Raw genomic sequence first — 57,671 nt, 5'->3', positions numbered from 1 at the left:
TCAGGATTTTTACCTACCTACGATAAGTCGACATCGAATCGCCTCCGGCTCTTCGTGTTTCCTTTATCTCAGTTGGAGCGCTCCAGGCCATACGCCGCTGACCAGGGCGCTTGCGCTTTTCTTATTCTTTTGTAAATTTCAATGTACTTCTTACTGTGTTAATTGGACGCACTAATTTTTCAATTTGGTCACGTTTTGGTTCAAAAAATGGTGGTAGTGATAACTTTTCACCAAGCGTTTCATATGGTTCGTCTCCCATAAATCCAGGGCCATCTGTTGCAAATTCAAATAAAATCTGAGGGGCAACTCTAGCATAAAGAGATCCGAAAAAGTAGCGATCGACAAAACCTGAAGTTTGGAAGCCGAAACGACGCATTTGTTGATCCCATTCGTCTAGTACAGAACGATCCTCCACACGGAATGCAGCGTGATGGACTGTTCCGAAACCTTGGCGTGCAGGTGGAAGAACTGCATTATATTCAACCACAACTTGGGCACCATTTCCTCCTTCACCCACTTCAAATAAATGAAAGTCACCTTCTTGCGCAATTTCTTTAAAGAGTAATACCTTTTCCATCATTTCTTTAAAATAGTCAAAATTAGCAATCCGAACAAAAATGGGACCTAAACCTGTTATGGCATATTCTAATGGAATCGGACCATTTTGCCATGGTACACCGGCAGCCACACCCTCGTTATTTTCATCCGAAATTAATTGATAGTGTTGGTCATCAAAATCAACGAACGAGATTGTTTTTTTACCAAATTGTTCTTTAATCCCCGAATGCTTTATCTCCAAACGATCAAAACGATTTACCCAATAATCTATCGCCCTATCGTTAGGAACTCTAAATGAGGTTTTTGAAATCTCATTTGTTCCATGCACACCTTTTGGAATGCTAGGAAAATCAAAAAATGTCATATCAGTTCCAGGGCTGCCGGTGTCGTCTGCAAAAAACAAATGATAGGTTTGAATATCATCCTGGTTTACAGTCTTCTTAACCAACCGCATACCTAAAACAAAAGTAAAGAACTCATAATTCTTCTCTGCACTGCTTGTAATGGCTGTTACATGGTGTATTCCTTTTAAATTGTTCACGTTTATACCTCCAATAAATGTATTCCACTATATTCCCGTTATCGCGCTAATAAATCATTTGGAGTTACTTGTAATCCCTCGGATTAAAATATCTCTAATTCGAGATAAATATATCATGGGAACGATATACTGTCAATTTCTTGGTCTATCTTTTGTTCTTATATTTTTCACATTTCATACGTTAATTTCCACATCAATGATGTTAATCACAAACAGGCTGATGAAAAGGTGTTATTTTAACTATGAGATTAATTATCATTACCAATTTAAAAATAAACCATTTGATAGGAGAATCCTGATGAGTGAATTCATAAATAATCGTGAACTACGTTCAAACAATCCAAATAAACGCCAAGCAATATTAAAACAAATCTTTGAGGACCTTCATGCTGGAAAGAATGTGGCCGAGGTCAAAGCACATTTTGATGCATTTATCGGAAAAATCACCATTGATGAAATTTCACAGCTTCAGCATGATTATGGAGGTCTTTCTGTTGAGGAAATGCACCAACTACATGCTAAGCACACAGAAATTTTTAAAGATTCTATTGAAGAAATTGAAAAAACCAATAAGCCTGAGGAAATTCCTGGACATCCTATCCATACTTTCATTTTAGAAAATAGAGAGCTTGATAAGCTTGCTAATATCACTATCCAAGGGGATTTAGGGAAATTTGTTCAGGCAGATAGTCCTGAAAATGTGCTTAAGCTCATAGAAGATATCAATTTGCTTCTTGATATCGATAAGCACTATAGCAGGAAAGAAAATTTGATTTTCCCTTATTTAGAAACGTATGGCATTTTTGGACCCACTACGAACATGTGGCGTATTAATGATTTTATTCGCGATGGTATTAAAGATGCTAGGCAGAAGTTAACTTCTTATAATGGAGACAAACAGGCAGTAATGGAAGCATTAAATTTTGTTATTCAAGAAGTAACAACCATGATCTATCGGGAGGAAAATATTCTTTTTCCAATGGCATTAAACAATTTTACTGAAGATGAATGGGTAAAAATTGCCCGTGAAAGTGATGAAATTGGGTATTGTCTAATAGCCCCTGCTGGAGTATGGAAACCAGAAAGGCACGCTTTAGACGAAAAGGCGATTTCTGAAGGTTATATAAAAATGGAAACCGGGATATTATCATTAAAGCAGCTTGAACTCCTGTTAAATCAATTACCTGTCGATCTCACGTTTATTGATCAGGACGATGTTGTTCGCTATTTTTCACACGGAAAAGAAAGAATCTTTGCTCGAACAAAAGCAGTTATTGGACGTACGGTACAAAATTGTCATCCACCAAGAAGTGTCCATGTTGTAGAAGAACTGTTAGCTAACTTTAAAGCAGGGAGAAAAGATACGGAAGACTTTTGGATTAAGTTCCGTGATAAATATGTGTATATTCGTTATTTTGCCGTTAGGGATGAGAATGGAAAATACATTGGAACACTTGAATTTACGCAAAATATTGATCCGATTCAAGCAATAGAAGGAGAAAAGAGGATAATGTCTTAGTAAAAGAACCATCATACTATGAACGCATGGGGAGATCCATGCGTTTTTTTAGTAATGTTCATCTGCAGTTTTGTATTTAAGGGGTATTTTTCTAGCTATCAAATCAAATACTATGACAGATATTCCAGTAATATCGCTTTTCAGAGTATCCAAATCCTAACTATTGAGGTGATTCATTGTGAGTTATCAAGATAATTTGGATCCACAGTCTCAAAAGTTTCACCATAATTGGACACGTCCTAAGCGTGTTACCACTCAGGTAAATGGGCAAACACAAAGATCTCAACATAACATTATATTGAGATCAAACGCAAAGGCACATAGGTGGTAAAGGATATTTCTGAATTAAAGGAAGAAGACGAAAAATGTCTTCTTTCCTTTTTTATCTATACTATTATGGAAAGCCATTCAATCGTACCAATTAAATGGTATTGAATATTTAACAATAATAGTAAATTTTACCTTTAATATACCGCAAAAATAGTTAATATAGCGTTTTTCTAATTTCGTTTAATAATTGCTGTAACAACAAAGAAAGCGCTTCAATATTTACAATAAAAATAAAGTTCTGAAATATTAAAATAATATACTAGACTAATAACGAAAAAAGTACTACAATAACAAATGTAATCAGTTAATTTACCTAGTAAACAAAATTCATGGGTCAAAGAAGATACTAAACTATGAAAAATAGTATCAGAAAATTCAATCAAGGGGGAAAATTCCATGAAAAAGAAATTAGCAAGTGTGTTTATGGCTTCAACCATCTTTGCAGGTGTGTTGGCTGGATGTGCTGGAGGCGCAAAGGATAGTTCAGGCGGCAATTCAGATACGATTAAATTGGGAGTAAACATGGAACTCTCAGGTAATGTTGCTTCTTATGGTGAATCTATGGCAAAAGGTATAGAAATGGCTGTAGATGAGATTAATAAAAATGGCGGCATTGATGGTAAGAAATTTGATGTAATCAAAGTAGATAATAAATCTGAAGCAGCTGAGGCTACAAACGGTATCATTAAGTTAACAAGCCAAGATAAAGTTACTGCTGTTATTGGTGCTGCAACAAGCGGAAATACAGTAGCTCAGGCACAGATTGCCAATGATACAAAAACAGTTCTACTTGCTCCAGGTGGTACAAGCCCAAGTGTTACAGTAGATGATAAGGGGAAAGTAAGACCATTCGTCTTCCGTACTTCATTCATTGATCCGTTCCAAGGAACTGTTGCAGCTAACTTTGCTTTGGATACTTTAAAAGTAAAAGACGCTGCCATTTTAGCAGACAACTCAAGTGACTATGCAAAAGGTTTATCGGATGCTTTCAAGGAAACATTTGATGCTGCAGGCGCTAAAATCGTTGCCGAAGAAGCATATGTAGCAAAAGACACAGACTTCCGAGCTACATTAACAAGAATCAAAGCAAAAAATCCATCGTTCATCTTCATTCCTGGTTATTATGAAGAGGTAGGATTAATTGTAAAGCAAGCACGTGAATTAGGTATTGATGTTCCCTTAGTGGGAGCAGATGGCTGGGATTCTCCAAAGTTGGTTGATTTAGCTGGTGCAGAGGCTTTAAATAATACGTATCTGATCAACCATTACTCTTCTGAAGATCCAGATGAAAAGGTACAAAATTTTGTTTCAGCGTTTAAAGAAAAGAACAAAGACCAAGCACCAAACGCTTTCAATGCACTTGGCTATGATACAGTTTACTTTTTAGCGGATGCCATTGAGCGTGCAGGCAGTATCGATTCAAGCAAAATTCAAGAAGAATTAGCAAAAACTAAAGATTTAAGCCTTGTTACTGGAGTATTATCAATTGATGAAAATCATCATCCAATTAAAACAGCTACTATCTTAGAATATGTAGATGGAAAACAAGTGTTTAACACAAAAGTAAATCCTTAAGAGTACTGACAAGTAGAATGGAGGGATGACCCTCCATTCTACTACTTTTTATATGAGTGAAACTGGAATTAGGAGTGATTACAATGGAGTGGCTACAACAATTAATAAATGGAATTTCACTCGGTAGCATCTATGCCTTAATCGCATTAGGCTACACCATGGTATATGGAATTATAAAATTAATTAACTTCGCTCATGGTGACGTTTTTATGGTAGGTGCGTTCGTCGGGTTTTATGCGATTAAGGGATGGGGTCTAGGATTCTTTCCAGCATTGTTATTATCAATGACTTTTTGTGCCGTATTTGGAGTTTTAATTGAAAGAATTGCCTATAAACGTCTACGAAATGCAACGAGAATTGCTGCCTTAATAACAGCAATTGGGATGTCGTTATTAATTGAATACGGTGTTATCTATGCTCGAGGTGCACAGCCGGAAGCGTATCCAGACAATGTTTTGCCGAGCACAAGCTTTAACTTATTTGGTGCACAAATTAGCAGCCAGTCTCTGTTTATCCTATCAGTATCGGTTGGGCTAATGATTATTCTTCAATTTATTGTTCATAAAACAAAAATTGGGAAAGCTATGCGTGCTGTTTCACATGATATGGATGCCGCCCGTTTAATGGGTATTAATGTTGACAGAACGATTTCTTATACCTTTGCCATTGGTTCAGCGTTAGCTGGGGCAGCAGGTGTAATTTTTGGGGTATATTATACGAAGATTGAGCCATTGATGGGAATTATCCCAGGATTAAAGGCCTTTGTTGCCGCTGTATTAGGTGGAATTGGTATTATTCCTGGAGCCATGGTCGGTGGACTTATTCTAGGTGTGGTGGAGTCAATCGTCAGTGCAATGGGCTTCTCTTTATGGAGGGATGCCGCAGCGTTTATCATTTTAATCCTTATTCTCATATTTAGACCTTCAGGCATTTTTGGGAAAAATACGAGAGAGAAAGTGTAGGTGAGATAGACAGATGAAAAAAATGAATAAATTCTGGCTATTTCTCATATTAGCAGCAGTAGTGTATGTAGTTGGCCAGGGCTTAATCCAAACAGGAATTTTAAATGCTTTTTATAATAATATGCTGATTCTCATGATTATTAACATTATTTTGGCTGTAAGCCTTCATTTGGTTATCGGAATAACCGGTCAATTTTCAATTGGACATGCAGGTTTTCTTGCTGTTGGAGCATATGTTTCAGCCATTATTACCATGAAGTTTGAATTACCTTTCGTTTTAGCGATTATTATCGGTGGAATTGTAGCCGCTCTAGCAGGTTTGCTCGTTGGTATTCCTTCTTTAAGGCTGAGAGGGGATTATCTAGCTATTGCAACTCTAGGATTTGGTGAAATCATTCGAATTGTATTCTTAAACATTGAGTATGTTGGCGGGGCGTCTGGTATGATGGTTTCAAATATGACCACTTGGACTAGCGCATTTATATGTCTCGTTATCACCGTTTTAGTAATAGCGAATTTTACGAACTCGCGGCATGGCAGAGCATGTATTGCCATTCGAGAAAATGAAATCGCAGCGGATGCGATGGGAATTAATACTACGTTTTATAAAGTGGCGGCTTTCGCGATCGGTTCCTTCTTTGCTGGAATCGCCGGTGGGTTATTTTCTCATAATTTTTATATCATCCAGCCATCCAATTTCGGTTTCTTAAAATCATTTGATATTTTGATTTTTGTTGTTCTAGGCGGCCTTGGAAGTTTGTCAGGCTCCGTAATTTCTGCGATCCTATTAACGATTGTTTCAACTTACTTACAGCAATACCCTGAAACTCGGATGATTATTTACAGTCTTGTATTGGTTGTTGTGATGTTATACCGTCCTCAGGGTCTAATGGGTACGCGTGAAATAACTGATTTCTTTGGTAAGAAGAAAATGGCGAAAGGGGGAAATTAGTGTGGGAGCTTTACTTCAGGTTAAAGAGGCTGGGATCCAGTTCGGAGGCTTAAAGGCTGTTTCAGGCTTTAATATGGAGCTGAACCAAGGTGAATTGGTTGGATTAATCGGTCCGAACGGTGCAGGAAAAACGACGAGTTTTAATCTGCTAACCGGTGTTTATGTACCAACTGAAGGTGAAATTTTGTTTGAAGGGAAAAGGATTAACGGGCTTGCTCCGTACCAAGTAACAAGGAAGGGCATTAGCCGTACGTTTCAGAATATCCGCCTTTTCAGCGAATTATCTGTTTTAGATAATGTTAAAGTCGCCTATCATTCTTTAGCTAAACATTCCATTCTAAGTTCTATTTTCCGTCTGCCTGTGCATTTTTCTGAGGAAAAGGTGATGGAGGAAAAATCACTAGAGTTCTTAAAGATTTTTCAGTTGGACCGTTTTAAGGATGAAAAAGCAAAGAATTTACCATATGGTCAGCAAAGAAGACTAGAAATTGCCAGAGCGTTAGCTGCGGGTCCAAAATTATTGCTGCTCGATGAGCCGGCTGCCGGAATGAATCCGCAGGAAACGCATGAACTAATGGAACTAATCGCCTTTATCCGTAAACAGTTTGATTTAACCATTCTCTTAATTGAACATGATATGAACCTAGTAATGGGTATTTGCGAACGAATATACGTATTAGACCATGGACAACTGATTGCCGACGGTACTCCTAATGATATCCGAAATAATCCAAAAGTAATTGAAGCATACCTAGGAGAGGAGGTATCCAGCGATCATGCTTAACGTGAATGGAATTAATGTTTATTATGGAAACATCCACGCTCTTAAGGGTGTTTCTTTAGAAATAAATGAAGGTGAAATTGTTACACTGATTGGGGCAAATGGAGCAGGAAAAAGTACACTTCTTAAAACATTGTCTGGGCTATTAAAACCGAAGACAGGAACCATCGAGTACTTAGGCAGCTCCATTTCAGGTAAGGCTCCACAATCGATTGTTAAAGCGGGTATCTCTCATGTTCCTGAAGGCCGACGAGTATTTGCAAATATGAGTGTAGAAGAAAACCTCGAATTGGGTGCCTACATCCGATCCGATAAGAAAGAAATTAGACAGGACATCCAACGTGTATACGAGCTTTTTCCGAGACTGCATGAACGCAGGAAGCAGTTATCGGGGACATTATCAGGTGGAGAGCAACAAATGCTGGCGATGGGCAGAGCGATTATGGCGAAACCGAAGCTGCTTTTGCTAGATGAACCTTCTATGGGTTTGGCTCCGCTCATGGTCAAAACCATTTTTCAAATTATAGAGCAAATAAACCAGGATGGAACAACGATTTTGCTCGTTGAACAAAATGCGAATATGGCATTATCGATAGCGAATCGAGCTTATGTAATTGAAACAGGCCGGATTGAAATCTCAGGTACAGCTGCTGAATTACAAGCAAGTGAAGAAATTAAAAAGGCCTACCTTGGTGGATTATAGTAGTACATCGATTGCTTAAGTTCTTATTTCAAAAGCAAAAATTCGTGTAACACGAAACTCCTTTTAAACGACTATTAAGATAGTTGAATTAAAAGGAGTTTTTTATGATGCCAATCAAAAAATTGATGATAGTTTTAGTAGTCGGGCTTTTAACCGCTTGTGGTACTGGAAGTAATTCCAATGACAATTCTAATGGCGGGGAAAGTCAGAACCAAATAGAATACCCAAAACAAAACGAAATTGCAGCAAATTTCTTTTCATCCATAGAAACAATCGAGGAAAACAACTCAATCATCGTCAACTACAAAGTTAAGAATATTTCAGGGAAACAGGTAAAACTAACGTTTCCTAGCGGGCTTCAGGCTGATTTCATTGTCTATGATGAAAAGGGAAAAAAGGTAAAACAATATTCTGAGGAAGTTATGTCTACGCAGGCAATCAAAGATGTTATCATAGAAAATAATCAAGAGATTCAAAACAGTTTTACCATCTCAGACCTATATAATGGCCGCTTCAAATTGGAAGTATTTTTAACCGCTAAGGAAGAGCAGGCAAGGGTCGTTATAGATTTAATTGTTGAAAAATCATTGTTTACAAAAATTTCTGGCGTATATGTTGGCCAAATAGACCCTCATTCTATTGAAGTAGATATAAAAGGAGAAAAGACAGCATTTCAACTAAAAGAAGAGGCCATCAATCAATTGCCATCATTAAAAGAAGGCAGCGAGGTCACTTTTGTTTATTCAGAAAAGGATAGTCAAAAGACAATCGAGAAGTTTTCTATACAATAGATCTTTTGTTAAAGGAGGGGGGAACCTTCCTTTTTTATTTATCTTTGTATATAACACTTAAACTTGCCGCAAAATATCATTATGAAAATTTTAGGAGTTGGCAGGTTTGGGAAAAAAGGGAACACAAATTCCAGTTAAAGAAAAGTTTGAAGATAATATTGATTATTTAATAAAAGAATTACGGATTGGTAAAAGCTTTGATGTCATCCATCGACCTCTAGTGTATGGTGGACTGAAGTTTGGGATGTTCCAAATTGATGGTTTCGCAACCGCAAATATCCTATTGTTAATTATGAAGGAAATTGAGAAGCGCAAACCAGAGGATTTTGAAAACAATCCCATCGATAAGCTTTTTAAAACGTTCATTCCACATGTCGAGGTTAATACGTCAGACGATTTAGAAGAAGCGATTGCACAAGTCCTTGCAGGTCAGACTGCCATCGTGGTTGAAGGCTGTCAGCAAGTGATTCTCATTGATGCACGTGAATATCCGATTCGTTCTCCTCAAGAACCTGATATTGAACGTGTGGTACGAGGACCGCGCGATGGTTTTGTAGAAACCATTGTATTTAATCTAGCATTAATTCGAAGACGAGTACGGGACCGTTCTCTCATCAATGAATACATACAGGTAGGGCAACGCTCAAAAACAGATATTGCTTTAGTGTATATTGATAGCCTTGTCGATATGGACCATGTGAAAATGTTAAGAAATGAGCTTGAGAAAATATCGGTTGATGGTATTTCAATGGGGGAAAAAACCATTGAGGAATTTGTTTTTGGCAGAAATTATAATCCCTATCCACTTGTTCGATATACTGAAAGAGCTGATACGAGTGCTGTTCATTTAATGGAAGGCCATGTGCTTATCGTTGTCGATGGTTCACCTAGTGTGATGATATGTCCATCTACCTATTGGCATCATTTGCAGCACGCAGAAGAATATCGCCAAAAACCAATTGTTGGAGTCTTTTTAAGATGGGCTCGTTTCATAGCGGTGTTGGCTTCCCTATTCCTGTTACCTTTTTGGTATACATATGCAACAAATGAACAATTGCTTTCCGACCGCTGGAAGTTTATTGGGCTGAAGGAACATGGTGAGATTGGGTTAATCTGGCAGTTTCTTATCGCTGAAGTAGGTATTGAGATTTTGCGGATGGCAGCCATACATACCCCAAATGCTCTCGCAACAGCTCTTGGTATCGTTTCGGCGATTATTATTGGAGAAGTAGCTGTACAGGTAGGGATATTCACCCATGAAGTGGTCCTTTATGTAGCTGTTGCGGCAATTGGTACGTTCGCAACACCTAGTTATGAATTGAGTCTTGCCAATCGAATATTCCGTGTATTCTTTTTGATTATGGTTGCCCTCCTTAAGGTTCCTGGTCTTGCCATAGGGATTACGTTATGGATTATCTTGCTTGCGAGAACGAAAAGCATGAATACGCCTTATTTATACCCGTTTATTCCGTTTCATCCAAGGGACTTTCGGATTATGCTGGCTAGAACCCCAATCCCGCTTAAAAACACTAGAGCACAGGTATTAAATGTACAAGATAGAAGCAGGCAGTAGATCATAAAGCCTCTTCATCTAAAATATCTTGTTTTTATTCTCTTAACCGGCAATAGTAAAATAAGCGGAGAATTTCCGGTTATTTGAAAAATGAGCTCGTTTCGTGGAATATAAGCGGAGAATTTCCGGTTATGCCATGCAAAATCTCCCACTTTTATGTTTTTTTTATAAATTAGCGGAATTTCTCCGTCTATTTGTGCTTTTTTTTAAAATAACTATGAATTAAGCGGAATTTCTCCGTCTATTATTCATAGCGGGCTCTTTCCCAGAAACTTGACGTATGCAAATTCATACGTCAATTCTTGTGTCTTTTTAATAAGAAAGCACCCGAAAACGGAACCTCTTATTTACCCTGGAAGGAACCTTAAGATGATTTCACACCGATAAATATAAAACTCACACCAAGAGCAATCCAGACGAATTTCATGATCGATATTTTTTCAACGAGCCCTATTAATCCAATTGAGGTAGTCAACACTAATATAATTGGACCGATAAGAGCTAGTGAAGAGTTCACCATAAGGGCTTTTTCAACCGTATTAAATTTGATCATAAGGATGGCTGCAAATATTTCAATGCTGCCAGAAATTAAGCGTAAAAAAGCCATTCCAAGTACAACTTTTTCAATAATAATAAACATAATGACCTCCTGATCTTACCATTTCTTTCATAAGTATATGTTTGAATTTCCAGGAGAAGGACAGGTTTTTTATTCTTATCAAAAAAAGAACATGGTTGAACCCATGTTCTCTTAAATAAGTTTGACTCCGCTAATTAAAATCATGATGGCCATAATGGTTCTTAATGGTTTCGCTGGGAATTTTGAAGATAGCGTACTGCCAATTAATACTCCTGGAATTGAACCCATAAGAAGGTTTAAAACCAGAAAATAATCCACATTGCCTATTCCTGCATGCATGAATCCTGCCGCGGTTACTAATAAAAACGCATGTGCTATATCGGTACCGACAAGCTCTGAAGGGGTCATTCTGTACAGATAAAGCATAGCTAACGCAAACAATGAACCAGAACCAATAGAAGTTAACCCAACAATAAAGCCTAATACAACTCCTATCAAAATGGTTAAAGCCTTTTTTTCATGAAGTGGCTTTTTCTGAAGAGAGTTCTCTTCTATTTTATTTTTGGCGAACGTTTTAATAAGGGTAGTCAATGCTACCAAGATTAAAACATACCCCAAAGCATGTTTGATGACCTCCTCTTGGTTATGAAAAAAAGAATCAAATAGGTGGAGAATCCCAACAGCACATATAGCACTTGGGATACTTCCGATTGCAAGATATTTGACCAAAGTAAGGTTTATGGTCTTTTGCCTCCAATGTTGAAAGGAGCCAAAAAGCTTGGTGATTGAATTATAAATCAGATCTGTTCCTACTGCGATAGATGGACTAAACCCTAATAATATCAAGATCGGTGTCAAAAGCGCAGCCCCGCCAACACCTGTTAAACCAACCATAAAACCAATAAATAGCCCCATTAGAATGATACCGATACTCATTAGGCCACACACTCCATATTTGTCTAACTGCTTAACAATAAATTATGAAGTAGTTAAATGCCTTGCTACTACTGCCTAGACCCAAATTAAAAAGAGGACACCCGTAGGTACCCTCTAATGTCTATTCTTCCTCTTCTTCTTCTTCTTTTAGCTTAATTTTCTTACACCCGACATACAAACAGGAGAGAATATCAAGATCCGGCTTTGCTTTGGCTAATCCCTTTATGTAAGGTGTGACTAAATCTTTGAAGTCTGACCCTACTTCCTCATCCTCTAATATGCCATAAACATATAATTTCTTATCGTTAAAAAGAAAAGCTACATTTCCTACTCCCTTGTTTTTGGAGTTAACCACATTAAGTACCTGATATTCCGGTGTAATAACCTCAGGCGAAAAATATATTTGCACTTCTATCTACTCCTTTATCGCAACTTTTCTTAGGTGAATTGCAATTTTTCAAAAAGTGAGTCACTTTCGTTTTCCTCTGATGGTTTCGGTTTGGCTACGTGAATGAGAATCATGCATAGTAAAGCCGCTAACAATGTTAGACCCGCTGTTATTAAAAACATCCCAGAACGTGACCATGCCATTAAGGAACCAAACACAGGGGGACCAATTGCAACCCCGAGAAATCTTACGGATCCATACAGTGAGGTAACGAATCCCCTTCGATCGGTTGGAACAGACCCAGTAATAAAACTATTAATACATGGAAGAACAAGTCCCGTACCAATACTGCTAACACCAAGTACTGCAAAGAAGGGAACTAATTTCTTAAAGAAAATCAATGACGCAAAGGATGTTGTCATTAGTAATAACCCTAAGATAATCAGGGTTTTCATCAACTTCATCTTCTTTCCAATTTTAGCGCCGGTTATATAGGATGTTATCGTCATGATTAAAAGAGGTATGGCTAATATACTCCCTTTTAAAACACCATCAATTTGATAATCTTTTTCTAATATATCTGAGATATAAAATAAAATACCAAAGAGGGTAAATAAACAGGTTGCGCCAGTTAAATAGGCGGCGAATAACCAGCGTCCTTCCGTTTTGAATACAGACACCAGACCTTTAACATATTTGCCAACCGGAGGCGGTTCCTTTTTGGTTTTTTTCTCTTTAATGAAAAAGATGGTTAACAAACAAGAAATAGCACAGAAAATAGGAAAGGCGAAAAATGCCGCATACCAAAAGAGTAAGGCAAGAAGAGAGCCAATGATAGGGCTGATTACCTTTCCAAATCCATTAGAAGCCTCAACTAACCCCAAAACTTTACTTTGTTTCCCGCCTTTAAATAAATCCCCTGTTAATGCCATGGCGATTGGGGCTGTACCTGCAGCACCCATTCCTTGCATGATTCTCCCAGCAAGGATCCAGGTATACGCATTGTCAAACCAGGCTGCAGCAGCACCTGCCAAGAGACCTCCACTCCCATACAGAATGAGAGAAGGGATGATAATCGCCTTGCGGGAAAACCGGTCGGATAAATAGCCTAACACAGGTATAGAAATAGCTGCAGCAATCGAAAATGCTGATATGACTAAACTAACTTGGAATTGTGAAATATCAAGTTCAGATTTCATCTTCGGTAGTACGGGAATAAGCATCGAGTTCCCTAAAACAAGGATGAGTGGAATCGAACCGATTGCAAGAATCGTCAAACCATTATTTTTTTGCTTCGACAAGGATGTTCACCCCTAACCTTAAGAATAAGCCTTTTTATTGTTTACATTTGGGGTCAGAGTTTATGCAAGACAAATGCCCAATTTCTACCATATAGGCACTAAATTCTACACATTCACCTAATTATTGAATAATCTATCCTAGAAAAAAAGAGGAGGCGCTTCTTCTATGGATTTTTTAACACTGCCAGAAAGGACGTCAGGAAATAGAACATATGGCTTGACTTCGGTGATTGATTTCGGAACTCCGATAGGTGAGTTGAAAAATATTTTATCTGATTATGGCTATATCATTGATATCGCAAAAATTGGAATTGGGTCTGCCTATATTACACGAAACATTGAGAAAAAAATTGAACTATATAAGCAATATCAAATTAAACCTTATTGTGGTGGAACCTTGTTTGAGAAATGTTTTTATCAAAATAAAATCCCTGAATATTTATCATTTTTACGTAATTTAGGAATTGAATGGATAGAAATATCAAATGGAACGCTGGATATTCCTCTACAAAAACGCCTCCAATTGATTTCAAAAATCAAGAAGAATTTCCATGTCATTGCAGAGGTTGGATCAAAAGATTCAACGATTGAAATGTCCATATTAGATTGGAAGGAAGAAATCTGTTTATTATTAAATGCTGGTTGTGACTACGTCATTACGGAAGGCAGAGATTCAGGTACTTCAGGAATTTATGAAAGAAGCGGGACGATAAAATCAAATTTAATCCAGGAACTGGTTAAAGATATAGATACCAAGAAAATTATTTTTGAAGCCCCAACATCTAAGCAGCAAATGTATTTTATTAAAGAAATTGGAACGAATGTGAATTTAGGAAATGTAAAGCTTCAAGACGTTTTAGTGTTAGAGACACAACGATGTGGTCTAAGGAGTGAAACCTTTTATTTGGAGGAAGATGAATGCAAATTACTATGATCAGACACCTTCCAACAGAATGGAATAAAAAAACCTGGCTTCAAGGGAGAAGGGATATCGGTCTATCACAAGTTTCAGATGACCAGGCAAAGGGAATTGAGATGAATCAGAAAATACTCGATGAATTAGCCCCCTTTGACCTTGTCATTGCAAGTACACTACAACGAACGCACCAAACCGCTGCACTCTATGGTTATTCGTGTGAAGCAGATGGGTTAGTAGATGAATTGGATTTTGGACCTTTTGAAGGGATTCCAAAAAATGTGCTGATTGAAAAGCATGGAAACATCTGGATTGAAAACCCAAAAGAATTAGTACTAGGGGAAAGTTTGCAGAATTTAGAAGACAGAATTGTACAATTTTTAAATAAATATAGTGAGTTTTCAAACCTATTGGTGTTCGGTCATGGTTCATGGATTCGAGCAATGCTTTCGTATGCGAAATACGGAGATATAAACAACATGAACAAGGTAGAGGTCTTAAACAATTCATGCCATACCTTGATAATGAATCCTCGGGTTAAAAGAGAAAGGGAGTGCTGAGGATTGTCTGAAATGTTAACGTATGAAAATTGGAATGAGGATAAGATCGCCTCTTTTATGGATAGCAAGCCAGACTTTATGGATGTCATAAAATGGGGTTATCGTGAGTACGGTGAGGATATTGTATATGCATGCAGCTTTGGTGCAGAAGGGATTGTTTTGATTGATTTAATTTCAAAGGTAAAGAACAATGCAAAAATTATCTTCCTCGATACGGAACTGCATTTTTCAGAGACCTATGAGCTAATTGAAAAAGTGAAAATACGATATCCATCTCTACAAATAGAAATGGTTAAACCTCAATATTCCTTGAAAGACCAAGCAAAGTGGTATGGAGAGGAGCTTTGGAAGCATAATCCGAATCTTTGCTGCCATATGAGAAAAGTAGTTCCTCTTAAGGAAGCTTTAGGGGAAGTAAAGGCATGGATTTCCGGTTTAAGGAGGGAGCAATCGCTCACAAGGAGGAACACCCAGTACCTGAATAAAGATGATAAATTCCATAAAATCAAAATTTGCCCTCTTATCCATTGGACCTCAGAAGATATTATGACCTACATTCAGTTAAACAAGCTGCCCTATAACCCATTACATGATAAAGGCTATCCAAGCATAGGCTGTGCTCCTTGTACCAAGCAGGTTTCCAACAATGGTGATTCTCGTGCTGGACGATGGGCCGGACAATCAAAAACAGAATGCGGACTTCATGAATCATAAGAATATTTTATTGAAAAATATACATGCTGATTCAGGAGGCAAAAGGAGGGGAAGGATTTGAGTAGCAGTGTACCACATGGTGGTAAGTTGATCAATCGTATAAATCATGATGAACACATAGATGTATCACGGAATTTTGTCCTGCTCGATAATCTAGAATTAAGTGATTTAGAATTAATTGCAAATGGCGCGTACAGCCCGCTAGAAGGTTTTATGGGAAAAGCGGACTATGAATCGGTGGTTCAAAATATGCGCCTTTCAAGCGGTCTTCCGTGGTCGATTCCGATTACGTTAGCAATCGATAAGAACAAAGCCATGGAATTAAAGGTCGGGGAAACCATCAACTTAATTCAAGATGATACCGTTTATGGTGTAATGGATTTGGAGGAAATTTATATTCCAGATAAGATAACAGAAGCAGAAATGGTTTATAAAACCACAGACATAAATCACCCAGGTATAAAAAAACTTTTTAACAGAAGTGAACTCTATATTGCTGGGCCGATTACGTTGGTAACCAGAAGTAAAAAGAGTATGTTTGAACGTTATTATTTGGACCCGATTCAAACGAGAGACACTTTTAATCATTTAGGTTGGAAAACGGTGGTAGGATTTCAAACGCGAAATCCCGTTCATCGAGCACATGAATACATTCAAAAAACAGCACTAGAGACTGTTGATGGGTTATTTTTGAATCCGCTCGTGGGTGAGACTAAACCAGATGATATCCCTAGTGAAATAAGAATGAAAAGCTATCAAGCGTTACTTGAAAATTATTATCCAAAGGATCGAGTTTTCTTATCGGTGTTCCCAGCCGCTATGCGATACGCGGGTCCTCGAGAGGCTATCTTTCATGCGATTGTTCGAAAAAATTTCGGTTGTACTCATTTTATCGTAGGAAGAGATCATGCAGGCGTAGGAAATTATTATGGAACGTATGATGCCCAAAAAATATTTAGCAACTTTGAAGAAGAGGAACTAGGAATTAAACCACTATTCTTTGAACATAGTTTTTATTGCAATAAGTGTGAGAATATGGCGTCTAAAAAAACATGTCCGCACGATTCAAGGCATCACGTAATTTTATCTGGTACAAAGGTAAGAGGTATGCTAAAAAACGGAGAAATGCCGCCCAAAGAATTCAGCCGGCCGGAGGTAGTGGAAATTCTTATTCAAGGTATGAAAGAAGTTTATACCTTCGAAGAAAAACCAAAGGGTGTCGGAAATGAAAAATAGTAATCATATTACTTGGCATCATTCAAGTGTTACGAAAAAGGACCGCAATCTTTTGAGTGGCCACAAGAGCTGTGTTCTTTGGTTTACAGGACTATCCGGATCGGGAAAGTCAACATTAGCGAACGCGGTGGATTATGCATTGTTTCGAAATGCTTTAAGGAGTTATATATTAGATGGTGATAACATCCGCCATGGATTAAACCGGGATCTGAGGTTTGGACCGGAAGACCGGAAAGAAAATATTCGAAGAATTGGGGAAGTGGCAAAGTTATTTGTCGACAGTGGTCAAATCGTTTTATCTGCCTTTATTTCTCCCTTTCGAGAGGATAGAGAACTGGTACGGAACATGTTTGAATCGGATGAGTTTATTGAGGTTTATGTGAAATGTCCAATCCAAGTTTGTGAAGATAGGGATCCAAAAGGGTTATATAAAAAGGCGAGGAAGGGAGAAATTCCAGAGTTTACAGGAATATCCTCTCCATATGAAATGCCGAGCCACCCTGAAATTGTTATCGAATCAGACAAAATGCCAATTGAGGAATCAGTTGAGAAAATTATAGCCTATCTCCAAGATAAGAAGATTCTTTAATGGATCTTCTTATCTTTTTCTCCAAGCTGCCGATAAAAAGCTGATTCGATGGAACTTAAACTCATAAATATAATCTATGATATTGGTTGAAATAAACTGGCAAATAATGGCATAAAGTACAATTTTATAATCAATCACCAAGGCCGTTAATACAAAGATGAAAAAGTTAATCCCCATCATCACTTTTCCTGGGCTCCAATTTTTGTAGTTGGCAATCATTAATGCAGGAATGACCATGCCGCCGCTAGATGCACCGGATCGAATCAGTAAACCAACTCCTAAACCGAAACATACACTTCCCGCTATAATACAAAGGAAAATATTTATATGGATGTGAGGAAACTGAGAGGTTATGTAGCCTACGGTCATAGAAGTGATTGCAACGGAAATAACGGTTCGCAATGTCCAGGTAAAACCAAAATAAGGAAGAGCAAATAGTAAAAATACAATATTTGCCAGCCACAATGAAAAACCAAGGGATAGACTGAAAAAATGATTAATAAGGATTGCCAGCCCTGCTGCCCCGCCAGATGGGATAGAATGTGGAAATAAAAATAAAGACATCGATATTCCCTGTAAGGTAGCTCCAAATAGTAAACAAGAATAGGTTAACAGCGTTTTCATCATATAGTATTGAATCGGATCCTAAAAAGTATCGTAATAAACCTCACATTCATTCCTCCCTTGGACTACCTTTCCTTGTCCATTTTATGAGAAATGAAAAAAGATTATGAGGAAATATTTACATAAAAAAGTGCAAGCAGTTCATAAACGCCTCAAAATTATTTTTATGTTTTTCTTCTCGCATTCTTTTTTAAGAGTGTCAATGAACGAATGTATAATAACTTTACATGATTGTATAAAAACTAAACACTTGCTTTATTTGTTAGGATCTTCTATTTGAAAATCACGGAGAATTTTTGGCATGATTTTTGCAAGTATAAAGGTATCCTAGATATTGTACTTTTTTAAAGGATATGAGGATTCTTGTATCGAATGATAAGTGTAATATAGGGGTAATATCAGATCAAATTAATTTTGTGGAGGGATTACTCATGGCAGTTACAGAAGAAGTTGCACAAGAACTGGAAGCCTTTAGGAAAACGGTATCGAATTTTGTTCTAAAAGAAATTGCACCATTAGCAGAAGAAATGGACAGAACGGACGAGTTTCCAAATGATATATGGAAAAAGTTGGGTAACTTAGGAGTACTAGGTATTACTATTCCTGAAGAATATGGTGGTACAGGACTAGGACCGGTTGAACAAGCGATGGTGACGGAGGAGATATCCAAATATAGTGCAGCTGTGGCTGTTTCATATGCTGCCCATTCAAATTTATGTGCGCATAACCTTTATCATAATGCAAACGAGGCTCAAAGAGAGAAATACCTACCAGGATTATGCAGCGGGAATTTAATTGGTGCACTGGGCTTAACGGAACCTGGATCAGGTTCAGACGCTGTTGGAATGAGTACTACCGCTAGACGTGAAGGAGATTATTATATTTTAAATGGCAGTAAAACATTTATCACCAATGGCCCGATTGCGGATGTCCTGATTGTTTATGCAAAGACAGACAAAGAAAAAGGTGCTCATGGAATCACTGCTTTTATCGTTGAAAAGGGCTATCAAGGATTTTCTGTTTCGAAACGACTAGAAAAAATGGGGAATCGAGGTTCAGCGACAGGTGAGTTAATCTTTGATGAATGTCGTGTTCCAGTAGAAAATGTCTTAGGTGAAGTGAATAAAGGTATAAAAGTCATGATGGGCGGCTTGGATATTGAGAGAGTTGTAGTTTCAGCTTTAGCTCTGGGCATAGGTGAAGGGGCTTTTAGGGAGTCTGTTAAATATGCGAAAGAAAGAAGTCAATTTGGCAAAGAAATTGCTAACTTTCAGCTAATTCAAGCTAAAATTGCAGATATGTACACGAACTTACAAGCTGCGAGACTCTTAACCTATGATGCTGCCACAGAGGCTGCAAAAGGGAAAAAAGTCACATTAAAGGCTGCTGCTGCCATTCTATTTACTGCAGAAACTGCCACGAAAACAGCGTTGGAGGCTGTCCAAATTCATGGAGGATACGGCTATATGCTCGACTATCCGGTTAACCGTTATCTCCGTGACGCAAAACTCTATGAAATAGGTGCTGGAACTTCAGAGGTTAGACGATTGATTATTGCTAGAGATGTTTTAGGGATCAAAACCTTTTAAAAAAGGGACGATTAATTTAGAGGGGGATGCGGATTGTCGTTAGATTATAACTTAATTCATCGCGTTAATATGGGAGATATATTAAAGAGAAGCTCTAAAAGATATCCTAATAAAATTGCTGTTATTGAAGACGACAAAAGAGTGACCTATCAAGAGTTGAACAAATGGGTTAACAAGGTGGCGAGAGGCTTCGAATCGATTGGAATCACAAAAGGTGATCGACTCTCTCTTCTCTCGAGTAATTCCATTGAATTTATCCTTACCTACTTTGCATGTGCAAAGGCAGGAATCACCATTGTCCCGATTAATACTGGGTTACTTTCTAATGAAATCGATTACATCATAAAAGACTCCTATTCAAAAGCAGTTGTGGTAGAAAACTCATTTATTGATTTGTTACCAACGAATGAATCTCTTAAAGAAGTTATTTTTATAGGTGACGTTGATACGAGTAAAATAACAAATAATAGTCAGCGTTTTCATAATTGGGAGTCTATCTGGAAAGAAGAGGATGATTCAGAGGTTCTTTGTGAGGTAAATGATCGTGATTTAATGCAATGTTTATATACAAGTGGAACAACCTCCAACCCAAAAGGAGTGATGAGCAGCCATACTGCTGTTTATTTTAATACCTTGGGTACAGCTTTTGATTTAAAGTTTTCGGACCAGGATGTTTCGATTGCTATGTTACCTTTCTACCATACAGCACAATTAAATGCTATATCAACCCCTGTCTTCCTTGTAGGCGGTACAACTATCATCTTAAAAAAGTTTGAACCAGAGCTATTAATGTCCCTTATTGAAAAAGAAAAAGCTACACAAATTTTTGGGCTGCCAATGATGTACCGTGCTTTACTAGATCATCCAAAAAGATTAGATTATGATTTGAGTTCACTGAGATTATGTGTGTATGCGATGGCGCCTATGCCAGATTATGAACTTCAGCGCGCTCACAATGTCTTTAAATGTGATTTTGCTCTTCTATTTGGCCAAACCGAGATGGCGCCTGTTGCGACCGTTTTTCGTCCCGAACACCAGTTAATTAAGTCTGGTGCTGTCGGAACTCCGGCTGTTAACGTGGAAGTAGGAATTATGAATGAGCAGGGTGAATTACTCGGTGAAAAAGAAATAGGGGAAATTGTTTATCGTAGTCCACAAACGATGGAAGGATACTTAAACGACACCCAAAAGACAGAAGAAGCCTTTGCCCATGGGTGGTTTCATAGTGGCGATTATGGATATTTTGACGAAGATTCTATCCTTTGGTTTGCTGACCGGAAGAAGGATATTGTGAAAACGGGTGGTGTCAACGTCGCATCTATTGAAGTCGAGAAGTGTATCTTTCAACATCCAAATGTTCAAAATGTTGCGGTTGTAGGGCTTCCACACGAACACTGGACAGAAGCACTTACAGCCTTTGTGATTTCAAATGATAACGAAGCGATTTCAGAAGAAGAAATTATTCAATTATGTAAACAGCAATTGGGAGGATATAAGGTCCCTAAAAAAGTCATTACCCTAAAGGAATTCCCAATGACTTCTTCCGGAAAAATTCAAAAACATATCCTTCGCAATGAACATATAAATCTATTTCAACAAGAGACTATAAACAACTAATAAGAAGGAGACCTCAGGTCTCCTTCTTTATTATTTAATGTTAAAATACACATTTGATTCAATATTATATTTTTTAATTTTGTTATATAAAGTAGTTCTGCTAATACCAAGAAGTTCAGCTGCCTTGGAGCGATTACCTTGCACAGACTCTAATGTTTCCATGATAATTGATTTTTCAGAGTCTTTTAGAGAGACACTTTCACTTAAAGAGTCTTGCTTGTTGTGAGAAATCGCTGGGGTACTTGGTGGAATCAACTTGCTCGTCATAATAGATTGATTTTTTTCCTGAAGTTCCAATGGTAAATGAATCGTATCAATCCAATTCTTCACATCAAAATTCATCGCTCTTTCTAGTATGTTTTCTAATTGGCGAATATTACCAGGCCAGTTATACTCTTTTAACATGGTGAATGCTTCTGGACTGATGCCGATTACTTGTTTATTTAGTCTATCATTTAACTTGTTAATAAGGTGATTGCATAATAATGAGATATCACTTTTTCGCTCCCTTAGTGGCGGGATTTGGATAGTCACAACATTAATCCTATAGTAAAAGTCTTCACGAAATTCACCGTCTTGGACTAATTGATATAAGTCTTTGTTGGTAGCAGCAATGATTCTTACATCGACTGATCGTGTTCGGTTGTCGCCAATTCTTTCGAAATTTCTTTCCTGAAGAACCCTAAGTAACTTCGATTGTAGTGCTAGAGGCATATCACCAATTTCGTCTAGGAAAATTGTCCCTTTGTCTGCCAATTCAAACTTACCTATTTTTCCACCGCGTCGCGCCCCTGTAAAGGCTCCATCTGCATATCCAAAAAACTCAGACTCCAACAATTCTGAGGGGATGGCAGCACAGTTTACCTTCACAAAATTTCCTTTTCGACCTGATTCTTTATGTATTGCCTCCGCAAAAAGTTCCTTTCCCGTACCACTCTCGCCGGTAATTAATACGGTTGAAGTATTTTTTGCCGATAGAAGGGCTTGGTGTTTTAAGTTGGCCATTTTTTTATCTTTAGACTTAATAATGTCAAAAGAGGAGTTTTGTGTTAATTTTTCATATTCACTTCGATAGAAATTTAATTCACTTTCCAGCTTATCCATCCGATAAAAGAGTTCTTTCCACTGATCTAATTGGTTAGAGATTATTTTAATAATCATCCCAACCTCTTTACCTGCATGAACGATAAATTCTTTTGTTACGATACCCGTTTTATTATTTATTGTCATAATCTCTTTTTTTAGTTGGCGATCATTTGTAAATTGACCAAGAACAGGTACTGAATCATCTATTTTTTGGTTAATAATATTTTTGTCTTTTAGTTCAAACAGATCTAAAAATGCCTGATTTGTAAGGGTAATTCTGCCTTCATTATCGGTAATAATGATTGCGTCATATGATAATGCCATGGCCTGTTGTAATGTTTGCTGGAGGTTTTTGGTCGTTTCTAATTCTTGGGCGAATTCTTCCAACGTGGTGATATCTTTGATGATGGCTAGTGCGCCACTTGTATTCTCTTTATAGGTTATTGGGATAAAGGAGGCAATCCCTGTAATAGGACCCAACGTTACCTTTTTTTGTTTAATAGATGTTAAATCGTCTAAGGCTGATACCAAGTAATGAGCTATTTCCGGAAAACACTCTTCAATTTTTCTTCCAATAACGTCTTCTTTTTTCAGTAGCATGACCCTTTCAGCTGCCCCATTAAATGCAACAATCTGGCTGTTTCTGTCAATTGATATGACGATATCCTGAAGATTTTCAATGAGCCCTGTTAGTTGATTAACGAGGATTTCGGTTTCATGTAAAAAACCACGAATGATATCGGATTTGCTAATTACCCCAATCACTTTATTATCCCCGTTGAGCACGATTCCGTGGGCTACATTACGTTGAAGCAACACATCCTTTACGTGTCTAAATCCTTCTCTATCATTAATAGTTAGGACATCTCTATGAAGAATGGACTTTATAGGAGTATCTAGGCTTGTCCCAGCTAATATGGAGCGATAGACACTGTACTTGCTAACGATTCCGAGGGGATAATTTGAGTCATCAACGATGCAGGCAACATCAATTCGCTGATTTAGAAATCCCATTATTACATCTGATATATTGTTGTTTTCTGTTAACATCAGCGGTTTGGAATAGTAATCTGCGATATTTAATTCTTTCATGACTTTTATGGCAATTCTCCTCCATACATTAGTGTAAAAAAAGTGAACATCTGTTTAATATTATAACAAAATTCTGAAAATATACAATAATTGTACAGTTTAACGCTGTTTAAGAATTTACTCTTCCTTTACTTTCAATAGTTTCGAGTTGGCACGATTATTGCAAATAAGTAAAGTGAGTACAACTTAAATAACTTTTTTAAAAAGAAACCTTGTGGACTTGGAGGATACTAGATGACGATTAAAAAAATATTAATTGCCAATCGAGGAGAAATTGCCATTCGGATTATTCAAACATGTAAGCGATTAGGGATTGAGACAGTTGCCGTTTATTCAGAAGCTGATGAAAAAATGCCATTTGTTACAGCAGCAGATGAAGCCTACTTAATTGGGCCGCCGCCTGCATTTCAAAGTTACTTAAAGGTGGATGAAATTATTAAAGTAGCACTAGAGGCAAAGGTTGATGCCATCCACCCAGGATATGGGTTTCTTTCTGAAAACACCGCGTTTGTTGATCGCTGTGAAAAAGAAGGAATTATCTTCATCGGACCTTCTAGTGAAGTCATTAAAATGATGGGGAGCAAAATTGAAGCTAGAAAGAGGATGAAGGAGCTGGATGTTCCGGTTGTACCAGGAAGTGTCGATGCACTAGAGACAATCGAAGAAGTTCTTCAGACCGCTAACACAATTGGGTATCCGGTGATGTTAAAAGCCAGTGCTGGAGGCGGTGGTATTGGGATGGAACTTGTCTATTCTGATCTTGAATTAGAAAAGGCCTTCACCTCAACGAAAAGCCGTTCGGAAAAGTTCTTTGGGGATTCGTCTATTTTTATTGAAAAGTACATTGAAAATCCAAGACATATTGAAATGCAAATTGCGATTGATCATTTGGGGAATGGTGTTCATCTTTTTGAAAGAGAATGTTCCGTTCAACGGAGACATCAAAAGGTGATAGAAGAAAGCCCATCACCTTCCATCCAGCCGCAACAACTGGAGGAACTAAAACGAGTAGCTTTAAAAGGAGCGCTAGGAATTGGGTACAGAAATGTAGGGACGATGGAATTTATCTTTGATGAAAAAGGAAACTTTTACTTTTTAGAGATGAATACGAGGCTGCAAGTGGAACATCCAGTTACAGAAGAAACTACAGGATTAGATTTGGTTGAATGGCAAATCGAAATTGCCAATCAACACCGATTACCGTCGCTGCAAAATAGTATTAAACAAGAAGGGCATGCCATGGAATGCAGGATATATGCGGAAGATCCCATCCGCTTTTACCCTTCACCTGGTACGATTACTCATTTAGTTTGGCCTGATCATGTAAGGATTGATACTGGTATTGTAAATGGGACAACAATCACGCCTTACTATGACCCTATGATTGCCAAAATTATCATTAAAGGAACAACAAGAGAGGAAACCATTACAAAAATGAGAAAAGCACTTTTGGAAACGGAAATCGAAGGAATCAAAACCAATATTCCGTTATTGCTAGAAGTCTTAGAGAATAATCAATTCCAACATGGGCACTATTCAACCAATCTTGTTAAAACTATGCGTGAAAATACCTTAACTAAATAGAGTAGGAGTGGGAAAAATGAATATTCGCTCAAACATGAGTGGCAGTCTATGGAAATTAGTTGTTAAAGTAGGGGATCAAGTAGAAGCGGGTCAGGAAGTAGCCATTTTAGAATCTATGAAAATGGAAATTCCCATTGTTTCTGAAGGGTCGGGCGTAGTAGAGGCCATATTAAAAAATGAAGGCGACTTTGTTCAAGAAGATGAGGTAGTCGTTAAACTTCAATCATAGGAAAAAGGTAAAAGGAGGAACAAGAAAATGCCAAAAGTACAGCTCGCACAAGTTGCTATATCTAGGTCAGGTGATAAGGGAAATATTTCCGATATTTCATTGTTTGCTAACAATAGTCAAATTTTTGAAGTGTTAAAGAAGGAAGTAACAGAGCAAAGAGTTAAAGAACATTTTGCTGGATTGTGTACCGGAAAAGTAGAACGCTATGAGGTTCCCAATGTACTAGCATTAAAATACGTTTTACATGATGCGCTAGGTGGCGGGTCTGCCTCATCACTTCGTATGGATAATTTAGGGAAGTCATTAAGTGCCGCATTATTGAGAATGAAGGTAGACATCCCCGCACATGTTTTGGAAAGTGTTAAAGAAAATAATTTGGTTTAACTAGGGAACCGACAGGAGGGCTATTATGAGCGAATTAGTACGTTATCAAATCGAAAATCATATTGGCATTATTGAGATGAATGACCCAGAAAGCAGGAATCCTTTGTCGCAGAACATGTGTTTATCACTAATTGATACTTTGAGGTCTGCTGAAGCAAATGATGAAGTTCACGTCATCGTTTTAACGGGTGCAGGAAGTTCTTTTTGCGCAGGCGGCAATCTTAAGGAATTTTCACGATATCAAGAAAAACTTGCTAGTGAAGTTCATAAAGAGGGCGAAGCCACTACTAAACTTTTTCAAACGCTTACAAGCATACAAAAGCCTGTAATTGGGGCCATTAATGGCCATGCATTAGGCGGTGGATTAGGTTTAGTAGCTGCTTGCCACTATACAGTCGCATCTACCAAAGCAAAGTTAGGAACAACAGAGATTAAATTAGGTTTGTTTCCATTAGTCATCCTGCCAATTATTATTGAAGCAATTGGCAGTAAAAAAGCATTGGAAATTAGTTTCACGGGAGAGATTTTTGTTGCAGAGAAAGCGAAAGAATATGGTTTGGTAAATAAAGTCGTATCACCTGAAAATGTTATGGATGAGGCACTTGCATTTGCTAGTATGCTGGCTGCTGCTAGTCCGTTAGCATTAAAGGTTGGACTGGATTGCTTTGTGAAAACACGTGATATGGAAATGAACAAGAAGTTAGATTATGCGAACACTTTACGAGTAATTTCATTCTTAAGCGATGATGTAAAAGAGGGTGCAGAGGCGTTTTTAGAAAAAAGACAGCCTGTTTGGAAAGGCAGATAGGCAGGAAAAAGAATCTATATATCTTATAAAATAGCAGAGGAATTTGGAGGTAAGGAATATGTCCAAAAAGGTAAGAATTGGTGCGGGTATGGGTTTTTATGGTGACTCTGTGTTACCTGCCTTAGACACAGCGAAAAGAGGGAATGTACAATACATTTGCTTTGATGACCTGGCCGAGTTAACAATGGCAATTCTGGAAAAAGACCGTAAAAAGGATCCGACGAAAGGATATACAAAGGATATCACCCAAACGATGAATTTATTGTTACCTGAGTGCTATCCAAAGGGAATTAAACTCATCACAAATGCAGGCGGTATTAACCCTGATGGTGCTGTTGAGGAAGTGAAACGGGTAGCCAAAACGTTAGGACTGGATGATATAAAAATTGGTCTAGTAAAAGGAGATAATATTTACGACCAATTAGAAGAATTAAGTCCATACTTTCTAACGAAAGATGGAGAGGAAACTTGGAAGGAATATGAAGATCGATTATTGTTTGCTTCGGTTTATTTGGGAGCACAGCCTATTGTTGAGGCATTAAGGCAAGGTGCTGATGTTGTCATTACAGGCCGGACAACAGATTCTGCACAGTTTGCTGCTCCATTAATCTACGAGTTTAACTGGTCTTATGATGATTGGGATCGAGTGGCATCTGCAGTATTATTAGGACATTTAATGGAATGCTCGGGACAGGTTACAGGAGGCAACTATACAGGAGCATGGCAGGACATTGAGGATCTTGATAATATTGGATACCCTATTGCCGAGGTTAGTGAAGATGGTTCCTTCATCCTTACAAAAACAGAAGGAACGGGTGGAAAGGTTTGTGTGGACACTGTGAAGGAACAATTCCTGTATGAAATACATGATCCACATAATTACATTACACCTGATGTCATTGTTGATTTTACATCTGTTGTTTTTGAGGATATTGGACCGGATCAAGTCCGTGTTTCGAATGTAAAAGGAAAACCTGCTCCGCCAACACTAAAGGTATTAATCGGCTATGAAAACGGCTGGGCTGGTGATGGAATGATGGGATACTCCTGGCCAAATGCATTAGAAAAGGCAAAAAAGGCAGAGGAAATCCTCAGGAAACAAATTGATCGACTAGGCATCCAAACAGAAGAAATTCATACAAGTTACATCGGATACAATTCGTTACATGGACCGCTTGCGCAGGAAGTGGACACCGATTCATTGAATGAAATTTACCTGTACTTTGCAATCCGAACAAAGGAAAAAAGCGACGCTGCTAAATTTGGAAAGTTACTTTCTCCTTTAGCTGTTAATGGTCCGCCATTTGGAGGCGGAGGTTTAGGAAAGGGTGGAAAGCCTCGCCAATTATTAGGCATTTATTCATGCTTAATGGATAGAAAAGTAATCGAAAGTAATGTAACCGTGGAGATTGTTACTGTGAATAGGGAGGTAGTCTAATGAATAATACACAAGTCGAAACGTTTAAACTGACAAATCAACAAAAAGAAGAAAAAATGGAAGCAGAAAAAGAAAGGATTAAAGAGGGAGGGGCAGAAAAATACCGGAATCGAGTCAAAGAACAAGGAAAATTATTGGTTCGAGAAAGGCTAGCTCTTTTACTTGATCCAGGTTCTTTTCGAGAAGAGGGTTTATTAGCTGAAGCGCTGAAACCAGACTTGGCCGCGGATGCAATGGTAACCGGAATCGGTAAAATTAATGGAAGAAAAGTGGCCTTTTTGGCAGCTGACCCAACTGTAAAAGCTGGGTCTTGGGGTCCAAAGTCCGTTGAAAAGATGATTCGAATTCAAGAATTAGCGATGAAATTAAAAATCCCAATGATTTATATGTTAGATTCAGCAGGTGGAAGAATCACCGAACAAATTAGGATTTTTCCAGGCCGGAGGCATAGTGGGAAGATTTTCTATAACCAAGTGAAAATGTCAGGGATGGTACCGCAAATTTGCATAAATTTTGGACCGTCACCAGCAGGTTCTGCTTATATCCCAGCCTTTTCTGATTTGGTTATTATGGTTGATAAGAAGGCGAGTGCCTATTTAGGTTCCACTAGAATGGTAGAAATGGTAATTGGTGAAAAAACAACCATGGAAGAAATGGGCGGTGCTAGAATGCATTGCTCAACGAGTGGTCTAGGTGATGTTCTAGCAAAGGATGATGAGGATGCCGTTGAAATTATTAAACATTACCTTTCTTATATGCCGCAAAATTATAAACATACACCAGAAATGGTTGAGCCTGTAGCGGCGAAACCTGGCAGGTCCATTAAGGAAATTATTCCTGAGGATATGAATCGACCATATGATATGTACGAATTAATCGATCGTGTCATTGATGAGGGCAGCTGGTTTGAAGTTAAAAAACTATTTGCACCAGAGCTGATTGTAGGATTTAGCAGGATTGGCGGCAGAGTTGTGGGAATCGTTGCCAACCAGCCGAAGGTTAAGGGTGGTACCCTATTTGTGGATACAGCCGATAAGGGTGCTCGATTTGTGACACTATGTAATGCCTATAATATTCCACTATTGTTCTTGTCGGATGTTCCTGGCTATATGGTTGGTACTTCTGTTGAAAGGAAGGGAATTATCCGTCATGGTGCTAAATTTATTACTGCCGTTTCAGAGGCTACGGTTCCAAAGCTGACAGTTATCGTACGGAAAACGTATGGGGCAGGACTGTATGCGATGTGCGGACCAGCGTATGACCCAGAAAAAGTAATTGCCTTACCATCTGCTTCTATCGCCATAATGGGTCCTGAAGCTGCAATCAATGCTGTTTATTTCAATAAGATTCAAGAATTGCCAGAAGCAGAAAGACCTGCGTTTATTCAGAAAATGAGAGAAGAGTATTCAGAGGATATTAACATTTATGCACTTGGTTCCGAGCTCATTATTGATGAAGTAATTCCTTATGACCAACTGCGTGAAGAAACGATTGTACACTTTGACTATTATGAATCAAAGGACATTACCTTTGGAGAGAAAAAGTGTCCGGTTCACCCAGTATAAGAGGTATAAAAGGAGGAGAAAACATGTCAATTTCAGATATTTTTTCAAATACCCTGCTAAAGGATCAGGTCGCCATCGTTACAGGTGGCGGCACGGGTATTGGTAAGGAAATAGCCCATCAGTTGGGCAGTGTCGGAGCGAAGCTGGTTCTTGCCGGACGACGTGAGGAGGTCTTGAAAAAAACAGAAGATGAATTTGTTTCTCAAGGCTTTGAAGTGCTAACTGTACCAACGGATATACGCGAACTTGACCAAGTTGAAAACCTTGTAGCAGAAACAGTTAAGCGATTTGGGAAAGTTGACATATTAATTAACAATGCAGGCGGTCAATTCCCGAAGCGAGCGGAAGAGATATCAAAAAATGGCTGGGACGCAGTCATTCGAACGAATTTAAATGGAACATTTTATGTGACTCAGACAGTTGGAAAACAAATGATTAAACAAGGAACAGGGGGAGCCATAACGAATATTCTTGTATCCTTTTTACATAGGGGGGCTCCTGGTATTGCCCATTCGGTTGCAGCAAGGAATGGGGTATATGGTTTAATGAAAAACCTAGCATTAGAGTGGGCACAGCATAAAATTCGTGTTAATTCAATTGGTGCAGGATTATTCATTACAGAAGGGATGCAGGAAGAAATGGCAGCGGCAGACCCGACCTTTATCGACAACACAATCAATGCTGTTCCGTTAAGGCGGGTTGGAAATCTCGAGGAACTGGGCTGGCTTGCTGCCTATTTATCTAGTAAAGCAAGCGGATATATTACCGGTGAAAATATTATTATTGATGGTGGTAACTCATTAGGACACGGGATTACGTTTTTCCCTTACTAGGAGAGTGGTGTACGGAAAAAAAGAGAAAGGAAGTCGGTTATGTTTAATAGTGTAAGAGAAGTAATTGAACAATCTGCAGAAAAATTCAATAAGAAAAAATTTCTTTACTGTAATGGTAATGAAATTTCTTTTGAAGAAATCAACAGAATATCAAATAAAGTCGGCAACCTATTTCTCGAACTGGGAGTGAGAAAAGGAGATAAAGTTGCACTTTATCTCCCTAATAGTGTGGAGTTCATATATTGTTGGTTCGGATTAGCAAAGATAGGAGCAGTAATGGTTCCTATCAACACGTTTTTCAAGTCTGCTGAAACAACGTATGTAATAAATAATTCCGATTCTAATCTAGTAATTACAGATTCAAATGCATTGAATATGATCACGGGGCTACGTAAGAATTGTCCTACAATTGAATATGTAATCTCGATCAATCCTAGTCAGCTATCAGATGTAATAAGTTTTTATGACTTTTTAGAAAAACAGCCTGAGGAACTACCATTGATTGAGATCATGAAGGATGATGACGCAGCAATATTATATACCTCTGGTACTACTGGACATCCCAAAGGTTGTGTGGAACCGCAAAGCTATTATTTGGTTAACCCGCGTCTTTGGGCCGATGCACTCGAGCTTACTAATGAGGATCGTGTGTTAACTCCTTTACCCTTATTTCATATGAACCCACAAATCTTATCTATTATGGGAGCATTGATATTAGGAGCTAGTGTAATTGTATTAGATCGTTTTCATCCAAAAAGTTGGTGGGAGGATGTAATCAAATATGGTGCTACCCAGTTTCATTACTTGGGGGTTATGCCTGCTATCTTATATTCTATGGATTCCAGCACGAAAGACCAAGCCCATCGAGTAAGAGTGACCCTAGGTGCCGGAATATCCCACGAATACCATCAACTTTATGAAGAAAGATTTGGTTTAAAGGCAATCGAAGTTTTTGGAATGACTGAGGTTGGGTTGACAATGACTGCTCCCTTGTATGGAGATAGACGTTTAGGCACTGGCTGTATGGGTAAACCGCTGCCAGGGTTTAATGCGATGGTAGTAGATGAAAACAATCAGGAGCTGCCGAATGGTAAGGTTGGTGAATTGGTAATTAAAGAGGATCCACGCCCAGAGGGTTCCGCAATGATGAAGGGATATTATAAAAATCCTGAGGCAACTAAAAAAGCATGGGAGGGAGGATGGTTTCATACAGGAGACATGGTGAGAAAGGATGAAAGCGGTTTCTATTATTTTGTAGACCGGAAAAAAGACATTATTAGAAGAAGCGGTGAAAATATCTCCTCTATGGAAGTGGAGGATTGTGTAAAAGCCCATCCAAAAGTAATGGAAGCTGCAGCGGTACCAGTTCCAGATCCGATTCGGGAACAAGAGGTAAGAGTCTGTATTGTGTTAAAAGAAGGAGAAAGTGCTGCGACAGTTCCAGAGCAGGAAATTATTGATTGGTGTTCTGAACGATTAGCGTATTTTAAAGTACCTCGTTATGTTGAATATTTAAACGAGTTTCCGAAGACAGCCAGCCAGAAAATCCAAAAATCAATTTTAAAGGAAAGCCTTCCTGAGCAATGTTTTGATAATGTAATAAAAGCTCGGATATCCCTAAAAGTGAAGATTTCTTCAGTTGCTAAAAAGATTAATTAAATAGTTTTAGACTTTTGCGAGGAGTGAATTTATGAAAATCGATGTCACATCGCTTTATAACCGAAGAAGAGTAAACAGGTGGGAAAGAACTTCTGTAGGAGATATGCTCGAAAGGCTAAGGTACAGCTTTCCTGATAAAGAGGCATTGGTCGGGTGGGAAGGTGCATTTGCACACCCGGATAACGCAAGGCTTACTTATTTAGAGGCAGACGATAAGGCCAACCAGTTTGCCAATGCACTTTCCAAAAGAGGATTAAAAAAAGGGGATCGTGTTCTTTTCTTTTGTGATAACTCAGTAGAAGGATTTTTAGCAAAAATAGCTGTCGCAAAGGCCGGAATGGTAGCTGTTCCTATGAATACGATGATGGCTCCGGATGTTATTGCCTATCTGATTAACCATGTTGAACCAAGCCTATTTATTGCAGATTCTGAACATTGGCCAAAAATAAAAAGTGTTTTCAATAAACTGAATATCCAGCTGGACATTACCATTCCTATTGGAGGAGAAGTAGTTCCAGGCAGTCAGTCGTTTGAGGAGTTTTACAGAGGACATTCAAAAGATGAACCCGATGTTGAAATCCATGGGGATGACATTTGGCAAATTTTATTTACGTCAGGAACTACTTCAATGCCTAAGTGTGTGATGGTTTCCCACACGAACACTTATATGTCTGCCTACAGTTTCGCTTTATCAATAACAAGAGGAATATCGATTGAAAATGAACTAAAGGTTTGCAGCTTTCTTCCAATTATGTTCCATGTTGCTGATCAAATATTTGCTTATCCTGTTTTTCTATCAGGGGGAACTTTTGTCATCGGGCGTACGCTTAACATGCCGGCAATGGCTGAAGCCATCACCAAGGAAAAGATCACAACCCTTTGGTCCGGATCGCCTGCATTTTTGACAGGGCTCACAGATTTAATCCTTGCAGAGAGAGACAAATATGATGTGAGCAGTTTAAAGGTAATTGTATACGGCTGGGCTCAGCTCAGTCCGAATTATCTTGAAAAGCTTAAGGATCTGTGTGGAAATGATTTGATAACTTTTGAAATTTTTGGCCAAACAGAGTCAATATCCTGTTATCGTTTTTGGCCAGATAAGTGGCCGGAAACATATGTGAAGAATGCACCCGAAGTTAACTATGTAGGTGTCCCTAATCCACTTCTAGCTTCGGTCATAATGGATGAAAGTGGAAACGTTATAACTGATCCACGGGTTCCAGGTGAGGCGGTATATCGGTCACCTGCTGTCATGTCCGGATATTATAAGGACGAAGATGCAACAAGGAAAGCCTTCGAACATGGCTGGTTTCATTCAGGAGACAGCTGTATGTATGATGAAGATGGTCTAGCGATTATGGTCGATAGATATAAGGATATTATTAAATCAGGCGGAGAAAATGTCTCCAGCATCCGAGTTGAAGCGGTACTTCGACAACATCCTGCTGTGGAAAAAGTAGCTGTTATTGCTTTGCCTCATGAAAAATGGGGTGAAATGGTTACAGGAGTAGTTGTATTAAAAAAAGATAAGCATGTTGCGGAAGTCGAATTAATCAGTTTTTGCCGTGAAAAGCTAGGCGGCTTTGAAACACCAAAACAAATTATCTTTACTGAATCCATTCCTGAAACCGTAGGCGGAAAAATCTTAAAATATCGTTTACGTGAGCAACTTAGAACGGTGAATATTAAGAGCTAATTTTTTAAAATATGACAGTTCCTGAAATTCGTAAAGGAACTGTCTCTTTTCGAAAAATAAGGAACGAAAGTTAGTAAGAGGGAGAAGAAATCCATGGAAAACGAACTAATTTACGAAAAAATAGGCAATCGGGCAGTCATAACGATTAATCGACCACAGGTGTTCAATGCCTTAACTCCTGACGGATGGGGACATTTAGGAGATTTGTTTCAAGAAGCAGAAAATGATCCAGATATCCGTGTTGTGATTATTACTGGTGCTGGAGAAAAAGCTTTTTGTTCCGGTGCGGATTTAAAAAAGACCATTCCACTCTTACTCGGGGAAGAGCGGAATGATGAGCTTGAAACAAAAATTAATCATGCAATGATGAAGTTCAAGCCAATCACCAAGCCTATTATAGCAGCAGTCAATGGTCATTGTTTAGCTGGTGGAACAGAATTATTGCAAGCAACAGATATAAGAATTGCGGCTAAAAATGCTACCTTTGGACTGCCAGAACCAAAATGGTCTATTATGGCTGCAGGTGGTTCTTTAGCAAGACTGGTAAGACAAATCCCATATTGTAGAGCCATGGAAATTTTATTGACCGGAAGACAAATATCTGCTGAAGAAGCTGAAAAGATGGGTTTGATTAATAAAGTGGTCCCTTTAGAGGATTTAATGATGGAAGTGGAGCGATATGCTGAACTTATTATCCAAAATGGTCCTATCGCAGTTCAAGCAACCAAACAAGCAGTGATTCGTTTGCAAAATTTATCTTTGGATGAAGCATTTAAACAAGAATGGGATTTTGCTCAAGAGGCGTTAAAAAGTAAGGATGCAAAGGAAGGAATTCTTGCATTCGGTGAAAAAAGAACGCCTCAGTTTATAGGGGAGTAAGTGACTAAAAAGCCAAAAAGACCAAAAATTAGTTCTTAGTAATTATTTCTCCGAAAAATACGATAGGGAAATGAAAGTAAATATTTCTCTGAGGAGTATACTCAAGGGGGTAGAGGATAATGTCAAATAGGGTTGTTTATGCTTTTGTTGCTTTACTCGTATTAATCATAATTGGAATGCTCTTCGGATCATTTCGATTAGTCATTTACCCGTATATAGTTCTCGTAGGATTACTGTTATTTATTGGATTGGCTAAAAAAATAAAAGTAAATAAAACGATTATCTGGTTCCCTACCATTGTAACAGTCCTATTTTTTCTCTTACAAGGATGGTTAGATATCGTAACACTCGGCTCAGCTATTGGAGGAGAAAATTTAATATTTGGTTTTACTATTAGTACAGCAATCTACTATTTAGGAATTTGGACTTTGTGTGCAAGCTTTTCATTAATATATGTTTGGACATTTAGTCAGCCAGAAGTAAAGGAGTCTTCTATAAATACAAATACATTCGATATATAGACATGCATAAAAGAATAAAGGAGGGAATTAAATGAATCCAACGATTATTACAATTGCAGTTGTTTATTTATTGGTATGTATTTTAATCGGTTATTGGGCAACCAAAAAGACTAAGACTAGCGGTGACTTTTTTGTAGCAGGTAGAGATATGGGTATGTTTGTAATGGCAATTGCAGCATTTTCATCTATCCAAAGTGGATTTGGTATGTTGGGTGGAACGGGGATGACATTTAGTGGCGGTTTAGGATTTGCATCTGGGCTAATGGTCTCAGCTCCTCTTGGCTTTGCTCTAGCATGGTTCTTAATCGGGAAAAGATTATATAAAATTAGCCGGATTGGTGAAGTGTATTCAATTGGGGATATTATTGAGATTAGATATCAGAGTAAGGCAGCACGGGCATGGATTTCAGTTGCAATGATATTAGGAGTTTTGGGATATCTTGGCACACAAGTTCAAGCAATGGGCATAATAATGCATTCCATTTTTGGAGTATCTACGATGGTAGGTGCAATAATAGGTTTGGCAATCATGGCTTTTTACTGTGTTGGCGGTGGGATCCTTGCTGCAGTTTATACGGATCTTTTTCAAGGAATGATTATGATTGTTGTGTCAATTATTGTATTTTTCCTTGCAATTAATGTTGGTGGTGGAATACCTGAAATGACTCAAACGCTTATTGACTCAAATCCAACATTGGCATCACCTTTCGGCACATTCCCTGTAATTACCGTAATTTGTTGGTTTTTTATGATTAGCTTAGGTGCGGCAGCACAACCTCACTTTCTCACTAAGTTTTTACTACTGAAGGATACTAAGGATTTAAAATGGGGGGCTTTTACTGCTAGCATATCTTATATGATTACAACACTGTTAGTAATTGGGATTGGGCTTGCTGCTTTAGTATTAAAAATTCAAGGGAAATTTCCTGAGTTGAAATCACCTGATGATGCTTTACCTGTTTTTTTATCAATGTTTACCTCACCGTTTATAAGTGGCTTAGTAATTGCAGGCTTAATGTCAGCTATTATGTCAACAGGTAGCAGTTTTGTAAATATTGGTGCAGCAAGTATCGTACGAGATATTCCAAAGTCATTTAACTTAAAAGTGAAAAATGAGTTATTTTGGAGTCGTATTGCTGTTTTAAGTCTCCTTGTACTATCGGCTATTTTCTCCTTTTATATGAATACATTAGTTGGTTTATTAGGGGTATTTGGATGGGGGTTGTTTGCATCAGCTATTTTCCCTTCCGTTGTATTGGGATTAATTTGGTCTAAAGCAACTAAATACGGAGCAATTGGAAGCATAGTGATTAGTCTATTGATAAATATAATTTTAGAAATTGGTGGTAAATACGGTGTTAAGTTTCTACCTGCCGGGGTTATTAATGGGGCGTTTGCATTAGCTGTCTCAACGTTATTATTTATTGTAATCTCACTTTTAACCCAGCCTAAAGAGGCTAAAATTAGCAATGAGCTGAAGAGTGTTATTGAGGGATAGCTAAATCTGTTTACTCTTAGGTGCTTAATATAATTTTTAAAAAATAGGCTATTAAATATTTTAGAGTTTTAGGATGGAGGAGAGATATTGTTCGGAATAGAAAGGGCTAGGGAAGAGTTACTAAATTATGTCTCAAATCTTTCAGATAACGAAGCAACTATTATTCCCGACAATGAAGAGTGGTCTATATTAGATATCTTAGAACACTTATATGTGATAGAAAAAGTGATGACAGTAGAAATAAAACAAATACTTGAAAAAAATGAAAGAAATAAGCCATTTAAACAGAAACCTCTAGACTCAACACTAAATCGTTCTAATAAATATAAGGCACCAGATAATATGAGACCAAATAGAGATTTTACAAGCCTTATTCAAGCAACAGAGCGGTTGACTACTTCTCGCAAATTATTACTAGATATCATGAAGGCATATGACCCTTCAGCTCTAAAGAATAATTCCGGAAAGCATCCGGCCTTTGGAACTATAAGTGTGGAGCAATGGGTGGAGTTCATAGGGTTACATGAAAGGCGTCACCTTGCCCAGATCAGGGAAAGGATTGAACAGCTTTAAAGACATAAAAGGTCTAGCTGGAAACCTTTCTAACTATTACCTTACTTCATAATTGCTAAAATATAGTAGATTATTATGAATCCCCAGCCAATTGGCTGAGGGATTTTATTTTTTACTCGTGAAAGAATATTCATTTAATTTAAATAGTGGTAAACTAGTTAAATATTATTTAGGTGAAAGTTGAGGCTAAAGAAAATGATAAAAGCAATATTTTTTGATTTAGATGACACACTGCTTTGGGATCAAAAAAGTATAAAGGAAGCATTTGTTGCAACCTGTAAGGCAGCGGAGGACCGATATGGTGTTGACGCAAATGAATTTGAAGAGGCTGTACGTGAGGCTGCAAGAAATCTTTACTCCTCTTATGAGACCTACTCATTTACACAAATGATAGGGATTAATCCGTTCGAAGGCTTATGGGGTAATTTTTTGGATGACCACGATAATTTTAGAAAAATGAAAGAAATCGTACCTGGTTACCGAAAAGATGCATGGACTGCAGGGCTAAAGGCATTGGGTATCGATGACCCAACTTTCGGTTATGAATTGGCAGAAAGGTTCCCTCAGGAGCGCAGGAACCTGCCGTTTGTTTACGAAGAAACCTTTAACATACTAGATTCATTAAAAGGTAAGTATCAACTTCTTCTATTAACAAATGGTTCACCAGATCTGCAGAATACTAAACTATCGATTACACCAGAGCTTGTTCCGTACTTTGACCAGATTGTTATCTCAGGTGCGTTTGGAAGAGGGAAGCCCGACCCATCGATTTTTGAGCATGCATTGTCACTCATGTCACTTGAGAAGGACGAGGTTCTTATGGTGGGGGACAACCTAATGACAGATATTCTAGGTGCCAATTCAGCAGGGATCAAATCCGTCTGGATTAACCGTCACAATAAAGAGAGAAATGAAGTGATCCCAACCTATGAAATTGAACATTTAGAAGAGCTTTTCCCACTATTAGATGAATTGAATAAAAAATAAAAAAATATAGGCTGTTCAAAAGGTTTTTAAGTTTAGTATCCTTTTGGTCAGCCTTAAATTTTTATTCGAATAGTGGATTGTTCCCGAAAAAGAGGGAAGCAACCATTTATGGTAACAATCAAGAAGGAATTTTTAGAATAAATCAAAAACCCCTGCTCCAGTTGCTCACCCCATAGGGGGGAGCGAGACTAGCTTTTCATGATGGTCTTCCCATCCCTTTTCCCCGTTTTTCCCATAAGTAATTCGAGTATCAGTCATTACCATTGAGATGTAATCTGAAACATATCCAATAACAACACTCATTTTACCAACTTCATGGATTTAGAGTGGAAACGTCTTCTTGGTTTTATTTTCTACGAAGGGGTTAGAGGTTGATGATAAAATTATTAGAAATTAATGAGAATCCTTTTTCCCTAATTTCGGGTATCCTCCTCATCCTAATGGAATAATGATGGACTCAAAAGTTGCTGATGGTCAAAAAAATTTTGTTTGTCTTACAACAAAGTTGTCGTAACCTGCCTGTTCTTTGCATATAATCAGAATCACACTATAAATTCGTTGCTAAGCTATTTATTTTTCAAAGCTATTTACACATGAAATTTTTATTAAAAGGAGTGTATAAAGTGCTTAAGAGTAGAGAGGAAGTTCAAGTCTTTCTGAAAACTTTCGAAGTCTTTGCCAATTGGAACGGAGAAAAACATTTTCTTACAATGGATACTGAAAATCCAAAGGGAATCCTAACGATTATAAAATCATCAGAAGGGGAATTTTATTTTCATCGAAAAAATGAACTGTACTGGGATATTAAAGAAATAAAGGTTGATACGGATATATTAATTGATATAATTTGGGCATTTAGACAGGCAATAAATAAATCCATCAAAGAAATGGCTTTGTAAGCCACACCGCATATTGTGCCTACTGAAACGAATCCTCAGTTTCATTCAATTTTCTCAATCTATAAATAAATTTCCGCTGCGAAGTATTTTTCAACAAAAAGAAGCTGCTAAAAATTCTATCCTTAAAAAAATATCCAGAAAATCCCCCATTCATTAGTAGGTGGATGGATTTCTGCGTACACCGGTTCCGAAACGTTAGACGCTTGAATTAAATAAAAGAAAGCAAGCCGCACTTGGCTTGCCTTCTTTATCTATAATTATCCGCGTCTGCCGCCTCTGCCGCCACGTTTCGTTTCGGTGTTGCGTTTTAAGCTGGATAAATTTTCTTCACTCGCTTTTAAGAATTTAGCCATTTTATCTTCAAAGTTCTCTTTTGGTTTAAATGTGCCTTTTGAACGGAAGTCCTTTGATTGCCTATTATCTCTCCCTTGGCGTTGTGGTCGCTGTGAATAAGAAGATGTTTGCCCTTCTGGTTTATCAATAGCTTTTTTAATAGACAAGGCAGTTTTTCCGTCTTTCTCGCTAATAACCTTTACCTCAACCTGGTCTCCTACTTTTAGATGGTCATTAACATCTTTTACATAGCTATCCGCTACCTCACTGATATGCACAAGACCAGTGGTGCCACCCGGTAATTCTACAAACGCTCCAAAATTAGTAATACCCGTTACTTTACCTTGTACTTTGCTGCCTACTTCGATCGACAAAAAGAGTTCCCCCTAAATAATGTTTTCAACTCATAATTATACACTGTTTAAAAGACAATTTCAACTGTTATCAGTAATAATTCAAGCCTAAAAATAAAAGGCTTTTTAAGTCATGTAATTCTATTGTACACCATAATTGCACTAGTCACGTTACAAAACTTTACTATATAATGAAGAAAACCTAGGTTTTTGTATGGAGTTGTTTAAATGAACCAAGAATTAATCATTTACATAGTCGCTTTAATTATAGCCGGTACTTTAAGCGTGTTCTTATGCGTTTATACGATATTAAAAGTTAAGGATGCTCCCGGAGCTAAATATTATGTTTTAGTAACACTCCTATCAGCGATTTTTACATTTTCCTATTTATTTGAACTAACCAGTGTAACGCTCGAACAAATGAAGTTTTGGTTACAACTGGAGTATCTCGCTTTACCTTTCATCCCACTATTTATCCTATTTATGTGTTTCGAGTATGTAGGACAAAAGATTAAAAAGTGGATCTACTACTCCCTTTATGTCTTTCCAATATTAACCATCTTTGTGCACAGTACAAATAACCTCCATCACTTCTATTATAAGACGGTGGAGATAAGAAGTGACACCCCGTTTCCTATCTTAAAATTGGAAGGCGGGCCGTGGTTTTACATCCATTCGATTTTCGTATTTATATGCATTATGTTCAGTGTTATTATTCTACTCATGCAATTAAAAAAATCGTTATTTCAATTCCAGATGCAAATTATTACGATGGCCGCAGGACTTATTGTCCCCATTATCGCGACGCATTTTTATTTAAATGGATTAAGTCCGTATGGAATAGACCTTGGACCTGTGGCAATGAGTATTTCATTTTTATTTCATGGTGCTGCCCTTGTATCTTATCAAATGTTTAATGTAGCACCAATTGCAAGGGATACCGTGTTTGAAAGTATGAAAGAAGGCGTTATCGTGATCAATCAAGGTGGCAGGATTGTTGATTATAATCGTTCTGTCCTAAATGTTATCCCCACGCTTAATCGTCAAATGATTGGAAAAGGGCTATCTGATGTCCTACATGGTCAACAACAACTCCTTGAAATCATCTATCAAGGTGAAGAAAGAGATTACCAATTATCTCAAGGCAGCATGCAAACACATCATCATATTCGTTTTTCACCGGTTCAATCGAAAAACAGCCATGATATTGGGCAAATCATTACCTTTGTTGTAACAGAAAGAGTGAATTTGGAGGAAAAATTACAACAATTAGCAAGAACGGACGGTTTAACACAAGTTTTTACCAAATCCTACTTTATTCAAAAATCAGAGAATATTTTTAAATCCTTTACTCTAAATGGTGGAATCGTTTCCATCATTATGTTTGATATCGATTATTTTAAAACTGTAAATGATACCTATGGACATGAAGCTGGTGATATTGTCTTAGCAAATACTGCTAAAATTGCCACGGAATGCTTGCGTGAGTCTGACATCATTGGGCGTTATGGAGGAGAGGAATTTGTTATTTGTCTGCCTGATACGAATCTGTTCGATGCGCAAAAGATGGCAAATAGTATTCGGGCAAGGATTGCAGATAGTTATTCGCTTAATCAAGGTAAGAAAATTGTCGTAACATCAAGTTTTGGGATTTCACAAGCAAAAATTTTTCCTGGTGAACTTAAATATACCATTCATTCACTAATGCGGGAGGCCGACAAAGCTTTATACGAGGCAAAAAAAAAGGGAAGAAACTGTGTTCAATTGTTCGAACCAGTTATAATAGAAAAAGGTCCATTGATAGGATAATCTTCCTAGCAATGGACCCTGTCTTTTTTAATAATCCGTTACAATTCTATTACGATCTAGAAAAGCTTCAATGACTTCACTAACCTGAAATGATACTTGTGGAGAATCATAGTTTTCAAAGACATGCTCACATTCATTTTGATAAGCCATGATTTCATCATAATGGGATAGATGCCTTTGGATATCTTCTTCCTTATCGTTTCGTGCATTATGTCGCTTGATTACCGTATCCCGGTTTGCGAAAATGAAAAAGCGCATGACACGGTCACCATACATCTCTTTTAATTTTTCAGTGCCTTCTGGGTTTAACGTTAAGTAGACAAGGTTATGATGTTCAAAGGCTTTGACAATATCCTCTTCACGAATTCCATAATGAATACCATCAATTTCAACTGTTTCAAGGAATTCTTGGTTGTCTTGCATTTCTTGGAAGGATTCTTCCGAAACAAAATGATAGTCTACACCATCTTGCTCATAATGACGAGGAGAACGAGTTGTGTAAGAGAGGACTGTTTCCATATCAAACGCAGTAGCGACCATCTTTGCAATCGTTTTTCGCCCAGAGCCATCGGGACCTGTGTAGATGAATAATTTTTGTTTATCTTTGATTTTATACATAGATAACCTCCTATTATGAAATAGTTTAATTAAAAAAGAGCCTGCAGTTGGATTTTCATGTTGTCAGTTAAGTAATTCATAGTATCCCTAGAACGGGATATTTCCATTATAACAGATTTTTCGTCCAAATTTTTGATATTTCTGATTTTTTTATTAAGATAACGTAAAATTACCTATTTGTTCTAAATTTACTGTACAGTTTCTATTTAATTTTGTAAAGCTGTTGTGCAACAGTGAATGAAAAATAAATTCTCGAAAGTTTTGTATTTCAAGTATAATGAACCTATTCAGATTTTAGCATATGATATTTCTTTGAGAGAAATCCTATATAGAAGTTTGATAATACAAAAAAAACGAGGTTACTGTATGCGTGAAAAAAATTTTAAGGATTATCATTTAAGTGAAGAAATCACAAGGGCTCTGACCGTATTAAAGTACAATCATCCCACAGAAGTACAAAAAGAAGTAATTCCTAAGGCATTGGAAAAATTCGATATGATCGTCAAATCTCAAACAGGCTCAGGTAAGACGGCTTCATTTGCAATTCCTATTTGTGAAATGATGGAATGGGAGGAAAAAAAGCCACAAACATTAGTTCTTACACCAACTCGGGAGCTAGCCGTTCAAGTCCGTGAGGATATTACGAATATTGGTCGTTTTAAACGGATAAAAGCAATGGCTGTTTACGGCAAAGAACCTTTTTCAAAGCAAAAAGAGGAATTAAAGCAAAAAACACATGTGGTCGTGGGGACACCCGGTCGTACGATGGACCATATCGAGAGGGGTACCCTTGAATTAGATAAAATAAAGTTTTTAATCATTGATGAAGCGGATGAAATGCTAAATATGGGCTTTATCGATGAGGTGGAAGCCATCATCAAGGAACTTCCAAAGGACAGAGTAACCATGGTTTTTTCTGCCACCTTACCGAAGGATGTGGACAACCTCTGTCATCAATACATGAAAAATCCCATTCCGATTGAGATAGCTGCCGATGGTGTAACAACAAATACTATTGAACATGCTGTCATTGAAGTAAAGGAAGATGATAAGATTTCACTACTTAAAGATGTAACAGTTGTTGAAAATCCAGATAGCTGTATTATTTTCTGCCGAACAAAAGAAAATGTTGAGAGTGTCTATGCCGAATTGGAAAACGACAATTATACTTGTGAAAGACTCCATGGCGGACTAGATCAAGAAGACCGGTTCGCGGTTATGGATGGTTTTAAAGCTGGGAATTTCCGTTATTTAGTTGCAACGGATGTGGCTGCTCGGGGAATCGATATTGATAACGTGTCATTAATCATTAATTATGATGTGCCAATGGAAAAAGAAGGCTATGTTCACCGTACGGGAAGAACTGGCAGAGCAGGTAATCAAGGAAAAGCGATTACCTTTGCAACACCATATGAGGGGAAATTCCTTAAGGCAATCGAAAGGTATATTGGGTTTGAAATCCCGGCAATGGACGTTCCGAAGCAGGAAGTGGTGACAAGTGGAAAAGCGGCATTTGAAGAAAAAATAAGCGGTCGCAGAGTGGTTAGAAATAATAAAACCGCTCGGATCAATAAAGATATTACCAAGCTTCACTTTAGCGGCGGCAAAAAGAAAAAGCTTCGCGCAGTGGATTTCGTTGGTACAATCTCAAATATTCCTGGAGTTACCGCCGACGATATTGGCATCATCACCATTCAGGACAATTTAACATATGTAGACATCCTTAATGGTAAAGGCTCAATAGTAATCCAGGCGATGGAGAATACAACCGTTAAAGGGAAGAAGCTAAAGGTTAGCCAGGCGTTAAAGTAATGTTTCTTAGAAGGACGATTTATTTTACTATAATCGTCCTTATTTTTTATAAATGTTGTTTCGTTCCAAAAAGTAAAAAGAAAGGAGAATTCTATCAATGAAGTATTTTAAAACACAAATGAAACAGTTAGTAAAAGAAAATAAAGACCTGCAGAAGCATTTAAAAGAATTGATTGATGAGCACCAATTAGAAAAAAACTTTGCCCTAAAGGCTTTGTATCATTCAGAAGTAGCCGATGGAGGAAAATATCAGGCTGCTTATCAAGCACTTGACGTGCCTAAAGGGTAAGTTATTTTGAAATTTTAAAAAAAGAGGAAAAAAATGAACATAACAAAAATTTTAGTAGTTAGTCCCATGTATAAAGACCTTCAAATAGTAATAGAAAAGGAAGTTACGGATAAGACTTTTCGCTTTATCCCTGAAAATGAATTTTCACAAAGTGATTTGAGTTGGGCAGATGCACTGGTTTCTTTCAACCTAAAAGCAGACTATGATTACAGCCATTTAAAATGGGTTCATTCTCTTGGTGCAGGGGTTGACCGTTTTTTATATAAGAAAGACTGGAATGAAGCAGTTTTACTAACTAGAACCATTTGTTCTTTTGGACAAAGGATTGCGGAGTATTGTTTAAGCTACATCTTAAAGGATTTACAATTACATGATGTTTTTCAAAATCAACAACAACTAAAAAGTTGGAAGCAGCATACGCCGAAATTAGTAGGTGATCAAAAAGTTCTTGTATATGGGACAGGCGAAATTGGTCAAATGATAGCGAAGGTTTTTTCAGGATTAGGGGTTGACGTTTTCGGTGTTTCCTTAAGCGGGCAGGAAAAGGCCAATTTCAAAGAGGTCATGAAATTAGATTTTCATACTTCACGTTTAAGTGAAATGAACTATATCATTAATACCTTGCCACTTACGGAAAAAACTGAAAAAATATTTAACGACATAATCTTTTGTCAATTAAAAAGTGCGGGATTTATTAATGTCGGAAGAGGTGCTTCGGTGGATGAAGGTGCTTTATTAAAAGCTTTATCTGGGAATCATATTAGTTATGCTGTCCTTGATGTTTTTTCACAAGAACCATTGCTTGAAAATAATCCATTATGGAGACACCCTAGAGTTTTCATAACTCCTCATATATCGGCTGTTACCACCCCCAATGAAGGGGCAGCTTGTTTCATTAATACACTTAAGAATATTGAAGCAAACAAGCCGCTAAAAAATAAAGTTGATACTAAAAGAGGCTATTAAAGCTAATCAAAACCCGAAAATACGGGTTTTTCTTTTGCTTTCGAATGGTAACGCTTTAAAAAAAGTAACGAAATGTTCACATGTTATGAGGAATAAATGAGGTAGAATAAACTTATTAACTTAGTTATGTGAAATGCTTCACATTTTTATAAGAGGGTAGATGGATCAGCTTAGAATACTAAATATCAGAGGTGAAAGGCATGGCAGATATATCAATAGGTGCATTACTCCTTAGGTTTGTTTTAGGAGGAGGAGCAGTAGTTGTTTCAACACTTGTTGCCAGGAATTTAGGTGAAAAGGCTGGAGGTATTTTTGCTGCTTTTCCTGCTGTGTACTTAGCAGCTTTATTAACGGTCGGTTTGGATTTTAGTGGAGAAGATTTAGTTTCTCATTCCATTTTATTATCTAAAGGTGCGATTGTCGGAATGGGCATCAATATCCTCGTAGCCATTCTAGCTGGATATCTCCTGCCAAGGCAAGGATGGAAACGAGGTCTGGCACAAGCTATGGGGTTCTGGCTAGTCGTTTCAATGGCTGTGGTTATTATTACAACATACTAAGGGAAGTGTGCTAGATATGTATAAAGATTTGCTTATTCGCTTCACTCTCGGTGGAGCAGCCGTGATGATCAGCTATTTAATAACGGTCTTATCTCCATGGAAAATCTTAGCAGGAATCTTTGCTGCCTTTCCAGCAGTGATGATTACAGCGGTGTTGATGATGGGGATTGCTTCTGGATCGAAAAAGGCTGCAAAAATTGCAAATGGTTCTGTGTTTGGAATGGTGGGCGGCGTTTTCTGTGTAGCAACGGTGTGGACGGTTTTACAAGTTAGTGGTAATTGGGGATTAAGTATCGTATTAGGACTGCTGTTCTGGTTGGGTAGCTCAATTATTGTTTCTTCGCTTAGAGATAAGCTTAAAAATGGTCGGAAAATTAGAGGCAGGGTTAAGGTTAATCTTCACTCTGGTATACAGGTCAGACATAAATAAACAAAAGAAAAAAACAAGACGGCTGGCACCGCCTTGTTTTATGTTGCATCTATACCTATTCTTCAGTATCTTCAGTACCTTCTTCAGTACTTTCTTCGTTTTGTTCCGTTTCTTCAGTTTCTGGATCATCTGTATTTGTTGTATCACTACACCCAGTGGCAACTCCAAGTAACATCAATGCTGACATCAAAGCAACTAACCATGTTTTAAAATTTTTCATTTTCATAATCCTCCTTGATTTCTTGCATGATTTGTACTACAGGCTTATCATACAAGCTGCGGAAGAAAAAAAGATTGAATTTTCGATTTCTTAACATTTCTTAACAGCCTCTTTAAAAAATTTCAAACTTTCTGAATTATAATTTACAAAGAATTTACTAAATATATAATTTTAAATGGATTTTATTATCCTTTAAAATAGGTACAATTGTCTATTTCTAAAAATAAATGAATTGATTATTTCTCTTAACTTTGTTACTCTATACTTAACTTTTTTTCGTATTATGAAACTTTTTTCAAAACGAAATATATTCAAAAAAACAAAATAATAGTAGAAGGTGGCTCTAACATGAACCTACAAGCAGATGTTTGTATCGTTGGCGGCGGACCTGCAGGGACTTTACTCGGACATTTATTGGCTAAAAACGGAATATTAACCATTATTATAGAACGTTCTACCGGGGTTAACAGACAATTCAGAGGCGAGCATATTAACGGTGAAACAGAAGCGATCTTAAAAGAACATCATTTATTTAATAAAATAGAAGAACTCGGAATTCTTAAAATGAAGAAGGTAGAATACTTCTCTGGAAGAAATATCGTGAACAGTATTACGCCCGGTACCCATGAAGACCATGTCGGAATTCACGTACCACAAGCCCATTTATTAACGGCAATCATCCAAGAATCTGAGGGAAATCAAAATTTCCAATTGCTATTTAACACGACTGTTAAAGAATTAATTCAGGATGAAAAAGGATTCTATACGGGTGTTAAGGCGATACAAAATGGGGAAGAAATCCATATTTCAAGTAAGGTTACAATCGGGGCAGACGGTCGTTATTCTACCGTACGTAAGCTGGCGAAGATACCTACAATAGAAATGACACACGGATATGATGTATTGTGGGCAAAAATTCCTGCTCCTGCAGGGTGGGAGCCAACAACAAGAATGGTCCTTGTTAATGGCCATCAACTTGCATTATTTTCGCAAACGGGTGGTCTCATCCAAATTGGCTGGAATATCGCTGAGGGTTCGTTTCCGGAATTACGTAAAGGTTCCCTGCAGCCATTTCTTGAGCCTTTGATTGAAAGTTTTCCGGAACTAGAAGAGAGTGTGAACAACCACCTCCGTTCATGGAAAGACTTGGTTTGTTTAAAAGTACAAAGTTCCCGCAGCGATACGTGGGTAGAGAACGGATTAATCCTAATAGGTGATGCTGCCCATACGATGACCCCAACCGGAGCAATTGGAATTAATAGTGGAATGAAAGACGCCCATATCTTAGCGCCACTCCTAACACAAGCCATTATCGAAGGAAACGTTAGTGCAGACCAATTGAAACTCTTCGAAATGAGCAGAAAAAACGAAGTCAAAACACAACAAATCATGCAACTAAAACAAGAAACATCCCTTAAGGAAAAATTTGCTTATAGATGATCATTAGAACGGTGACAGGCACCAAATATACAAAAAAGGCTGTTTATGCATCCTCTTTTGTATATTTGGTGCCTTTTTTGGTGCAGGAAATTTTGATGATTTTTTTGTTGAATAAGTAGGATTGGGGTGTATGGGAAATTATATGGTTATCCATGAAAAGGGGTTAAATATGATGAATTCGCAATTTCAGCTTACTCGCGCATTTTTGATTAGCTTGGTTGCACTTTTGGCATTTAGTGTTGTGGCGATGTTGGTAAGAGCGGAGAAAATTATTGATTTTGATAATGCGGTAATTAGTGCTGTACAATCACAAGAGTCTCCGTTTCTGACAAGGATTATGGAGTTTTTTACCACGGTTGGTTCAACTTTATGGGTAGTCATCATCTGTCTTTTGATCCTAATCTTTCTTTACAAAATGTTGCACCACCGGCATGAATTAGTTTTATTTATTGTGGTTGTTGCAGGTTCACCTTTACTAAACATGGTCCTAAAAGAAATCTTTCAAAGGGCTCGCCCTGATTTAAATCGACTGATTGAAATCAGTGGGTACAGTTTCCCGAGTGGTCATGCCATGAATGCTTTTACTGTTTATGGAATCCTTACCTTTTTGCTTTGGCGGCATATCTTTAATCTAACAGGCAGAACACTCCTACTCTTATTTAGTTCATTTGTTGTCTTTATGATTGGCGTAAGCAGGATTTATTTAGGGGTGCACTATCCAAGTGACATCATTGGAGGGTATCTTGCCAGTGGTTGTTGGCTTGCGGCTTCGATTTGGGTCTTCCAATGGTATATGGAGCGACAGCCGCAATTAACGAGTAGAATGCTTAAAAGATCATAGCTAGAAAAACTTATTAGCAAAGGAACCTAAATTATGGAGTTTATTACTAGTAATCATTGGGATGAAGAACTATGGCAAAATGTTAGAGGTATTTATACTGTTGCATTTGGTGAACATGCAACGAAGCCAGAAAAAATTATTCGTAATATGTTTGCAAGAAATCTTTGTTCTCTCCATGTTTTAAAGGAAAGCGACATAGTTCTTTCCATGGCGTTAACTGGTTCGTTGCCAGGGTCAAGTGTATTACTGCTCGATTATTTAGCGGTCAGAAAGGATCTACGTGGTCGTGGAGTGGGAATAGCCTTTTTTGATTACATAAATGAATGGGCCCGTTCCCAGAATCAATACAATAGAATCCTGGTTGAAGTGGAATGTGATGAAACACCACAAAATATAGCTAGAATTCACTTTTGGGAAAAATGCGGTTTTCAATTGTTGGATGATTATAAGCACTGCTATAAATGGGGTCCGCAACATTACATGGCAATGGTTCTGTACCTGAAGAGTAAGCCGGCCACACCATTAAAAGGGGAGGATTGTCTTAAGTATATGGCCTCCTTTCATAAAGAATCATACAAATTAATGTAAATTTTTCCTAGTCCCTACTATCCAATACCTGTAGAATAGTAATAAAGTATTCTACATAAGGTGGGGAATTAAATGATTACATATCCTTTTTTAGATAAAAAAGCAACCATTGGGGTAACAGCACCATCTTCAGGTGTGGAACCGGAATTGCATGATTTGGTTAAACAATCCTGCAGCAGGTTAGAAGAGAAGGGATTTCGAGTCGTCTGTGGAGATACCGTTTGGACCCAGAACAAAGCAAAATCTTCACCTGCGATGAAACGGGCGCAAGAGTTTAATGCAATGATGCAGGATGATGGAATTGATGTAATCATCCCGCCATGGGGCGGGGAGCTGCTCATTGAGGCACTTGATAAATTAGATTTTGCTTCTTTGAAAAATAAGTGGGTTATGGGATATTCAGACACAAGTTTATTGTTGCTTGCCATAACCCTAAAGACAGGTATAGCAACTGCTCATGGTACGAATTTAATCGATTTAAGAGGGGAATACTCGGATGAGACCACAGCCGTGTGGCAACGTGTATTATCTACGGAAGTAGGAGCCTCTATTACGCAGTATTCTTCCGTAAAATATCAAAAGAAATGGCAGCACGATCATCCATCTCCATGTGTGTTTCACTTAACCGAGTCAACCATTTGGAAATCTGTTTCCAGAGATAGTGTTAAGGCAAAAGGGCGCTTGCTTGGCGGCTGTATTGATATCATTAGGCATTTGATTGGCACACCTTATGGGGATGTAAAGAATTTTAGGAAAAATTATCTCAATAATGAACCTATTATCTGGTATCTAGAAAATTGTGAATTGAAAACTACTGATTTGCGAAGATCTTTAGTACAAATGCAATTAGCCGGTTGGTTTGATGGCTGTACCTGCGTCATGTTTGGTAGAAGCCCTGCCAATGAATCTGTAGAAGGTTATACCATTGAAGATGTTTATCAAGATTTATTCGATGAGCTCCAAATCCCTATTGTTTATGACATTGATTGTGGGCATGTCCCGCCACAAATCACCTTTGTGAATGGTGCCTATGGAGAAGTTGAAGTGGAAAATGGCAAAGGGACCGTCGTGCAGCACTTTAAAGCATAAAATAATAGACTGAATGAATCTAGGGTTAGCAGACTACTCATCTGATGACCTTTTAAATAAAAAATGTCTCAAAAGGGAATCAGATTTAGCTTCTGATTGCCTTTTGAGTTAAAAAACCATATTGGAGGTAAACAGATAAGGCACCTGATTCCCATTAGAGTTAACAAACGTTAATCTAGGTTCTTCGTCATTAAAGTGGAAACGTCTTTAAAACCAAGCTTTTCATAAAGATGTTTCGCATGGTTTCCGGCATACACATTTAATTGGACCTTTTTATGACCCACTGCACGTAATTGCATAAAAGCTGCTTTACATAATTTTTCAGCGACCCCTTGTTTGCGATAGGCTGGGAGAACATACATTTCATTGACAAAACCGACAACTTCATCCGTATTTTGATCAATGATTCGACCTAATCCAACCCATCCTTGTATGGCATTATTTTTAACACGAACGAGGTAATAACCACCGCCATTTAAAAAAGGAGTCATCATTTCAATCGCTTTTTTGCGGCTTGGCGTAACGCATCCCATTGTGGCCTCTTTTAATACCTCCAAATGATAATTTAAAATACTATGAGTCTCCTCATAGGTTGCCTTTCTAATCGCCATTTCCCTTTACAACTCCTTTGAAAACTAAAAACGATCATTACATCCATCTAGTCAAATACCTACTCTATAGTATGAAAATAGGTAAATTTTGTTGCCGGTTATCGCATGGGCTGATATTAAACGGTTTCTGAAGGTATGAATGATTAAGGAAAAATAATGGTTTGCATAGATTAGATAAGATTAGCCAAATTCCTATATGTAAACTTTAATAAATAATTGGTTGACATAAAATAGTAAACCAATTATTCTTAATTTATAAAATATTTTTAGGGGGAATGGTATGAAACTTAAAACGTCGGATCTTACGTTAGCGGGAATGTTTGTTGCTTTAATGGCCGTTGGGGCTAACATTACATCAATTGCTCCATTCATGGTTGTTGGGGGAGTACCGATCACGCTGCAAACCTTTTTTGCTATTTTAGCAGGGGTGGTACTTGGCAGTCGATTGGGTGCAATTGCAATGATGGTCTATGCATTTGTTGGATTGGCGGGAGTTCCTGTTTTTGCAAAATTCGGAGCAGGTCTTGGACAAATCCTTAGCCCTACATTTGGCTTTATTGTTTCGTTTATATTCACAGCATTTGCAACTGGATACATAATGGAAAAGATGAAGAAAACAACTGGTGTATTTGTCTTGGCAGCACTTGTAGGAATGGCAATTAATTATGTTTTCGGTACGAACTGGATGTATGCTGCTTATAAAGTATGGGCTTCAGCACCCGATGGATTTACCTATAAGATGGCATGGTTGTGGATGGTGGTTCCACTTCCAAAAGATATTATTCTTGCCATTTTAGCTGGTTTAATGGGACAACGCTTAGAACGTACCTTATCAAGAAGCCAATTTAGGAATTTTAGAAAAGCGAGTTAAAAGGAAATGGGGAGATTGTATGAGTAAGTGGAAGGAACTAGCTTTAGAGGTGCTAGATGGTCATGAAATATCTAAAGAAGAAGCATTAAGTATTTTAAATTCCAGTGATACGGAATTATTAGAGGTATTGCAAGGAGCTTACACCATTCGCCATCATTATTATGGAAATAAAGTAAAGCTTAATATGTTAATCAATACAAAATCAGGTCTTTGTCCTGAGAATTGTGGCTATTGTTCACAATCTAGTATTTCTAATGCACCGATTCAAAAATATCGAATGGTAGATAAAGATACAATCCTTAAAGGAGCAGAGCAAGCCCACCAGCTTCACGCTGGTACATATTGCATAGTAGCAAGCGGCCGAGGTCCTAGTAATCATGAATTAGACCAAGTTGTTTCAGCAGTAAAGGAAATAAAGGACAAATACGAATTGAAGATTTGTGCCTGCCTTGGAATATTAAAACCAGAACAAGCAGAAAAGCTGAAGGAAGCTGGGGTCGATCGCTACAATCATAACCTTAACACCTCAGAAGACCACCATGATTCTATTACTACATCACACTCTTATCAGGATCGAGTTAATACTGTTGAGTTAATCAAAGAAGCAGGTATTTCTCCTTGTTCAGGAGTAATCGTCGGTATGAGGGAAACAAAAGAAGACGTGGTGAATGTGGCCATGAGTTTAAAAGTATTAGATGCCGATTCGATTCCTGTTAACTTTTTACATGCAATAGATGGCACTCCGCTTGAAGGCACCAAGGAGCTGAATCCTAGATATTGCTTAAAAGTTTTGGCACTCATGCGGTATGTAAATCCAACAAAAGAAATCAGAATTTCAGGTGGACGAGAAGTTAATTTAGGAAGTTTGCAGCCACTTGGATTATATGCAGCGAATTCTATTTTTGTTGGAGATTACTTAACAACTTTAGGACAAGAAACGACCGAGGATCATCAAATGCTGAAAGATTTAGGTTTTGAAGTAGATTTTGTAAAAGAAACAGTTCAATAAATAGGATTTAAGAATCGTTGGGCGTCATCTAGTAGATGATGCCCTTTTTCACATATTTTAGTATAAAATATCATTAATAGGTTTAGAAACATCTTTGTTGAACCTTGTTTGTAGTCTTGAAGGGAGAACCGCAATGTCAGAGATAAATATTTTAGGAGAAGCTTATAAAAAAGCAAAATTTAAGGCGCCTGGTCATGGAAAGAGAAATGTTCAGGTACTTAAAGATGCACTCGTTGATATTGATGGAGAGATGGAAAGCGAGATGTACGGAAAGGGAAAAGTCATCGAAGACTTCCAAGAGAAAATGGCAAAGTACCTTGGTAAGGAGTCTGCTGTATTTTTCCCAAGCGGGACGATGGCACAGCAAATTGCCCTGAGAATTTGGTGTGACCAGAAGGGGATCAAAAAGGTAGCTTACCATCCATTAAGTCATTTAGAGATTCACGAAGAAGACGGTTTAAAGGAATTGCACCATATTCAGACGATTTTATTAGCTGATAAAGAGAGAGTTATTGAGTTGGAAGATGTGGTGGGATTAAGTGAGGAAATAGCTTGTTTATTACTCGAACTGCCTCAAAGGGAGATTGGGGGGCAACTGCCTGATTATAAAACAATCGAAGATATTTCGGCATACTGTAAGGAAAAGGGAATCAAATTACATTTAGATGGCGCAAGACTGTTTGAAATTCTACCCTATTATCAAAAAACGGCAGCAGAAGTTTGTTCTCTTTTTGATAGTGTATATGTTTCTTTTTACAAAGGGATTGGCGGGATTGCAGGGGCAATACTCGCTGGGGATAAATCCTTTACGGAAGAATCAAAAGTTTGGAAAAGGCGCCATGGAGGCGATTTAATCAGTCTATATCCCTACATCCTAAGTGCTGATTATTATTTTGGCCAACGAGTGGGAAATATGAATCAATATTATCAAGAAGCAAAAGAATTTGCCCTAAACTTTAATCAATGTCATGGTGTTTCGACCAAGCCATTGGAACCAGTTTCTAATATGTTTCATGTCCATTTTGAAGCTCCCAAAGAGGAGTTGGAAGTAATTCTAGCAGCCATTTACGAGGAAACTGGAATAGGATTATCCAGTTATGTACGCGAAGTCACCAAGTCAACTAGTTTCTACGAAGTGAGCATAGGTGATATGTACGCTCAGCTGCCTAAGGAGAATTTAAAAACGGTCTTTCAACTGCTTGATGAAAAAATGAAAACCATTAAAACACTATAGGGTTACAAAAATCCCCATTTCTGTTCATCACAGAAATGGGGGGGATAGTCATTAGATGATATAAGGCCCGAAGAATATCGTTAATAGGATAATGTGAATTCCTACAAAATAGCTAATTCTCTGAGTACCTGCCCATTCGTTTACCTTTTTCGTATACATCGTTAACGAAAGAGCAACGACAGCAAAAATAATCATGTAAACGTATGAACTGCCAGTAAAGGTTAAGTAACCTGGTGCATTTGTATAAATATTATCCACAAAAAATCGATTTCTCCATATGATTGCCGCGACTGCGTAAATCCCAATTCCTGTATAAAAATACCAAGCTGGATCACGCTCAGCAATTCTATTTCTAAAGATATACATAAAAACAACGAAAAGAATCGGCCAAATAAGCCAAATTACAGCAAAGGCAATACCGAAAAATGAAGAGGTTAACATCCCCATTGTTTTTCCTAGTGCCTGCAGCCAATCGTCCCCCGTATACTTAATTAATGGATCAATGGTATTTATGTCAGCAGATGATAGTTTAATTTTATGTCCTTTACCGTCTAGATCCATCCATGCAATAGTTTCTTCATTGATCCATTGCGGCTTCGTTGAAATTTCAGCTGTATTGCTGCGTCGTTCTGTTTTAGTGGCGCCGCTTTCGCTTATTTCTGCAGAATAAATATTGAAGGTTGTACGGTCATTGAATTGGGTTTGTGTTCGCCCGTCAGCATGAAAAAGAATGGTTGGTTTATCATTACGAAACGTAAGGACGACATCGGAAACTTCCTTCAAGCTCTTATTTCCAGCTGGGTCATCAAAAGTTAACACCTTTGCATTTTGTGTGTTTGGAATAGATAAACTTGTTAACATAAAATAATTGAAAAACTCTGGATTCCCGCCTTGAGTTGATTGAAGTTCCTCCTGAAGTAACAGTGCTAATTTTTGATCTTCCAGTGCAAAGGAGATATCATTGACAACTTTTCCTGGATCGACCTTTATTTTTGATTGGTACAGGATGTTATTTTTTCCATTTAAATATTGTTGTAGTGTAATATCGACTCCAGTAGGATCAGATGAGTAAGTTAAAATATTAACTCCATCTTCGTTCTGTTGTGGTTTGATATTTAGCTTTGCTAAATCAATATCCATAACAATTTCAGATTTCTTAGTTTCTGGTGATAGCTGATAAAGTATTTTATTTTTTACATAAAGAATGATCGTGTCCAAGGGATAGAACTTCTCAACATCGGAGACAATTATATTCCTATCTTGATCATAAATATTTTTAAAATCAAAATAGATAATCGTATCATCCTGTTGATAAACTTGTGTCCATTTATTTACAGGAATGTTATATGTTTGTTCATCCTTTATGGTGAAATCCTTCCCCAAAGTCGTTGTGGCTAATTTACCATCTTCGAATCTTGTAAAAACAAAATCTCCATTTTCAGTGATTTTTACTGGCGGCAGTTGATTCAAGTCTGTCTCACCTACAGTCAGGGCCCTGCTCCAATTTTCTGCAGGGTGTTCAGTCACATCGGAAAAGTTTTCATAGAATAATAGAAGTATTCCTAAAACCATGATTACTCCGGGTACAATCCAATAAAGCTTATCTGCGAATTTTTTGTTCATTTTAGACCCCCATGATACTCTTTCAAATTCTCTATTTATATTTACGAAAATAATAGTAACATAATTCTGACAGAATAGGCTATTTCAGATACACTGTCTTTGTAAAAAACTGTTATTTAGAACTTGGCTTGGTAATGAATAAAACTCATATCATATTCATGGTAAAATAACTAGGACAAGAATGTTTTAGGAGATACTGATACATATGACTGATAAGAAAAAGCTGCAAGAGGTAGATTTATATAAACCGATTCAGAAGTATTTTTCACGGAAAGGCTATGAAGTTTATGGTGAAGTGAAGGACTGTGATATCGTCGCAGTGAAAGAGGATGAGCTGGTTATTGTTGAATTAAAACTCTCCTTAAGTGTCGATCTTCTTATTCAAGCGGCCAAACGGCAAAAGTTAACAGATCAAGTATACATTGGAATTCCAAAACCAAAAGGCCGGCTGAATTCTAAGCAATGGGCAGATAAATGCCATCTAGTTAAAATGTTAGAGCTTGGCTTAATTGTCGTTTCCTTTCCAGGCAACCGCTCGCAAGCAGACATACTTATCCATCCAGCTCCCTTTAATCGTAAAATAGCAGCCGGTCGTAATAAGATGAAGAGAGAGGCCATCTTGAAAGAAATTAACGGACGAAGTGCCGATTTCAATGTAGGGGGCAGTACTAGGACGAAAATCATGACCGCTTACAAAGAAAATTGCATTCAAATTGCTTGTATTTTAGATAGAATGGGTCCATTATCTCCAAAGGCGTTAAAGGTTATGGGTGCGGGTGATAAGGTCACCTCAATCTTAACAAATAACTATTATGGATGGTTTGAACGGATTAAGAGAGGTACCTATGCTATTACTGAGAAGGGCAGCCTTGAGGTGCAGGAGTATCAGGATCTTGTAAACTATTATTTAGAAAAACTAGACATAAGGGATGGAGGAGAATCCAATTGAAGAGTATTACAGTTGTTTCCCTTCTAGATGTAATTAGTGAGTTATTTTCTGAGGAAATTTCTATAGCGGTATCTGATACGAGTGAGTACATCTATTACCGCCCTAGTAAAAGGGTAGATTTGAAAATTCGGCGAGGAGACATTTTGAAGGAGGGGACCATTGCCCATAAAGCGATAACTTCTAGGCAGAAGGTAACAGAATTTATTGATCGTGATGTCTTTGGCGTTCCTTATCATGGAATGGCGGTTCCCTTCTTTCATGAAGGGAACTTGGAAGGGTGCGTAACAGCGATTTTCCCTTCTTTAACGAGCGGTAAATTGGTGGTAACAATCAAAACTGATGATGGCTGGATTCCCATGCCTTTTTCTGAGGTGATTTACTTAGAAGCGAAGGAGAAAAAAACGTTTGTGAACGGGAAGGAACATTCTGGGACCCATAAAAATACATTACAGGAATTTGAGTTCCTGCTGCCAAAGGATCATTTTATTCGCTGTCATCGCTCATTTATTGTTAATGTTAATCATATTAAGGAGATATTTCCTGATACGCATTCCACCTTTATTCTTTCAATGGAAAACGGGGACAGAGTTCCAGTCAGTCAATCCTACTCCAGCTATTTTCGCCGGCTGCTTGGGTTTTAAATCTGCTGCTCTAGGAATCAATTTTGCTGTTTTGTCTGGAAATTCCGTAGTTAATCCTACATTTTCCTATTGTACATACCCATTAAGTAAAATAGGGACAAAGGGGAGTGGGATGGATGATGGAAATTAATTTAAAACGAATTAGAGACCCTCGGCTGTGGGATCGGGTCGTGACACCAGAAGAAGCTGCAGAATGGATTGAAGATGGAATGACGTTAGGGTTAAGCGGATTTACACGTGCCGGCGATGTGAAGGCGGTTCCGTTTGCGCTGGTAAACCGGGCAAAACCCGCGAATTTTAAAGTCAACGTGTATACAGG

Annotated in this window: 59 protein-coding genes (1 of these 59 running past the window's edge); 47 read left to right on the top strand and 12 right to left on the bottom strand. The window is 37.8% G+C overall.

Annotation, left to right across the window (positions count from 1 at the left end):
• Positions 1-121 precede the first annotated feature (121 nt).
• The gene (locus AC2TFD_RS16985; RefSeq protein ID WP_335514940.1) at positions 122-1,099 is read right to left on the bottom strand and encodes a ring-cleaving dioxygenase; all 978 of its coding nucleotides are present in this window, start codon (positions 1,097-1,099) and stop codon (positions 122-124) included.
• A gap of 298 nt (positions 1,100-1,397) precedes the next feature.
• Here AC2TFD_RS16985 and AC2TFD_RS16980 point away from each other — a divergent pair, with 298 nt between their 5' ends.
• The 9 genes from AC2TFD_RS16980 to AC2TFD_RS16940 all read left to right on the top strand — a co-directional run bounded on the left by AC2TFD_RS16980 (position 1,398) and on the right by AC2TFD_RS16940 (position 10,285).
• Positions 1,398-2,618, top strand: a complete 1,221-nt coding sequence (locus tag AC2TFD_RS16980) for a DUF438 domain-containing protein (protein WP_484673621.1) — start codon at positions 1,398-1,400, stop codon at positions 2,616-2,618.
• Between the two features lie 178 nt (positions 2,619-2,796).
• Entirely contained in the window at positions 2,797-2,949 is a 153-nt protein-coding gene (locus AC2TFD_RS16975; RefSeq protein WP_335514934.1) for a YpzG family protein, read from the top strand.
• A gap of 395 nt (positions 2,950-3,344) precedes the next feature.
• Positions 3,345-4,523: an ABC transporter substrate-binding protein gene (locus tag AC2TFD_RS16970; protein WP_335517299.1), complete on the top strand. Its 1,179-nt coding sequence runs from the start codon at positions 3,345-3,347 to the stop codon at positions 4,521-4,523.
• 83 nt (positions 4,524-4,606) lie between these two features.
• Positions 4,607-5,485, top strand: a complete 879-nt coding sequence (locus AC2TFD_RS16965) for a branched-chain amino acid ABC transporter permease (protein WP_335517301.1) — start codon at positions 4,607-4,609, stop codon at positions 5,483-5,485.
• Between the two features lie 13 nt (positions 5,486-5,498).
• A complete protein-coding gene (locus AC2TFD_RS16960; RefSeq protein WP_335517304.1) occupies positions 5,499-6,437 on the top strand; it encodes a branched-chain amino acid ABC transporter permease in 939 nt (312 codons plus the stop codon).
• 1 nt (position 6,438) lies between these two features.
• Entirely contained in the window at positions 6,439-7,221 is a 783-nt protein-coding gene (locus tag AC2TFD_RS16955) for an ABC transporter ATP-binding protein (RefSeq protein ID WP_420489105.1), read from the top strand.
• Complete coding sequence (locus tag AC2TFD_RS16950) at positions 7,214-7,921, top strand: ABC transporter ATP-binding protein (RefSeq protein WP_335517307.1); 708 nt, start codon at positions 7,214-7,216, stop codon at positions 7,919-7,921. Before AC2TFD_RS16955 ends, AC2TFD_RS16950 begins: the two co-directional genes overlap by 8 nt.
• 107 nt (positions 7,922-8,028) lie before the next feature.
• Complete coding sequence (locus AC2TFD_RS16945; RefSeq protein WP_484673620.1) at positions 8,029-8,712, top strand: BsuPI-related putative proteinase inhibitor; 684 nt, start codon at positions 8,029-8,031, stop codon at positions 8,710-8,712.
• Between the two features lie 106 nt (positions 8,713-8,818).
• Entirely contained in the window at positions 8,819-10,285 is a 1,467-nt protein-coding gene (locus AC2TFD_RS16940) for a spore germination protein (protein WP_484673619.1), read from the top strand.
• A gap of 364 nt (positions 10,286-10,649) precedes the next feature.
• Here the strand turns inward: AC2TFD_RS16940 and AC2TFD_RS16935 are convergent, their stop codons facing one another.
• The 4 genes from AC2TFD_RS16935 to AC2TFD_RS16920 all read right to left on the bottom strand — a co-directional run bounded on the left by AC2TFD_RS16935 (position 10,650) and on the right by AC2TFD_RS16920 (position 13,490).
• The gene (locus AC2TFD_RS16935; protein ID WP_335569308.1) at positions 10,650-10,925 is read right to left on the bottom strand and encodes a YqhV family protein; all 276 of its coding nucleotides are present in this window, start codon (positions 10,923-10,925) and stop codon (positions 10,650-10,652) included.
• A gap of 111 nt (positions 10,926-11,036) precedes the next feature.
• Complete coding sequence (locus AC2TFD_RS16930) at positions 11,037-11,801, bottom strand: sulfite exporter TauE/SafE family protein (RefSeq protein ID WP_335512360.1); 765 nt, start codon at positions 11,799-11,801, stop codon at positions 11,037-11,039.
• Positions 11,802-11,922: 121 nt separating this feature from the next.
• Positions 11,923-12,210 (bottom strand): hypothetical protein, encoded by a 288-nt coding sequence (locus AC2TFD_RS16925; RefSeq protein WP_335512359.1) that lies wholly within the window; start codon positions 12,208-12,210, stop codon positions 11,923-11,925.
• Between the two features lie 29 nt (positions 12,211-12,239).
• Positions 12,240-13,490 (bottom strand): MFS transporter, encoded by a 1,251-nt coding sequence (locus AC2TFD_RS16920; protein ID WP_335569309.1) that lies wholly within the window; start codon positions 13,488-13,490, stop codon positions 12,240-12,242.
• A gap of 166 nt (positions 13,491-13,656) precedes the next feature.
• On the opposite strand from AC2TFD_RS16920, the gene AC2TFD_RS16915 reads away from it, so the two are divergent.
• From AC2TFD_RS16915 to cysC, 5 genes are read left to right on the top strand one after another with little or no spacing between them, the layout of a single operon-like run.
• A complete protein-coding gene (locus tag AC2TFD_RS16915; RefSeq protein WP_335512357.1) occupies positions 13,657-14,424 on the top strand; it encodes a phosphosulfolactate synthase in 768 nt (255 codons plus the stop codon).
• Positions 14,409-14,966: a histidine phosphatase family protein gene (locus AC2TFD_RS16910; RefSeq protein ID WP_484673618.1), complete on the top strand. Its 558-nt coding sequence runs from the start codon at positions 14,409-14,411 to the stop codon at positions 14,964-14,966. The genes AC2TFD_RS16915 and AC2TFD_RS16910 overlap by 16 nt, the downstream gene beginning before the upstream one ends.
• Positions 14,967-14,969: 3 nt before the next feature.
• Positions 14,970-15,680: a phosphoadenylyl-sulfate reductase gene (locus tag AC2TFD_RS16905; RefSeq protein WP_420489046.1), complete on the top strand. Its 711-nt coding sequence runs from the start codon at positions 14,970-14,972 to the stop codon at positions 15,678-15,680.
• A gap of 57 nt (positions 15,681-15,737) precedes the next feature.
• Positions 15,738-16,916 (top strand): sulfate adenylyltransferase, encoded by a 1,179-nt coding sequence (gene sat / locus AC2TFD_RS16900; RefSeq protein ID WP_484673617.1) that lies wholly within the window; start codon positions 15,738-15,740, stop codon positions 16,914-16,916.
• Positions 16,906-17,505 carry an adenylyl-sulfate kinase gene (gene cysC / locus AC2TFD_RS16895; RefSeq protein WP_484673616.1) on the top strand — a complete coding sequence of 200 codons (600 nt, stop codon included), beginning with the start codon at positions 16,906-16,908 and terminating at the stop codon, positions 17,503-17,505. Before sat ends, cysC begins: the two co-directional genes overlap by 11 nt.
• 9 nt (positions 17,506-17,514) lie before the next feature.
• Here cysC and AC2TFD_RS16890 read toward each other — a convergent pair whose 3' ends face one another.
• Positions 17,515-18,129, bottom strand: coding sequence for a YitT family protein (locus AC2TFD_RS16890; RefSeq protein WP_335512362.1), 615 nt, complete (start codon positions 18,127-18,129; stop codon positions 17,515-17,517).
• A gap of 431 nt (positions 18,130-18,560) precedes the next feature.
• Here AC2TFD_RS16890 and AC2TFD_RS16885 point away from each other — a divergent pair, with 431 nt between their 5' ends.
• Both AC2TFD_RS16885 and AC2TFD_RS16880 read left to right on the top strand, forming a co-directional pair.
• Positions 18,561-19,718, top strand: coding sequence for an acyl-CoA dehydrogenase family protein (locus AC2TFD_RS16885; protein ID WP_484673615.1), 1,158 nt, complete (start codon positions 18,561-18,563; stop codon positions 19,716-19,718).
• Between the two features lie 33 nt (positions 19,719-19,751).
• Positions 19,752-21,335, top strand: a complete 1,584-nt coding sequence (locus AC2TFD_RS16880) for an AMP-binding protein (RefSeq protein WP_484673614.1) — start codon at positions 19,752-19,754, stop codon at positions 21,333-21,335.
• Between the two features lie 30 nt (positions 21,336-21,365).
• On the opposite strand, the gene AC2TFD_RS16875 is transcribed toward AC2TFD_RS16880, so the two are convergent.
• The gene (locus tag AC2TFD_RS16875) at positions 21,366-23,513 is read right to left on the bottom strand and encodes a sigma 54-interacting transcriptional regulator (protein WP_484673613.1); all 2,148 of its coding nucleotides are present in this window, start codon (positions 23,511-23,513) and stop codon (positions 21,366-21,368) included.
• A 234-nt stretch (positions 23,514-23,747) separates the two neighbouring features.
• Between AC2TFD_RS16875 and AC2TFD_RS16870 the strand changes: the two genes are divergently transcribed.
• From AC2TFD_RS16870 to AC2TFD_RS16800, 15 genes are all read left to right on the top strand, one after another.
• A complete protein-coding gene (locus AC2TFD_RS16870; RefSeq protein WP_484673612.1) occupies positions 23,748-25,097 on the top strand; it encodes an acetyl-CoA carboxylase biotin carboxylase subunit in 1,350 nt (449 codons plus the stop codon).
• A 16-nt stretch (positions 25,098-25,113) separates the two neighbouring features.
• Complete coding sequence (locus AC2TFD_RS16865) at positions 25,114-25,326, top strand: acetyl-CoA carboxylase biotin carboxyl carrier protein subunit (protein ID WP_484673611.1); 213 nt, start codon at positions 25,114-25,116, stop codon at positions 25,324-25,326.
• A gap of 27 nt (positions 25,327-25,353) precedes the next feature.
• Positions 25,354-25,710, top strand: coding sequence for an AtuA-related protein (locus AC2TFD_RS16860; RefSeq protein ID WP_484673610.1), 357 nt, complete (start codon positions 25,354-25,356; stop codon positions 25,708-25,710).
• A gap of 25 nt (positions 25,711-25,735) precedes the next feature.
• On the top strand, positions 25,736-26,518 hold the full coding sequence (locus AC2TFD_RS16855; protein WP_484673609.1) for an enoyl-CoA hydratase/isomerase family protein: 783 nt from the start codon (positions 25,736-25,738) through the stop codon (positions 26,516-26,518).
• Positions 26,519-26,576: 58 nt separating this feature from the next.
• Entirely contained in the window at positions 26,577-27,956 is a 1,380-nt protein-coding gene (locus tag AC2TFD_RS16850; RefSeq protein ID WP_484673608.1) for an acyclic terpene utilization AtuA family protein, read from the top strand.
• On the top strand, positions 27,956-29,521 hold the full coding sequence (locus AC2TFD_RS16845; RefSeq protein WP_484673607.1) for an acyl-CoA carboxylase subunit beta: 1,566 nt from the start codon (positions 27,956-27,958) through the stop codon (positions 29,519-29,521). Before AC2TFD_RS16850 ends, AC2TFD_RS16845 begins: the two co-directional genes overlap by 1 nt.
• Positions 29,522-29,544: 23 nt before the next feature.
• Complete coding sequence (locus tag AC2TFD_RS16840) at positions 29,545-30,354, top strand: SDR family oxidoreductase (protein ID WP_484673606.1); 810 nt, start codon at positions 29,545-29,547, stop codon at positions 30,352-30,354.
• 39 nt (positions 30,355-30,393) lie between these two features.
• Positions 30,394-32,013 (top strand): ATP-dependent acyl-CoA ligase, encoded by a 1,620-nt coding sequence (locus tag AC2TFD_RS16835; protein WP_484673605.1) that lies wholly within the window; start codon positions 30,394-30,396, stop codon positions 32,011-32,013.
• Positions 32,014-32,044: 31 nt separating this feature from the next.
• Positions 32,045-33,709 (top strand): class I adenylate-forming enzyme family protein, encoded by a 1,665-nt coding sequence (locus tag AC2TFD_RS16830; RefSeq protein ID WP_484673604.1) that lies wholly within the window; start codon positions 32,045-32,047, stop codon positions 33,707-33,709.
• A gap of 93 nt (positions 33,710-33,802) precedes the next feature.
• Positions 33,803-34,588: an enoyl-CoA hydratase/isomerase family protein gene (locus AC2TFD_RS16825; protein ID WP_484673603.1), complete on the top strand. Its 786-nt coding sequence runs from the start codon at positions 33,803-33,805 to the stop codon at positions 34,586-34,588.
• Between the two features lie 119 nt (positions 34,589-34,707).
• Positions 34,708-35,109 (top strand): hypothetical protein, encoded by a 402-nt coding sequence (locus AC2TFD_RS16820; RefSeq protein ID WP_484673602.1) that lies wholly within the window; start codon positions 34,708-34,710, stop codon positions 35,107-35,109.
• A gap of 31 nt (positions 35,110-35,140) precedes the next feature.
• Positions 35,141-36,607 carry a sodium:solute symporter family transporter gene (locus tag AC2TFD_RS16815; protein ID WP_484673601.1) on the top strand — a complete coding sequence of 489 codons (1,467 nt, stop codon included), beginning with the start codon at positions 35,141-35,143 and terminating at the stop codon, positions 36,605-36,607.
• Positions 36,608-36,694: 87 nt separating this feature from the next.
• Complete coding sequence (locus AC2TFD_RS16810) at positions 36,695-37,180, top strand: DinB family protein (protein ID WP_484673600.1); 486 nt, start codon at positions 36,695-36,697, stop codon at positions 37,178-37,180.
• Between the two features lie 195 nt (positions 37,181-37,375).
• Positions 37,376-38,167 (top strand): HAD family hydrolase, encoded by a 792-nt coding sequence (locus AC2TFD_RS16805; protein ID WP_335569311.1) that lies wholly within the window; start codon positions 37,376-37,378, stop codon positions 38,165-38,167.
• 623 nt (positions 38,168-38,790) lie between these two features.
• Entirely contained in the window at positions 38,791-39,066 is a 276-nt protein-coding gene (locus tag AC2TFD_RS16800; protein ID WP_335569313.1) for a hypothetical protein, read from the top strand.
• Between the two features lie 257 nt (positions 39,067-39,323).
• Here the strand turns inward: AC2TFD_RS16800 and AC2TFD_RS16795 are convergent, their stop codons facing one another.
• Complete coding sequence (locus AC2TFD_RS16795) at positions 39,324-39,773, bottom strand: S1 domain-containing RNA-binding protein (RefSeq protein ID WP_335512145.1); 450 nt, start codon at positions 39,771-39,773, stop codon at positions 39,324-39,326.
• A 207-nt stretch (positions 39,774-39,980) separates the two neighbouring features.
• Here AC2TFD_RS16795 and AC2TFD_RS16790 point away from each other — a divergent pair, with 207 nt between their 5' ends.
• Positions 39,981-41,561, top strand: coding sequence for a histidine kinase N-terminal 7TM domain-containing diguanylate cyclase (locus AC2TFD_RS16790; RefSeq protein WP_484673599.1), 1,581 nt, complete (start codon positions 39,981-39,983; stop codon positions 41,559-41,561).
• A gap of 27 nt (positions 41,562-41,588) precedes the next feature.
• Here the strand turns inward: AC2TFD_RS16790 and AC2TFD_RS16785 are convergent, their stop codons facing one another.
• Positions 41,589-42,179, bottom strand: coding sequence for a guanylate kinase (locus AC2TFD_RS16785; RefSeq protein WP_335512150.1), 591 nt, complete (start codon positions 42,177-42,179; stop codon positions 41,589-41,591).
• 366 nt (positions 42,180-42,545) lie between these two features.
• On the opposite strand from AC2TFD_RS16785, the gene AC2TFD_RS16780 reads away from it, so the two are divergent.
• The 5 genes from AC2TFD_RS16780 (at position 42,546) to AC2TFD_RS16760 (ending at position 46,236) form a co-directional block, all read left to right on the top strand.
• Positions 42,546-43,991, top strand: coding sequence for a DEAD/DEAH box helicase (locus tag AC2TFD_RS16780; protein ID WP_335512152.1), 1,446 nt, complete (start codon positions 42,546-42,548; stop codon positions 43,989-43,991).
• A 97-nt stretch (positions 43,992-44,088) separates the two neighbouring features.
• Complete coding sequence (locus tag AC2TFD_RS16775) at positions 44,089-44,280, top strand: hypothetical protein (RefSeq protein WP_335512154.1); 192 nt, start codon at positions 44,089-44,091, stop codon at positions 44,278-44,280.
• 33 nt (positions 44,281-44,313) lie between these two features.
• Positions 44,314-45,246, top strand: coding sequence for a D-2-hydroxyacid dehydrogenase (locus tag AC2TFD_RS16770; RefSeq protein ID WP_335569315.1), 933 nt, complete (start codon positions 44,314-44,316; stop codon positions 45,244-45,246).
• A 200-nt stretch (positions 45,247-45,446) separates the two neighbouring features.
• Complete coding sequence (locus tag AC2TFD_RS16765; RefSeq protein WP_335512158.1) at positions 45,447-45,806, top strand: DUF3147 family protein; 360 nt, start codon at positions 45,447-45,449, stop codon at positions 45,804-45,806.
• A gap of 16 nt (positions 45,807-45,822) precedes the next feature.
• Positions 45,823-46,236 (top strand): DUF3147 family protein, encoded by a 414-nt coding sequence (locus AC2TFD_RS16760; protein ID WP_335512160.1) that lies wholly within the window; start codon positions 45,823-45,825, stop codon positions 46,234-46,236.
• A gap of 55 nt (positions 46,237-46,291) precedes the next feature.
• On the opposite strand, the gene AC2TFD_RS16755 is transcribed toward AC2TFD_RS16760, so the two are convergent.
• Positions 46,292-46,456, bottom strand: coding sequence for a hypothetical protein (locus AC2TFD_RS16755; RefSeq protein ID WP_335512161.1), 165 nt, complete (start codon positions 46,454-46,456; stop codon positions 46,292-46,294).
• A 348-nt stretch (positions 46,457-46,804) separates the two neighbouring features.
• On the opposite strand from AC2TFD_RS16755, the gene AC2TFD_RS16750 reads away from it, so the two are divergent.
• The 4 genes from AC2TFD_RS16750 to AC2TFD_RS16735 all read left to right on the top strand — a co-directional run bounded on the left by AC2TFD_RS16750 (position 46,805) and on the right by AC2TFD_RS16735 (position 50,414).
• Positions 46,805-47,896 (top strand): FAD-dependent monooxygenase, encoded by a 1,092-nt coding sequence (locus AC2TFD_RS16750; protein ID WP_335512163.1) that lies wholly within the window; start codon positions 46,805-46,807, stop codon positions 47,894-47,896.
• A 130-nt stretch (positions 47,897-48,026) separates the two neighbouring features.
• The gene (locus AC2TFD_RS16745; RefSeq protein WP_335569316.1) at positions 48,027-48,737 is read left to right on the top strand and encodes a phosphatase PAP2 family protein; all 711 of its coding nucleotides are present in this window, start codon (positions 48,027-48,029) and stop codon (positions 48,735-48,737) included.
• A 33-nt stretch (positions 48,738-48,770) separates the two neighbouring features.
• A complete protein-coding gene (locus AC2TFD_RS16740; protein WP_335512166.1) occupies positions 48,771-49,325 on the top strand; it encodes a GNAT family N-acetyltransferase in 555 nt (184 codons plus the stop codon).
• 72 nt (positions 49,326-49,397) lie between these two features.
• Positions 49,398-50,414, top strand: a complete 1,017-nt coding sequence (locus AC2TFD_RS16735; RefSeq protein WP_335569317.1) for a S66 family peptidase — start codon at positions 49,398-49,400, stop codon at positions 50,412-50,414.
• Between the two features lie 170 nt (positions 50,415-50,584).
• On the opposite strand, the gene AC2TFD_RS16730 is transcribed toward AC2TFD_RS16735, so the two are convergent.
• Complete coding sequence (locus AC2TFD_RS16730; RefSeq protein ID WP_335509122.1) at positions 50,585-51,025, bottom strand: GNAT family N-acetyltransferase; 441 nt, start codon at positions 51,023-51,025, stop codon at positions 50,585-50,587.
• 280 nt (positions 51,026-51,305) lie between these two features.
• On the opposite strand from AC2TFD_RS16730, the gene AC2TFD_RS16725 reads away from it, so the two are divergent.
• From AC2TFD_RS16725 to AC2TFD_RS16715, 3 genes are all read left to right on the top strand, one after another.
• Positions 51,306-51,896: a biotin transporter BioY gene (locus tag AC2TFD_RS16725; RefSeq protein ID WP_335509124.1), complete on the top strand. Its 591-nt coding sequence runs from the start codon at positions 51,306-51,308 to the stop codon at positions 51,894-51,896.
• A gap of 19 nt (positions 51,897-51,915) precedes the next feature.
• Positions 51,916-52,905: a biotin synthase BioB gene (gene bioB, locus AC2TFD_RS16720; protein ID WP_335509126.1), complete on the top strand. Its 990-nt coding sequence runs from the start codon at positions 51,916-51,918 to the stop codon at positions 52,903-52,905.
• Between the two features lie 133 nt (positions 52,906-53,038).
• Positions 53,039-54,139 (top strand): threonine aldolase family protein, encoded by a 1,101-nt coding sequence (locus tag AC2TFD_RS16715; protein ID WP_335509128.1) that lies wholly within the window; start codon positions 53,039-53,041, stop codon positions 54,137-54,139.
• 51 nt (positions 54,140-54,190) lie between these two features.
• Here AC2TFD_RS16715 and AC2TFD_RS16710 read toward each other — a convergent pair whose 3' ends face one another.
• On the bottom strand, positions 54,191-55,762 hold the full coding sequence (locus AC2TFD_RS16710) for a hypothetical protein (protein ID WP_484673598.1): 1,572 nt from the start codon (positions 55,760-55,762) through the stop codon (positions 54,191-54,193).
• Positions 55,763-55,967: 205 nt separating this feature from the next.
• Here AC2TFD_RS16710 and AC2TFD_RS16705 point away from each other — a divergent pair, with 205 nt between their 5' ends.
• From AC2TFD_RS16705 to scpC, 3 genes are all read left to right on the top strand, one after another.
• On the top strand, positions 55,968-56,711 hold the full coding sequence (locus AC2TFD_RS16705; protein WP_484673597.1) for a DUF2161 domain-containing phosphodiesterase: 744 nt from the start codon (positions 55,968-55,970) through the stop codon (positions 56,709-56,711).
• Positions 56,708-57,352, top strand: coding sequence for a LytTR family DNA-binding domain-containing protein (locus AC2TFD_RS16700; RefSeq protein ID WP_335509132.1), 645 nt, complete (start codon positions 56,708-56,710; stop codon positions 57,350-57,352). The genes AC2TFD_RS16705 and AC2TFD_RS16700 overlap by 4 nt, the downstream gene beginning before the upstream one ends.
• Positions 57,353-57,471: 119 nt before the next feature.
• Positions 57,472-57,671: the start of a succinyl-CoA:acetate CoA-transferase ScpC gene (gene scpC, locus AC2TFD_RS16695; protein WP_484676332.1), read on the top strand. Its footprint extends 1,315 nt past the window's final position; 200 of the gene's 1,515 nt are visible here — the first part of the coding sequence; the start codon lies at positions 57,472-57,474; its stop codon lies off the right edge, out of view.

It is taken from the genome of Neobacillus sp. plas4 (assembly GCF_057221695.1).
This window is presented reverse-complemented; position numbering and strand designations above follow the sequence as displayed.

What these genes read in the sequence shown, in the direction of transcription:
- AC2TFD_RS16980 (WP_484673621.1), top strand. Translation starts at nt 1,398, where the DNA reads ATGAGTGAATTCATAAATAATCGTGAACTACGTTCAAACAATCCAAAT.
- AC2TFD_RS16970 (WP_335517299.1), top strand. Translation starts at nt 3,345, where the DNA reads ATGAAAAAGAAATTAGCAAGTGTGTTTATGGCTTCAACCATCTTTGCA.
- AC2TFD_RS16965 (WP_335517301.1), top strand. Translation starts at nt 4,607, where the DNA reads ATGGAGTGGCTACAACAATTAATAAATGGAATTTCACTCGGTAGCATC.
- AC2TFD_RS16960 (WP_335517304.1), top strand. Translation starts at nt 5,499, where the DNA reads ATGAAAAAAATGAATAAATTCTGGCTATTTCTCATATTAGCAGCAGTA.
- AC2TFD_RS16950 (WP_335517307.1), top strand. Translation starts at nt 7,214, where the DNA reads ATGCTTAACGTGAATGGAATTAATGTTTATTATGGAAACATCCACGCT.
- AC2TFD_RS16945 (WP_484673620.1), top strand. Translation starts at nt 8,029, where the DNA reads ATGCCAATCAAAAAATTGATGATAGTTTTAGTAGTCGGGCTTTTAACC.
- AC2TFD_RS16935 (WP_335569308.1), bottom strand. Translation starts at nt 10,925, where the DNA reads ATGTTTATTATTATTGAAAAAGTTGTACTTGGAATGGCTTTTTTACGC.
- AC2TFD_RS16930 (WP_335512360.1), bottom strand. Translation starts at nt 11,801, where the DNA reads ATGAGTATCGGTATCATTCTAATGGGGCTATTTATTGGTTTTATGGTT.
- AC2TFD_RS16915 (WP_335512357.1), top strand. Translation starts at nt 13,657, where the DNA reads ATGGATTTTTTAACACTGCCAGAAAGGACGTCAGGAAATAGAACATAT.
- AC2TFD_RS16910 (WP_484673618.1), top strand. Translation starts at nt 14,409, where the DNA reads ATGCAAATTACTATGATCAGACACCTTCCAACAGAATGGAATAAAAAA.
- cysC (WP_484673616.1), top strand. Translation starts at nt 16,906, where the DNA reads ATGAAAAATAGTAATCATATTACTTGGCATCATTCAAGTGTTACGAAA.
- AC2TFD_RS16890 (WP_335512362.1), bottom strand. Translation starts at nt 18,129, where the DNA reads ATGAAAACGCTGTTAACCTATTCTTGTTTACTATTTGGAGCTACCTTA.
- AC2TFD_RS16885 (WP_484673615.1), top strand. Translation starts at nt 18,561, where the DNA reads ATGGCAGTTACAGAAGAAGTTGCACAAGAACTGGAAGCCTTTAGGAAA.
- AC2TFD_RS16875 (WP_484673613.1), bottom strand. Translation starts at nt 23,513, where the DNA reads ATGAAAGAATTAAATATCGCAGATTACTATTCCAAACCGCTGATGTTA.
- AC2TFD_RS16870 (WP_484673612.1), top strand. Translation starts at nt 23,748, where the DNA reads ATGACGATTAAAAAAATATTAATTGCCAATCGAGGAGAAATTGCCATT.
- AC2TFD_RS16865 (WP_484673611.1), top strand. Translation starts at nt 25,114, where the DNA reads ATGAATATTCGCTCAAACATGAGTGGCAGTCTATGGAAATTAGTTGTT.
- AC2TFD_RS16860 (WP_484673610.1), top strand. Translation starts at nt 25,354, where the DNA reads ATGCCAAAAGTACAGCTCGCACAAGTTGCTATATCTAGGTCAGGTGAT.
- AC2TFD_RS16855 (WP_484673609.1), top strand. Translation starts at nt 25,736, where the DNA reads ATGAGCGAATTAGTACGTTATCAAATCGAAAATCATATTGGCATTATT.
- AC2TFD_RS16850 (WP_484673608.1), top strand. Translation starts at nt 26,577, where the DNA reads ATGTCCAAAAAGGTAAGAATTGGTGCGGGTATGGGTTTTTATGGTGAC.
- AC2TFD_RS16845 (WP_484673607.1), top strand. Translation starts at nt 27,956, where the DNA reads ATGAATAATACACAAGTCGAAACGTTTAAACTGACAAATCAACAAAAA.
- AC2TFD_RS16840 (WP_484673606.1), top strand. Translation starts at nt 29,545, where the DNA reads ATGTCAATTTCAGATATTTTTTCAAATACCCTGCTAAAGGATCAGGTC.
- AC2TFD_RS16835 (WP_484673605.1), top strand. Translation starts at nt 30,394, where the DNA reads ATGTTTAATAGTGTAAGAGAAGTAATTGAACAATCTGCAGAAAAATTC.
- AC2TFD_RS16830 (WP_484673604.1), top strand. Translation starts at nt 32,045, where the DNA reads ATGAAAATCGATGTCACATCGCTTTATAACCGAAGAAGAGTAAACAGG.
- AC2TFD_RS16825 (WP_484673603.1), top strand. Translation starts at nt 33,803, where the DNA reads ATGGAAAACGAACTAATTTACGAAAAAATAGGCAATCGGGCAGTCATA.
- AC2TFD_RS16820 (WP_484673602.1), top strand. Translation starts at nt 34,708, where the DNA reads ATGTCAAATAGGGTTGTTTATGCTTTTGTTGCTTTACTCGTATTAATC.
- AC2TFD_RS16815 (WP_484673601.1), top strand. Translation starts at nt 35,141, where the DNA reads ATGAATCCAACGATTATTACAATTGCAGTTGTTTATTTATTGGTATGT.
- AC2TFD_RS16805 (WP_335569311.1), top strand. Translation starts at nt 37,376, where the DNA reads ATGATAAAAGCAATATTTTTTGATTTAGATGACACACTGCTTTGGGAT.
- AC2TFD_RS16790 (WP_484673599.1), top strand. Translation starts at nt 39,981, where the DNA reads ATGAACCAAGAATTAATCATTTACATAGTCGCTTTAATTATAGCCGGT.
- AC2TFD_RS16785 (WP_335512150.1), bottom strand. Translation starts at nt 42,179, where the DNA reads ATGTATAAAATCAAAGATAAACAAAAATTATTCATCTACACAGGTCCC.
- AC2TFD_RS16780 (WP_335512152.1), top strand. Translation starts at nt 42,546, where the DNA reads ATGCGTGAAAAAAATTTTAAGGATTATCATTTAAGTGAAGAAATCACA.
- AC2TFD_RS16775 (WP_335512154.1), top strand. Translation starts at nt 44,089, where the DNA reads ATGAAGTATTTTAAAACACAAATGAAACAGTTAGTAAAAGAAAATAAA.
- AC2TFD_RS16770 (WP_335569315.1), top strand. Translation starts at nt 44,314, where the DNA reads ATGAACATAACAAAAATTTTAGTAGTTAGTCCCATGTATAAAGACCTT.
- AC2TFD_RS16765 (WP_335512158.1), top strand. Translation starts at nt 45,447, where the DNA reads ATGGCAGATATATCAATAGGTGCATTACTCCTTAGGTTTGTTTTAGGA.
- AC2TFD_RS16760 (WP_335512160.1), top strand. Translation starts at nt 45,823, where the DNA reads ATGTATAAAGATTTGCTTATTCGCTTCACTCTCGGTGGAGCAGCCGTG.
- AC2TFD_RS16755 (WP_335512161.1), bottom strand. Translation starts at nt 46,456, where the DNA reads ATGAAAAATTTTAAAACATGGTTAGTTGCTTTGATGTCAGCATTGATG.
- AC2TFD_RS16750 (WP_335512163.1), top strand. Translation starts at nt 46,805, where the DNA reads ATGAACCTACAAGCAGATGTTTGTATCGTTGGCGGCGGACCTGCAGGG.
- AC2TFD_RS16745 (WP_335569316.1), top strand. Translation starts at nt 48,027, where the DNA reads ATGGGAAATTATATGGTTATCCATGAAAAGGGGTTAAATATGATGAAT.
- AC2TFD_RS16740 (WP_335512166.1), top strand. Translation starts at nt 48,771, where the DNA reads ATGGAGTTTATTACTAGTAATCATTGGGATGAAGAACTATGGCAAAAT.
- AC2TFD_RS16735 (WP_335569317.1), top strand. Translation starts at nt 49,398, where the DNA reads ATGATTACATATCCTTTTTTAGATAAAAAAGCAACCATTGGGGTAACA.
- AC2TFD_RS16730 (WP_335509122.1), bottom strand. Translation starts at nt 51,025, where the DNA reads ATGGCGATTAGAAAGGCAACCTATGAGGAGACTCATAGTATTTTAAAT.
- AC2TFD_RS16725 (WP_335509124.1), top strand. Translation starts at nt 51,306, where the DNA reads ATGAAACTTAAAACGTCGGATCTTACGTTAGCGGGAATGTTTGTTGCT.
- bioB (WP_335509126.1), top strand. Translation starts at nt 51,916, where the DNA reads ATGAGTAAGTGGAAGGAACTAGCTTTAGAGGTGCTAGATGGTCATGAA.
- AC2TFD_RS16715 (WP_335509128.1), top strand. Translation starts at nt 53,039, where the DNA reads ATGTCAGAGATAAATATTTTAGGAGAAGCTTATAAAAAAGCAAAATTT.
- AC2TFD_RS16710 (WP_484673598.1), bottom strand. Translation starts at nt 55,762, where the DNA reads ATGAACAAAAAATTCGCAGATAAGCTTTATTGGATTGTACCCGGAGTA.
- AC2TFD_RS16705 (WP_484673597.1), top strand. Translation starts at nt 55,968, where the DNA reads ATGACTGATAAGAAAAAGCTGCAAGAGGTAGATTTATATAAACCGATT.